Consider the following 57,254-nt stretch of genomic DNA (forward strand, 5'->3'; position numbering starts at 1 on the left):
GAGCAGCGCCGCTCGCCCTGGGCGATCTTCTTCGCTGCGGGCGCGAAAGCCGCGAGCGTGGAGGCATCGGCCTTCGACTCCTTCGGCACGAGCACCTCGATGGCCGGTTCTCGGCCGTAGGTGGTGTAGCGACGCCCGTCCGACAGGTCGGACTGCACCCAGTCGACGCCGTTCGCCTCGAAGCACGTCTCCGTGGTGGGTCCGGGAGGGGTGAGGCCACAGCGCGCGATGACGGACGACTCGGGCCGTTCGCCCCAGGCGCGCACCGCGTCGGACGGCGTGGTGACGGGGTACGGCTCGAAACCGGCCACCTTCGCCGGCCAGGCGCTCGAGGCCGCCTTGCACTGCGGGGTGTCCGCGCGATCCGCGGGCTTGGCCTCCACCGGAGGTAGCGAGCACGCGGCGAGCGCCCACACGGCTGACGAACCGGCGACGAAGAGGCTGAGGGAACGGAGCGTCGTCATGGTGGACAACGCTACCGGCGGTGGCTGCGCGCTGCCTGATGCGGCGCGGATGCGGTCTGTTCCGGCCTGCTTGAATGGGGCCGTGACGAACGTGTGGACGCCGAGAGTGGGCGGCGACGCCTCGACCGTCGACGACGTCGGTGAATTGGGCGTGCTGAGGTCCGTCCTCGCCGTGGTCGAACCCGCGGCGGCCGATGTCGGGCCCGGTGACGACGCCGCCGTCCTCACAACGAGCACCGGCCGCACCGTCGTCACGACGGATTCCATGGTGCTCGGCCTCGACTGGCGTGACGACTGGTCGTCGCCCCAGGACGTCGGGGTCAAGGTCATCGCGCAGAACCTCGCCGACGTCGTTGCGATGGGCGCGCGTCCGACCGGCGTCGTCGTCGCATTGGCCGCTGAGGGGGCCACTCGAGTCGACTGGCTCGTCGACCTCACGCGCGGTATGGCCGACGAACTGCGGCGTGCCGGGGTCGGTTCGTTCGGCGGCGACCTCTCGGGAGCGCCCGACGGCACGGTCGCCATCGCGGTCACGGCCCTCGGTGATCTGCCCGCGGGGCGCGAGCCGCTGCTGCGTGCCAACGCGCGAGTGGGGGAGTCGATCATCGTTTCCGACGTCCTCGGGCGAAGTCACGCCGGTCTGCTCGTATTGCTCGGCGAAGCCGCGCCCTCGGAAGGAGCCGGTACAGCGACTCAGGAATGCGTGGGGTGGCATCGTGCCCCGCGCCCGCGATACGCGGGTGACGAGGCTGCTGCTGCGGGGGTGCGCTGCGCGATGGACGTTTCCGACGGCCTGATGCTCGACGCCGCACGGATCGCGCGGGCGTCGAGCGTGCGCCTCGACTTCGACGGCGAAGCGCTCCGTGCGATGGCGCGCCCCCTCGAACCGGTGGTGGGGGATCGGGCACTCGAGTGTGTGCTCTCCGGCGGTGAGGAACACGCCCTGCTCGCGACAAGCCCGGAGGGGCGCGTTCCGGCGGGATGGCACGTCGTCGGCCGTGTCGAGGACGGCCGGGGCGTCACGCTCGACGGCGAGCCGGCGCAGGCGGAGGGCTGGACGCACTTCGGCGCTCGCTGACGAGCGAACCGCTCCGATTGTTGCGAACGTATTGCAATCCTCTGTGATGAGCCCGTCTGCATGGCTCTGAAGGGGGCCGTGGGGCTACCGTCAGGCGGTCAAACAGAATCTTCAGACCGGGAGCCAGCCTTGCTGCCTATGGATACCTCCGCACTGCGTCTCGACGCAGGGCCGGTCGACTACGTGCTCATCGCGTTGTACTTCGTCTTCGTTCTCGGCATCGGCCTGTTGGCCCGCCGTCAGGTGAGTTCGAGCATCGACTTCTTCATGTCCGGCCGATCGTTGCCCGCCTGGGTCACCGGCCTCGCCTTCATCTCGGCCAACCTCGGTGCCGTCGAGATCATGGGTATGTCCGCGTCCGGTGCCCAGATGGGTATGCCGACGTTCCACTACTACTGGATCGGCGCGATCCCGGCCATGCTGTTCCTGGCCATCGTGATGATGCCGTTCTACTACGGCTCGGGCGTGCGCTCGGTGCCGGAGTTCATGAAGCGCCGCTTCGGTACGGGCGCCCACCTCGTCAACGCGATCTCGTTCGCGCTCGCGCAGGTGCTCATCGCCGGTGTGAACCTCTACCTGCTGGCGAAGATCGTCAACATGCTGCTCGGCTGGGACATGACCGTCTCGACGATCGTCGCCGCCGTCATCGTCCTCAGCTACATCACCCTCGGTGGCCTCTCCGCTGCCATCTACAACGAGGTGCTGCAGTTCTTCGTCATCGTCGCCGCACTGCTGCCGCTGACGCTCGCCGCCCTGCACAAGGTCGGCGGCTGGGGCGGCCTGCAGGACAAGATGCAGGCCGCAGGTACCGATGGTGAACTCGCCTCGTGGCCGGGTAACTCCCTGACCGGCTTCACGAGCTCGGTCTGGTCCGTCATCGGCATCGTGTTCGGTCTCGGCTTCGTGCTCTCCTTCGGTTACTGGACGACGAACTTCGTCGAGGTTCAGCGCGTCATGGCCTCCAAGGACATGAACTCGGCTCGCCGTGCTCCGATCATCGGCACCTTCCCGAAGATGTTCATCCCGTTCATCATCATCATCCCCGGCATCATCGCCGGTGTGCTCGTGCCGGAGATCGCCAAGGCCAAGGCCTCGGGTGGCAGCGCCGACTACAACAACGCGCTGCTGTACCTCATGAGTGACCTGCTGCCGAACGGTCTGTTGGGCGTGGCCATCGCCGGTATGCTCGCCGCCTTCATGGCAGGTATGGCCGCCAACATCTCGGCGTTCAACACGGTCTTCAGCTACGACATCTGGCAGGAGTACGTCGTCAAGGAGCGTGACGACGCGTACTACATCCGCATCGGCCGCATCATGACGGTCGTCGCCACGGTGGTCGCGATCTTCACCTCGTTCCTCGCCGCCAGCTACGAGAACGCGATGAGCTACCTGCAGACGCTCTTCGGCTTCTTCAACGCGCCGCTGTTCGCCACGTTCATCCTCGGTATGTTCTGGAAGCGCATGACGGCCACGGCCGGTTGGGCCGGTCTCGTCTCCGGTACCGTCGGCGCGGTCATCGTCGCGGTGCTCTCCGAGGACGCTCTCGGCGGGCTGTCCGTCGGCGTCATCCCGATCGGTGGCCAGGGCGCCTCGTTCGTGGCTGCCGGTACGGCGTTCGTCGTCGACGTCCTCGTCAGCTACGTCGTGAGCCTCGCGACGCAGCCGAAGCCGGCGGAGTCGCTGCGCGGCCTCGTCTACAGCGAGACGCCGAAGGAGGACTTCGAGGAGGACACCACCACGAGCTGGTGGCAGTCGCCGACGAAGCTCGCCGGAATCTCGCTGGCCCTCGTCATCCTGCTCAACATCGTCTTCCACTGAGGGGTTGAACCATGAGTACTCCCACGAACGACAAGGCCGGAGCAGGCACCGCGAAGGCGGCCAACTCCGCGCGTCACCGCGCGGGCCTGTTCGACATCCGCAACATCATCGGTGCCCTCATGGGCATCTACGGCGTCATCCTCGTCGGGATGAGCTTCACGACGAGCGAGGCCGACCGGGCCAAGGCCGACGGCGCGAACCTCAACCTGTGGACCGGCGTCGGTCTGCTCGTCCTGGCGGCAGCGCTCATCGGCTGGGCAGTCACTCGCCCGATCGTCGTCGATGAGCGTGAGCTCGCCGAGGACAAGGCCGCCGCGGAGCACGAGCAGCCCGGCGCCCACTGAGGTACTGACTGCGAACGACTGAGCCGGGCGTCCCCCGGAAGGGGGCGCCCGGCTCACGCGTACCCACCGATGGTGAGCGGTTACCGCGGGAGGGATGCCGCGTTTTCACGGCAACATCGTGAAGGCGGGCAACAAAAAACCCGGCCGGAGCCGGGTTTCTTGACGCAAGTGCTGAGATCAGCGCTTGACCTTACCTGCCTTGAGGCAGGAGGTGCAGACGTTGAGACGCTTCGGGGTCACGCCAGCCTCGCCGACCATCGCGCGAACGCGCTGGATGTTCGGGTTCCAACGACGCTTGGTGCGGCGGTTGGAGTGCGAGATGTTGTGACCGAAGCCCGGTCCCTTGCCGCAGACGTCGCAGGTGGCAGCCACGGTTTCTCCTGAAGTCGATGAACGTTCTTGGGTTTCGCCCCGGCAGGCACGTCAGGACGACGGGCGACACGGAGGCAACCTGGGAAGCATAGCCGAGGCCCACCGGGCGGAGCAAAACGAGGCGAGTGGGTCCCTTCGGGCGCACGCGCGGGGCGTCAGCCGTCAGGTGGGCAGCGATTCACCCACGATTCCATTGTCGGTGCCTTGTGCCAGAGTAGGGGCGAACGAGCGGTTCGTGGGTGCCTCAGCCCACGCGTCGCCCGTGAGTCACGGATGAGCGAGGACGGAGGAGCGCCATGACGACGACGCTCACGTTGGCCTCCCTCGCCCGCGTCCTCGTCGCGGCCCGAGCAGAGCTTGCCGCGTCGGAGACGATCCTCAACTCCCTCAACGTCTACCCGGTGCCCGACGGCGACACGGGCACGAACATGCGCGCCACCCTCGAGGCCGGCCTTCGCGCAGTCGAAGAACTCGATCCGGGTGCGCGCACCGCTCGCTCCGACCTGCGCCAGGTGCTCGGTGCCATCACGCGTGAGGCTCAGGGCAACTCGGGGGTCATCCTCTCGGAGTACGTGCGGGGGTTCGTCGGAGCGCTCGGAGCGTTGCCCGTCGACCCCGACGGCGTGGACGAGGCCGTTGCCCTCGGGCTGGACGGCGACGCTCTCGCGCGGGCCCTGCACTCCGGCGCATCCTCGGCGAGAGGAGCCGTCGACAACCCCGTCGAGGGAACCATGCTCAGCGTCGCCGAAGCGGCGGCCGTCGCGGCGAGCCACGCTCGTTCCGAGGCCGTGCACTCCGGCGAGACGCCCCAGGTCGACGACGTGGCGCAGGCGGCGTTCGACGGCGCGAAGCTCGCCCTGTCCCGATCTCCGCAACAACTCGCCGTCCTCGCCGAGGCGGGGGTCGTCGACGCCGGCGGAGCCGGCCTCGCCATCGTGCTCGAGTGCCTCAGCCGTGTTGCGAGCGGACGCCACGGGCTTCCTCGTGCCAGCGAACGCTCCTGGCTGCCCCGCGCCGAGGCGCGAAGCGTCCGTTCGGAGGGCGGCTGTCAGGTGACGAGCGACGGTCCGGCCTTCGAAGTCATGGGCGTGATCGAGGGGCTCACGGACGAGGTGGCTGCCTCGTTGCGCTCGCGCCTCACCGAGGTCGGTGACAGCGTCGTCGTCGCCGGTGGAGACGGTATCCACCGCCTCCACGTGCACACCGACCTTCCGCTCGTCGCGGTCTCCCATGCCCGTGACGCGGGGTCCGTGGACAACATCGCGGTCACGCGCTTCGCCGGCGGCCTCGACACAGTCAGCGACGTCGTCGTCGTTGCCCAGGACGAGGCCGTGCAGCGCTATGCGCACAGCCTCGGGGCCGCCGTCAGCGAGCGCATCGCCGAACCGGACAACGGGTCGACTCTCGTCCTCGCCGACCGGGGAACTCCCGGTGACGGAGCCCGCAGTCACAGTCTCGTCACACTGCTCGCGGGCCTTGACGCCGTTGCCACGGGCTTCGATGCCGATGAGGAGATCGAGGTACTGCAGGCGGGCACGTGGCGTGCCGCGCGAGATCTTGTGCGCAGCCATTTCGAGGGAGCCGAGGTCGTCACCGCCTGCATCGCGCCGGACGCCGAACCGGCCGCGGCAGAGCAGTTCGTCACCTTCCTCGAAACCGAGGCCGAACGCGTCGGAGCGGAGCTCGACCTCCTGCGTCTGCGATCGGGCTTCCTCGTCCAACTCGGAGTGATCCATGAGTGAGGTAACGCTCGAGACACCGCTCGTCAAGGTGCTCGGCACGAGCGCGAAGAAACTCGCGAAGGCGCGCAACCTCGAGACGGTCGGCGACCTCCTTCACTACTTCCCGCGCCGCTACATCGACGCCCACGCCGGCAGCAGCTTCTCGGAGTTCGAACTCGGCGAGCACGTCGTTCTCACCGCCGAGGTGGCGGAGATGACGCAGCGGCGCATGAAGAACCGGCGCGGTTCCATGGCCAACGCCGTCATCGTCGACGACGCGGGCCAGCGCGCGCTCGTCACGTTCTTCAGTGCGCACCCGCACTACGGCATTCTTCGGCCGGGTAAGAGAGCCCTCTTCAGCGGTCAGCTGGGGCTCTACGGAAAGCAATTGCAGCTCACCCACCCGCAGTACTCGCTCATGGACGACGCTGACATGAGCATCTACGAGAACGGCCTCGTGCCGGTCTACAAACAGGTCGAGAAGATCACGAACCTCAGTCTGACGCTGTCGATCAAGCAGGTGCTCGACGCGGTCGGCACCTTGCCCGACCCGCTCGACGACGACCTGCGTGAGCGCATGGGAGTGCCCGATTTCACGCGTGCCATGCGCGCCGCGCACCTGCCGCGCACCATGGCGGACGTGGGCGCGGCGAAGAAGCGTTTCCGCTTCGACGAGGCGTTCATCACTCAACTCGTGCTCGCGCAGCGCCGGGCCAAGGCTCGCTCGGTACCCGCGACGCCTCGCGTCCCGCGCCCGGACGGTCTGCTCGCGCGCTTCGACCGCGCTCTCCCGTTCGAGCTGACGTCGGGGCAGGTCGAGGTCGGTGCCGCCATCGCAGACGACCTCGCGCGTGAGGTGCCCATGCACCGACTGCTCCAGGGTGAGGTCGGCTCGGGTAAGACGATCGTGGCGCTGCGGGCGATGCTCGCCGTCGTCGACTCCGGCGCACAGGCAGCCCTCCTCGCGCCCACGGAGGTGCTCGCGGCGCAACACGCCACGTCGATGCGCGCCATGCTGGGCGACCTCGCGCAACGCGGGCAACTCGGCGGGGACGCCGACGGCACGCGCGTCACGCTCCTCACGGGATCGATGTCGACCTCGGCGCGCTCGCAGGCACTGCTCGACATCGTCTCCGGCGAGGCCGGCATCGTAATCGGAACCCATGCCCTGCTGCAGAAGCACGTAGATTTTGCCGATCTCGGGCTCGTGGTGGTGGACGAGCAGCATCGTTTCGGAGTCGAGCAGCGTTCCGCGCTGAACTCGAAGGCAGCCACGCCGCCGCACGTGCTCGTCATGACGGCCACGCCGATACCCCGCACCGTGGCGATGACGGCGTTCGGCGACCTCGACGTCTCTACCCTGCGGCAACTGCCGCGGGGGAGGGCACCCATCGTCAGCCACGTCGTGCAGGCGCAGAACCCGGCATGGATGAACCGCGTGTGGGAGCGCATCGCCGAGGAGTGCCGCGCAGGCCGACAGGTCTACGTCGTCGCCGGTCGGATCGGTGACGCGCAGGACGGCTCCGGGGCAATGCTCGTCGACCCGGGCACGCCTGCCGATGACGGTGAGGCGCTACGTCCGGTCGGTGTCGTGGAGCTCATCGAGCAGATGCGTCACCTGCCGGCACTCGGAGGCGTCTCGATCGATCTCATGCACGGCCGGTTGCCGGCCGACGAGAAGGACACCGTCATGCGGCGATTCGCCGGGGGAGAGGTCGACGTTCTCGTGGCCACCACCGTCATCGAGGTGGGGGTCGACGTGCCCAACGCCTCGATGATCGTCATAGTCGACGCCGATCGCTTCGGCCTGTCCCAGCTGCACCAGCTTCGCGGCCGCGTGGGCCGAGGGGAGCACGGCGGTCTGTGCCTGCTCGTCACACGCTCCGAGTCCCCGGAGGCCCTCGAACGCCTCGGCCGCGTCGCGGGGACGACCGACGGATTCGCCATCGCCGACCTGGATCTAGAATTACGACGAGAGGGTGACGTGCTCGGCGCCGCGCAGAGTGGTCGCCGTACGTCCCTCGACTGGTTGGAACTGACAAAGGCGTCAGATCTCGAGGTCATCGCCAAGGCCCGCGACGAAGCCGTAGCGCTCGTCGAACAAGACCCGACGATGGCCGATCACCCCCTGCTGGCCCAGGCTGCGCGCGAGCGTGTCGACGACCAACAGGCCGAGTTCCTGGAGAGAGGCTAATGACGCGCATCATCGCCGGAAAAGCAGGCGGCAGGCGGCTCGACACGCCAGCGGGCGTGGGCACGAGGCCCACCGCGGATCGTGTGCGTGAAGCACTCTTCTCACGACTTGAGCACCTCGGCGCCATGCTCGGAGCCGACGTCCTCGACCTCTACGCAGGATCGGGCGCCCTCGGACTCGAGGCCTTCAGTCGTGGTGCCGCGTCCGTCACCTTCGTCGAGGCCAACCGCAGCGTCGCCACCGTCATCCGCACCAACGTGCGCAACCTCGGTTTCTCGCCGGTACGCGTCGTGACGCAGGCCGTCGAGCGATTCCTCGACCAGCCCGCCACTGTGCAGGCCGCCCTGGTCCTCATGGACCCGCCGTACTCGGTCAGTGAGGAGCAGCTGCGTCAGGCCATCAACTCGCTCGTCGAGGGCGGCTGGCTCGCACCGCGCGCCCTGGTCGTCATCGAGCGTTCGTCGCGCTCGCCCGAACCCACGTGGCACGAGCGGCTCGCACCGTGGGAGCCGCGCGTCTACGGCGAGACGACGATGTGGTTCGCCGAGTTCAGCGAAGGCCCTGACCCTGACGACGTCGACGCCGTCGTCGCCACGCTGGACGAAGTCGTTCCCGCGGCCGCGACCGAGGAGAAGTGATGACCCGCTGTGTCTGCCCCGGATCGTTCGATCCCTTGACCCTCGGCCACCTCGACGTTGTCGAGCGCAGCGCGCGCCTGTTCGACGAGGTCGTGGTTGCCGTCCTCTACAACCCGGACAAGCAGGGCACGTTCACGGCCGACGAACGCGTCGGCCTCATCGAGAAGTCGGTCGCGCACCTAGCCAACGTGCGCGCCGAGGCTTTCGCCGATGAACTGCTCGTCGAGGTCTGTGCGCGCCTCGAGGCGCCGATCGTCGTCAAGGGCCTGCGGGGTGAGACCGACTTCAGCTACGAGTTGCCGATGGCCACGATGAACCGTTCGCTCTCGGGGCTCGAGACGCTGTTCCTGCCGGGAAACCCCGGCATGGATCACCTGTCGAGCTCGCTCATCAAGCAGGTGGCCACGCTCGGGGGAGACATCTCCGGCATGGTTCCCGAGGCCGTTCACGGCCCGCTTCTCGAGCGACTCGGCGTCGCCGGCTGAGGTCGGCCGGACGATTTGGGTGGGCGTCACGCGCTGGCGTAGACTTGCACGTCGGCCCACGCCATCGCTGTGGCCGAAGCGATCGAAGACACGACTCACGAAGACGGCAGGGTAATGAACCAGGTTGATTCGCGCCGACCTCTGGTGATTGACACCAGGGAACTCGGTCGCCGACCCGGTAATTCTCTGCGTCTGCATCGTGATGTCGCGACTCCGGCCGACTTCGGCACCGACGTCATCGGCATCGAGGAAGGTCAGCCCATGGGGCTCGACCTGCGTCTCGAAGCCGTGATGGAGGGCGTCCTCATCGCCGGTGAGGTCGAAGCGACGGCGACCGGCGCCTGCGTGCGGTGCCTGGACGACGTCAGCATTCCTGTTGACGTTCACTTTCAGGAACTGTTCGCTTACGCCGAGCGTGCCGCGCACCACCGTGAGGTGGCCGGCGGCGATGACGAGGACGAACTGCCCGAGCTCGACGGCGACGACGCCGATATCGAGCCCGTGCTGAGGGATGCGGTAGTGCCTTCACTGCCGTTCCAACCGGTGTGTCGCGAGGACTGCCCCGGGTTGTGTGCCGAATGCGGCGCCCGGCTCGCGGACGATCCTGACCACCACCACGAAGCTATCGACCCCCGCTGGTCGGCACTGGCCAACCTGGCCGACGCCGATCCGGCACACGACGAGAAGAGGAACTGACGTGGCTGTCCCCAAGCGGAAGATGTCGCGCGCCAACACCCGCTCGCGCCGAGCCAACTGGAAGGCGACGCCGGTCGCTCTGCAGGCGTGCCCGTCGTGTGGCGCGAACAAGCAGGCGCACATGGCGTGCCCGTCGTGCGGCACGTACAACGGCCGTCACTACGGCGCCGCGGAGCGCACCGAGCACCAGGCCTGACCGGCCTCACTCGCCAGACCGTGGGCAAGAAAAGCTCGAAGCGGTCGGCGGCTGACGCTACGCAGCGGCCCGTCGGCGATCTGGCCCGAGAACTCAGTGAGATCTCGGGTACGGACGTCGATGAGCCGCTGCTTCGTCGTGCCCTGACCCATCGCTCGTTCGCGTACGAGAACGGCGGAATCCCGCACAACGAACGCCAGGAGTTCCTCGGCGACGCCGTGCTGGGTCTCGTCGTCACCGAGACGCTCTTCGGCGACCACCCCGACGCTCCCGAGGGGCAGTTGGCCAAGCAGCGGGCCGCCGTCGTCAATTCGCGGGCCCTCGCAGAGGTGGCGCGTGAGCTCGACCTCGGCGATTATCTGCTGCTCGGACGCGGTGAACTCGCCACGGGCGGCCGGACGAAGGACTCGATCCTCGCCGACACGACAGAGGCCGTCATCGGCACTGTGTTCCTGTGTGGCGGCATCGAGGCCGGACGGCGGATCGTGCATCACCTCATCGACCCGTTGATGTCACGGACGGCCAGCCTCGGCGCGGCGCTCGACTGGAAGACGTCGTTGCAGGAGGCCACTGCGGCCGCCGGCCTCGGCGCGCCCGCGTACGTCGTCGAGGGTGAAGGCCCCGATCACGACAAGGTGTTCACCGCGAAGGTCGTCGTCGACGAGCGGGTGCTCGGCATCGGCACCGGGCGGAACAAGAAGAGCGCAGAGATGCTCGCCGCCGAGAACGCATGGGTGAGCCTGCGCGAGGAGGCGGCGAAGAACTCCGGCGTCACGACGGCAGAGGCGGTAGCCGACGCCGAATCGGACGTCTCGCCGCGTTCCGATGCCTGAGCTCCCCGAAGTCGAAGTCGTACGTCGAGGCCTGGCCGACCAGGTGGTCGGCCAGGCCTTCGTCACGTCTCGGGTCACCGGAGCACGGGTCGCGCGCCGGCACGTGCCGGGCCCGGATCACCTGGCCGACGTCCTGCGCGGACGCCGTGTGGAGTCGGCCGAGCGGCGCGGCAAGTACCTGTGGCTGACGTTCGCGGGGGAGGGCGACGCCCTCGTCGTCCACCTCGGCATGAGTGGTCAGGTTCTCGTCGAGGCGGCGGATGCGCCGATGGAGAAGCACGCGCACGCCGTGTTCGACCTCGACGGCGACGCATCTGACGCTGCGCCGATGCAGATGCGTTTCGTCGACCAGCGAACCTTCGGTGGGCTCTATCTCGACGAGCTGACGGTGGCGCACGGACGTGAGGTGCCGAGCACAATCGCGCACATCGCACCAGATCCGCTCGAGGACGCCTTCGACGCCGAAGCGGTCGCGCGTCTCATGCGACGCAAGGACGTCGCCGTCAAGCGCATGCTTCTCGACCAGGGTGTGGTGAGCGGTATCGGCAACATCTATGCCGACGAAGCGCTGTGGCGCTCGGGCGTTCACGGCAGGCGGCTGGGCTCGAAGGTGACGAAACGTCAGATGGTCGACCTGTTGACGGCAGCGCAGGACGTCATGCGCGAAGCGCTCGCCCAAGGGGGCACGAGCTTCGATGCGCTGTACGTCAATGTGAACGGCGCGAGCGGCTACTTCGACCGCTCCCTCGACGCCTACGGCCAGCAGGGCAAGCCGTGCCGGCGGTGCGGAACGCTCATCGTGCGCGAGCAGTTCATGAACCGCTCGTCACACTTCTGCCCGACCTGTCAGAAGCCGCCCCGCTGATCCCCCGTGGACGCGAGGTGAAGCGGTCTGCCTCGACGGAGGGGCAGGGGTCAGTGAGCCGCTCGTGAACGGAACCAGCAGCACGCGTGCTTGCGCCGGAAACGTCCCGCCCGAGCGTCGTTGCGGGGGACGTGGAGAGTTCGGGCCGCTCGGGGAAGGACACAGACGGCGCCTCGCCGCGTGAAGGCCCCAACTCGTGGCGAGCAACGCGGCGGCCACCGACGTTGATGCTGCGAGAGCGAGGAATGTGACGAGGAGCGATTCTGCATGCTTGGGGTGCCAGCCGGGGATGACCGAGCGCCCGAATGCGGCCTCAAGGGCACGGTGAATGCCGACAATCACGAGGATGGGGCCGGCGAGAACGAGTGTGAGCGCGAGCATCGTCGATCCGATGCAGTGGAGCCCACACGAAACTTGCCGCAGCGCGCCGCTGAGCAGCAGGCGGGGCCGCAACGAGTCATTATTGGGCATGTGTCCAATCACGGATTGGATTGTGGCGCAAGCCACCTCATTATGGCCAGCACCTTGGATTTGACCGGAGGAGGAGTCGTTTTCCGTCGACTTGGTCGCGTTCTCGTCCTGACAACGTCTGCCGGTGGCGGAGGCTGTCGTCGCTCTCCACTACCGTTGGATCGTGATCGAACTGCGAACGCCCCGTGAACTCGACGAGATGAAGCCTGCCGGTCGGCTCGTCGCCTCCGTCCTCACCGCTCTGCGTGAGGCCGCGGACGTGGGCGTCAATCTGCTCGAGCTCGACGCGCTCGCTCACCGCATGATCAAGGATGCCGGAGCCGAGTCGTGCTACATCGACTATCACCCGAGTTTCGGCGCGAGCCCCTTCGGCAAGGTGTTGTGCACGAGCGTCAACGACGCGGTTCTTCACGGCCTGCCGCACGACTACACCCTCGCCGACGGCGACCTCCTTTCGGTCGACTTCGCAGCCTCGTTGGACGGCTGGGTGAGTGATTCCGCGCTCTCGGTCGTTGTGGGCACGCCGCGCGACGAAGATCTGCGTCTCATCGAGACGACCGAGCGCGCCCTTGCCGCCGGCATCGAACAGGCCCGCCCCGGCGGCAAGCTCGGTGACATCTCGGCTGCCATTGCGGACGTGTGTCACGGTGCGGGATACAGCGTCAACACGCAGTTCGGTGGCCACGGCGTCGGCCGCACCATGCACGGCGAGCCGCATGTGCCCAACGACGGGCGCGCGGGGCGTGGGCTCAAGCTGCGAGAGGGTCTCGTCATCGCCATTGAGCCGTGGCTCATGGCCGGCACTGATCAACTCGTTCAGGATGCCGACGGCTGGACGTTGCGCAGCGTCGACGGCTCCCGCGGCGCTCACAGCGAGCACACCGTCGCCGTGACGGGCGATGGCCCGCTCGTGCTCACGGCTCGTTCGTGAGGTAGCCGCTTGTACGTCAAGTCGTTGACCCTGCGCGGGTTCAAGTCGTTCGCCTCGGCAACCGACCTCGTCCTCGAGCCGGGCATCACCTGCATCGTCGGCCCGAACGGATCGGGCAAGAGCAACGTCGTCGACGCTCTCGCCTGGGTCATGGGCGAGGGAAGTGCGCGCAGCTTGCGCGGCGGCAAGATGGACGACGTCATCTTCGCGGGAACCTCCGGGCGTCAGCCGCTCGGGCGTGCCCAGGTGACGATGACGATCGACAACTCCGACGGCGCGTTGCCCATCGACTACACCGAGGTGACGATCAGCCGCACGATGTTCCGTGGCGGCGGCTCGGAGTACGCGATCAACCGCACGCCTTGCCGGCTCCTCGACATCCAGGAGCTCCTCTCGGATTCGGGTATCGGCCGCGAGATGCACGTCATCGTCGGCCAGGGCCAGCTCGACGCCGTCCTGCGAGCCACACCGGAGGAGCGCCGCGGCTTCATCGAGGAGGCTGCCGGCGTCCTCAAGCACCGCCGCCGCAAGGAGAAGGCGCTGCGCAAGCTCGAGGGGATGGAGGGAAACCTCACCCGCGTCGCCGATCTGACGGCCGAGGTGCGTCGTCAACTCGGGCCGCTCGGACGACAAGCGGAGACGGCGCGTCGGGCACGGTCTATCCAGATGACGGTGCGCGACGCTCGCCTTCGCCTCTTGGCGGACGATCTCGTCCAGCAGCGTGCGGGTCTCGAGGCCGACCTCGCCGACGAGAAGGCACTCGTCGAACGTCGCACGCGTCTCGAGGCTTCCGTGGCCGAGGCGAAACGCGCTGTCTCCGAACTCGAGGACGACGCTGCCCGCAAGGCTCCCGCACTCTACGCGCTCCAGCAGCAGTGGTACTCCCTCACCTCCCTTGCGGAGAAGCTCGATGCGACCGCCCGTTTGGCGAGCGAGCGCGTACGCCTCATGGCGGCCGACGACGAACCGTCGCACTCGGGTCGCGACCCCGAGCAGCTGCGACGGCAGGCCGAGCGTGTGCGAGGGGAGGAGCTCGAACTCCAGGTTCAGGCCGACGAAGCGCAGAAGGCCGTCGACGAGGCAGTCCGCTCCCGCGAGGAAGCCGAGCGGGCCCACCAGGGGGAGCAGCAGCGGATCGTGCGCCTCGCGCGCGCAGCCGCCGACCGTCGAGAGGGCCTGGCCAAGCTTCACGGTCAAGTAGAGGCTCGACGTTCTCGCGTCGAGGCGGGTGAGGCCGAGATCGGTCGATTGCGCGGCACTCTGGGCGGATCGTCGGAGCGCGTCGACGAAGCTCGACGTGAGGTCGAAACTCTGCAGGCACGCCTCGCGGAGCTCGAGTCGGGCGAGGAGGCCGTCAACGCGGCGGCCGAGGAAGCCACGTCGCGACTGGCGGAGCTCGACGAGCGACGCCGCGAACTGCGCGACGCGCGCAACACCGCGTCGCAACGAAGTGGCGCCGCCTCAGCCCGTGCCGAGGCGCTCGAGATGTCCCTGGGTTCGGCCGGGGCGTCCCGTGAGAACCTCCCCGACGACGCCGCAGGCCTCGGCGGTGAACTCGTCGAAGCTCTTCAGGTCGAACCGGGCCACGAAGCGGCCGTCTCCGTCGCGCTCGGGTGGGCGGCCGAGTCGTTCGTCATCGCGTCGCACGAGGACGCCGCGCGTCTCCTCGGGCATCTGCGTGATCACGAGGGGGGTCGGGTCGGCCTCGTCGTCGCCGGAGCGAGCGCCCCCGACTCCGGCGCCTGGCCGGAACTGCCCGACGGCGCGGTCTGGGTACGTGACGTGGTGACCGTGCCGGACCACCTCGCGGCCGCCGTCGCCGTCCTCGTGGACAGGCTCGCGCTCGTCCCCGACACTGAGGCGGCACTTGCCGTTGTGGCGAGCGGCGCGCGTGCGGTCACTGCGGACGGCGACGTCTATGCACCGACCTTCGTGCGCGGAGGGGGGCGTCCGGGGCGTTCAGCGCTCGAACTGCGCGCTGCATTGGACGACGCGCGGCGTGACAGCCAGGCACAAGCAGAGCGCGAACGTGACCTCGCCACGGAACTGGACGAGATCGCCGGGCCGCTTCGTGAGGCACAAGCGGCCGCCGACGCGACGGCGGACCGGCTCTCCGAGAGCGACGCCGAGATCGACTCGACCGCGGAGCAGCTGGCGCGTCATCACCAGACGATCGCCGCAGCCGATCACGAGCGAGAGCGTATCCGTAGTTCCATCGAGCAGGCTCGCGTGGCGCTCGAAGCGAACCGCGGCGAACTCGAAGAACTCGAGTTACGGCTTGCTCACGCCCAGGAAGAGCCGAGCGACGAGGAACCGTCGGTGGCCGAACGAGACCGCCTGGCGGCGCTCGCAGCATCCGCCCGAACGGCGGAGACCGAACACCGGTTGACGCTGCGCACCCGCCAGGAACGGGCACGGGCGCTCTCGGGTCGGGCGGAGTCGCTCGAAGCGGCCGCACGATCTGAGCTCGCGGCGCGCGAGCGGGCCGAGGTGAGGCGACGCAGCCGCGAGGAATCTGCGCGCGTGGCACGGACGGTGAGCTCGCACGCCGAGTCGGCCTCGGCCGACGTCCGTCGCGCCCTCGAACGGCTCGTGCACTTGCGTGACGCCGAGGCGCAGGCCAAGGGAGAACGCGAGGCGCAACTCAAGGCCGCCCGCCAGCGGGCTCAGGAGCAGGCGGACGCCCTGCGGGAGGTCACCGACTCGGTGCACCGCGACGAGGTGGCCCGTGCGCAGCAGGGACTGCGCATCGAGGCGCTCGAAACGAGAGCTGGCGACGAACTCGGCATCGACCCGGACGTGCTCGTCGAGGAGTACGGGCCGCATCAGCTTGTCCCGCACCTCGAACCAGTCGCCGAGGGGGAGGAGACGCCGGAGCCGGTGCCCTTCGAGCGAAACGTGCAGGAGAAGCGACTCCAGCGGGCCGAGCGCGACCTCAAGCTGTTGGGGAAGGTCAACCCGCTCGCGCTCGAGGAGTACGCCGCGCTCGAGGAGCGCCACACCTTTCTCACCGAGCAGCTCGCCGACCTGCGCGGTTCGAAGAAGGACCTGATGTCCATCGTGGACGAGGTCGATGCACGCGTCGAGCAGGTCTTCACCGAAGCCTTCCACGACGTGGCCCGCGAGTTCGAAGGCGTCTTCTCGCGGCTGTTCCCGGGCGGCGAGGGGAGACTTGTCCTCACCGACCCGGACGACATGCTGACCACCGGCCTCGACGTCGAGGCCCGCCCGCCGGGCAAGAAGATCAAGCGCTTGTCGCTGCTGTCCGGTGGAGAGCGTTCGCTCGTGGCGGTGGCGTTGCTCGTGTCGATCTTCAAGGCGCGACCGAGCCCCTTCTACATCATGGACGAGGTCGAGGCCGCGCTCGATGACGCGAACCTCGGGCGACTCATCACCCTGTTCGAAGAGCTGCGCGACTCGAGCCAACTCATCGTCATCACGCACCAGAAGCGGACGATGGAGGTCGCGGACGCGCTCTACGGTGTGACGATGCGTGGCGACGGCGTGACGACCGTGGTCTCCCAGCGGCTGGGCGACGTCCGTGTTCCGTAGGAGAACGCGTGACAGCGCCTGAGCCGTCCGCGTGGCAACTGGCAATCGGTGAGTGCGCCGGTCACAATCGTGAGGCACCCCGCACACATGAGGAGACACGGTGTTCTGGCTCGTTCTTGGTATGACGCTTGCCGTCGCGCTCGCCCTCTTCGTCGTGGGCATCGTGGCGCTGCCGGCCCGCCGTGCGGGGCGGAGCATGTTCACGCCGCGCGGTGAACGTCTCTTCCGGCTCTCCGACGACGCGCCGGTCGGCCGGAGTCGAGGCCCCGTGAAGCGTGCGGCCGGCGAGGCCGGCGCGACCAAGAAGCCCGCGAAGTCCGGCGAGAGTGCTTCGGCCGGGGTGGCACGTTCCGAGCGTGCACGCCGACCCGAACGCTGAGTGAGCCGCTGCCTCCCGATGGCCGGTTCTCGGTGAGGTTTGCAATGATGGGGCCGTGGATCAGCTCTGGGAAATTCTTGCTGTCGTAGTCGTTGCCCTGCTCGCAGGGGTGGCGGGCGTCGTCGGTCTCGTCCGCGGTCGTTCGCGCAAGGCGCCGAAGGTGCCGCCGAAGACCGAGCAGACGCCGATCGAGCGGCCGGTCGCCAAGAAAACGCAGTACAAGCCGAGCAGCGGCATGCGGATCGACACGTCGAAGACGGCCGAACCCGCACCGGCGAAGAAGCAGGCGCGGAAGCCCGAAAACGCAACGCAGGCTCCTACCGCAACCGACACGGCCGACGTCGCAGAGCCGACGGAGCCGGCCGAAGCCGCACCCGCCACGGGTGAGACGGTCGACGAGGACCGCCCGCTCACCGAGGCGGAGGCCACGCAGACCAACCCGTTCGACGTCGAGGCCGACGAGGAAGCCGCGAGCTCGACGGCGGCCGAGACCCGTGAACTCGAGAAGCCCGAATCTGCCCGTGGTCGCATGGTGCGCCTGCGTGAGCGCCTCTCCCGTTCGAACACGGCCCTCGGCAAGGGCCTCCTCGGCCTGCTCTCCGGCGGGACGCTGGACGACGAGGCCTGGGAGGACGTCGAGGACACGCTGCTTCGTGCCGACCTGGGTGTCGAGGCGACGACGGAGATCGTCGACAACCTCAAGAAGCGGATCTCCGTGAACGGTGCCACCGACGAGGAGACCGTCTCGCAGTGGCTCCACGAGGAACTGCTCGCGCAGGTGGGCCCCGACATGGACCGTCGTATCGCGGCCAGCCGCGTCGGAGACCGCCCCGCGGTCGTGCTCGTCGTCGGCGTCAACGGCACAGGCAAGACGACCACGGTCGGCAAGCTCGCGCGTGTTCTCGTCGCCGAGGACAAGGACGTCATCCTCGGTGCCGCTGACACCTTCCGCGCCGCCGCTGCCGACCAGCTCGAGACCTGGGGTGGGCGCGTGGGCGTTCCCACGGTCCGTTCGGACAAGGAAGGCGCCGACCCGGCCGCCGTCGCGTTCGACGCCGTCAAGGCCGGCCAGGAGGGGGAGTGCGACGTCGTGCTCATCGACACCGCCGGCCGCCTGCACAACAAGGTCGGCCTCATGGACGAGCTGACGAAGGTCAAGCGCGTCGTCGAGAAGCGCAGCCCCATCGATGAGGTGCTCCTCGTCCTCGACGCGACGACGGGTCAGAACGGCATGCGTCAGGCGGAGGTCTTCGGTCAGGCCGTCGACGTCACCGGTGTCGTGCTGACGAAGCTGGACGGCACGGCCAAGGGTGGCATCGTCGTCAACGTCCAGCGGGCGCTGGGCGTGCCGGTCAAGCTCGTCGGTCTCGGTGAGGGCCCTGACGACCTGGCGCCCTTCGACCCGGAGGCGTACGTCAACGCGGTGCTCGACTGAGCAGGCCGGTCTCGAGCCCCGCAGCGCCCACCCGCAGTCACGGCCGGTGGGCGCTCGTGCGTCCACGCTTCGACACGAAACGTCTCGCATGGCGTGCATACCCTGAGGATGTGACCGCGATTTCACGTCAGCGCCGCATCCGAAACATGGGCGAAACATCGCGAGCCGCACGCTGAAACGTGACGAGGGCAGGATCACTGAGCATGAACGCACACCTTCTGGCGGCAGAGGCCGCCCCCAAACTCGACTATGCGGCCACCGCATTCGTCCTCTTGTGCGCATCGCTCGTGCTCATGATGACGCCCGCGCTGGCGTTGTTCTACGGCGGGATGACGCGCTCCAAGTCGGTGCTCAACATGATGATGATGTCGTTCGGCGCCCTCGGCGTCGTCGGCATCATCTATGTGCTCTACGGCTACTCGATGTCGTTCGGCACCCACGACATCGCCGGGCTGATCGCGAACCCGGGTGACAAGTTCGGTCTGCACAACGTCGCCGACGTGTTCAACTCGTTCGGGTACGAGGGCTACGGAAACATCCCCGAGCTCGCGTTCGTGGGCTTCCAGCTCACCTTCGCGGGCCTGACGGTCGCGCTCATCTCCGGCGCCATCGCCGACCGTGTGAAGTTCTCGACGTGGCTCGTCTTCTCCGCGATCTGGGCGACGATCGTGTACTTCCCGATCGCGCACATGGTGTGGGGCGGCGGGTTACTCGGCGGCACCGACCAGGGCGTCGCCGCGACGATGTTCGGTTCGACCGACGGCAAGGCCACGTTCGCACCGATCGACTTCGCGGGCGGCACCGTCGTCCACATCAACGCAGGCATGGCGGGCCTCGTCCTCGCCCTCATCGTCGGGCGCCGCGCCGGTTTCGGCCGCGTGCCCATGCGCCCCCACAACGTGCCGCTGACCATGCTCGGCGCCGGTCTGCTCTGGTTCGGCTGGTTCGGGTTCAACGCGGGTTCCGAGCTCGCCGCAGACGGTTCGGCCGCCCTCGTGTGGGTCAACACGACCGCCGCGACGTGTGCGGCGATGATCGGTTGGCTCGCCGTCGAGAAGATCAAGGACGGTGAGGCGACGTCCATCGGTGCCGCCTCCGGCGTCGTCGCCGGTCTCGTCGCGATCACCCCCGCCTGTGGTGCGCTCAGCCCCGTCGGCTCGCTCATCCTCGGCGCGGTCGCCGGCATCCTCAGCGCCCTGGCCGTCAGCCTGAAGTTCAAGTTCAACCTGGACGACTCGCTCGACGTCGTCGGCGTCCACCTCGTCTCCGGCCTGTGGGGCACGATCGGCGCCGGCCTGCTGTCGACGACGAACGGCCTGCTCTACGGCAAGGGCTACGAGCAGACGGTCGTGCAGATCGTCATCGCGCTCGGTTGCCTCGCGTTCACGGGCGTGCTCACCGCCGTCATCGGTCTCGCCCTCAAGGCGACGATGGGCTGGCGCATCGACCACGACGACGAGCTCGCGGGCATCGACTCCGCCGAGCACGCCGAATCCGCCTACGATTTCGGTGGGTTCGCCTCCGGTACCCGCGTCGGCCACGGCCTGCTGCCGTCCGGCCACGGCCCCCTCGGTGGCAGCACCACCGGCGCAGAACACAACGACCCGCGAGGAGTGCAGGCATGAAACTCGTCACCGCCATCATCAAGCCGTTCAAGCTCGACGACGTCAAGGAAGCCCTCGAGGCCTATGGCATCGCCGGGATGACGGTGAGCGAGGTCAGCGGCTACGGCCGCCAGCGCGGCCACAGCGAGGTTTACCGCGGCGCCGAGTACAGCGTCGACTTCGTGCCGAAGCTGCGCATCGAGGTCGTCATCGACGGCGCCGACGCGCCCGCCGTCGTCGACGCCGTCGTGCGTGCCGCGCAGACGGGACGCATCGGCGACGGCAAGGTGTGGACCGTGCCGGTTGAGGACGTCGTGCGTGTTCGCACAGGTGAGACGGGTCCGGCGGCGCTGTGACCCCGGCCGGCTGCACGTCGTGGGCGGAGAACTGATGGTCCTGGCCTCCGCCCACTACGCCGAGCGCCTCGAACTCGCCACGGCACTGGGATTCAGCAGTCCGGGCGCCGGGCGTGCTCGCCGGCTCCGTCTCGCCGAGCACGCCCAGGGCTACCTCGAGCAGGTATGGCAGGAGGCGATCTCGGCTGCGGGTTTCTCCTCCGGCACGACAGACGTTGCGCTTGCCGTGGTCGGCTCGCAGGCCAGGGGGGAGGCCGGCCCCCTCAGTGACGTGGACCTCGTCCTGGTGCACACCGGTCGGGTGGGAGCCGAGCGTCTCAGCCGGCTGGCCGACGGCCTCTGGTACCCGCTGTGGGACGCCGGTGTGCGTTTCGACCATTCGGTTCGCACGCTCGCAGAATGCCGAAAGGCCGCCTCAGGTGATCTTGCCGCTGCGGTGGGGATGCTCGATCTCGCGCCCGTGGCGGGCGACGCGACCCTTGTGGCAGGGGTGCGCCAGAGTGTTGGCGTGGACTGGCGCGCCGCAGCCCGCAAGCGACTTCCGGAGGTGCTCGAATCTTTCGAGGCGAGGCACGCGAGCTTCGCGGCTGTTTCGGGGACTTTGGAGCCTGATCTCAAGGAGTCCGGTGGTGGTCTGCGCGACCTCCTGCTCATCGATGCCTTGACGACGGCCTGGCTCGCAGATCCGCAGCGGGGGGCTCTCGATCCGGCTCGAACGACTCTGCTGGACGTTCGCGACGCGCTGCAGGTGGTGACCGAGCGGGGGCGCGCGACTCTGGGACTACAGCACCAGGATGCCGTGGCCCAGCTCCTCGGTCTGCAGGATGCCGACGAACTGCTCACCCGGGTCGTTAACGCGGGGCGCGCCGTGGCGCACGTGCGCGATACCGCGGTTCGTTCCGCCTCGCAGGCACAGCGTGCACGGGGTCTTCGGGTGGGGCCGCGTCGCCCGCGCCTGACGCCGCTGGGGTACGGCCTCTTCCTCCACGACGGGGAAGTCGTGCTCGGTGGCTCACCGCGTGAGCCGGGCGTCGTGCAGCTCCTTCGCGCGGCCACGCAGGCAGCGCGTCGAGGAATGCGTATCGCTCCGGCGACGGCCGTGAAGCTCGCCTCTGACCTTCCCCGCCTTCCCACGCCCTGGCCGGCGCCGGTGCGGGAGGCCTTCGTCGAGCTGCTCGCCTCCGGTGCGGGCCTCGTCGACGTGTGGGAGGACCTCGACCGCATCGGCGTGATCGACGCATGGTTTCCGGAGTGGGCGTCGATCCGATCACGCCCCCAGCGAAACGCGCTTCACCGTTTCACCGTAGACCGCCACCTCATCGAGGCGTGCGCGGCCTGCGAGCCACTGCTCGTGAGGGTGGCTCGTCCGGATCTCCTCGTCGTCGCGGCGTTCCTTCACGACATCGGCAAGGTGTCTGGTCAGCGGGACCACAGTGTCGAGGGTGCCCCCGTCGCCCGGGCCATCTGCGAGCGGATGGGATTCGATGCGAACGACGCCGCGGTCGTCGAACGGCTCGTGCGCCACCACCTCACGTTGGCCGAGTGCGCCACTCGACGCGACCCTGACGATCCGCGCACGGCTGATGTCGTCATCGAGGCCGTCTCCGGTCAGGAGCAGGTGCTCCAGCTTCTTGCCGCGCTCACCGAAGCCGACGCCGTGGCCACCGGTACCGGAGCGTGGACCTCGTGGCGTGCGGGTCTCGTGGCCGATCTCGTGCGGCGCGCGGAGGCACAGCTGACACACGAGGTCGCCACCTCGAATCCGCGGGTCGGCTGGGAGCCGACGGCACAGGACGCGCAGAGGGTTCGTGACGGGGATGTCGTGCTTCAGGTCGAGCGCAAGGACGTGCGCTCAGCTGTTCTCACGGTCGTCGACGTCGACCGGCCCGGACTCTTCGCCGACACGGCCGGGCTCCTGGCCCTGAGGCGACTGAGGGTCGTCGCTGCTGCGATCACGACGCGAGAGGGGCTGGCCCTGGATCGGTGGTCGGTCGAGGCGCCGCACGGGGAGTTGCCAGACGTCACGGAGCTCGAGAGAGCCCTGCGCGCGCTCCGGTGTGGAGATCGCACGCCCCTTCGTGCCCTGGACGTTCCCGCGCACCGGGCTCACGCCGGGTCAGAGCGGCCGAGCGACGTTCTCGTGCGACGTGTGTCGTCCGCAGGGGACGCGCAGCGGATCGAAGTGCGCGCGCCCGACCGCGTCGGGCTCCTCTTCGACGTGGGACGCGCCCTCGCGGCCTGCGGCGTGGCGCTCGTCGCTGCGAGCGTCATGACCAGCGCGGGCCGGGCGGTCGACGTCTTCACGGTGAGGGCAGCTGACGCTGGGACGCTGGATCCTCATGCGCTCGATCGTGCGCTCGATGCCGTTCGAGGCGCCCTGCGCTCTCGGTGAACGAGCAGAACGCTCAGGTGCGCCGCAGGCGCGGTCCCACGGAGTCGATCTGACGGCGCCCGGGGCGAGCGGGTAACCTAAACCGGTGTTCAACAGCCTTTCCGACCGTCTGACAGCCACCTTCACGAATCTTCGTGGCAAGGGGCGTCTGACCGAGTCCGACATCAACTCGACCATCCGCGACATCCGGATGGCGCTGCTCGATGCGGACGTCGCCCTGCCGGTCGTCAAGCAGTTCACCCGTGGTGTGCGCGAGCGCGCGCTGGGTGCCGAGGTGAGCCAGGCGCTCAACCCGGGCCAGCAGGTCGTCAAGATCGTCAACGAGGAACTCGTCGAGATCCTCGGTGGTCAGACCCGGCGCCTGACGATGGCGAAGTCGGGCCCGACGGTCATCATGCTCGCGGGTCTGCAGGGTTCGGGTAAGACGACGTTCGCCGGCAAGCTGGCCCGCCGTCTGCGCGACGAGGGCCACTTCCCGGTGCTCGTGGCCGCCGACCTCCAGCGTCCGAACGCCGTGCGTCAGCTCGAGGTCGTCGGTGAGCGCGCGGGTGTGCCCGTCTTCGCTCCCGAGCGCGGCAACGAGGGTGGTCACGACGCGGTCTCCGAGAACGCCGAGGGCACCCGCTCCTACGGCGACCCGGTGTGGGTCGCCCAGGCTGGCGTCAACCAGGCCAAGCTGCGTCAGTACGACGTCGTCATCGTCGACACCGCCGGTCGTCTGGCCGTCGACGAGAACCTCATGCAGCAAGCGGCCGACATCCGCGCGGCCATCAACCCGCACGAGGTGCTGTTCGTCATCGACGCGATGATCGGCCAGGCTGCCATCGAGACGGCGACGGCGTTCCAGGACGGCGTCGACTTCACGGGTGTCGTCCTGTCGAAGCTCGACGGTGACGCCCGCGGTGGTGCGGCTCTGTCCGTCGCCTCCATCACCGGCCGTCCCATCATGTACGCGTCCACGGGTGAAGGCGTCAAGGACGTCGAGGTTTTCCACCCCGACCGCATGGCGTCGCGCATCCTCGACATGGGCGACGTGCTCACCCTCATCGAGCAGGCCGAGCGGGCCTTCGACAAGCGCCAGGCCGCCGAGATGGCCCGCAAGTTCTCCGGTGGCGAGGACTTCACGTTCGACGACTTCCTCCAGCAGATGTCGGCCATCAAGAAGATGGGGAACATCAAGGGCCTGCTCGGCATGATGCCGGGCATGGGCCAGATGCGTGACCAGCTCAACGCCCTCGACGAGCGCGAGTTCGACCGCGTCGAGGCCATCGTCCACTCGATGACGCCGTTCGAGCGCAACAACCCCAAGCAGATCAACGGTTCGCGCCGTGCGCGCATCGCGCGCGGTTCGGGCGTGAGCGTCTCCGAGGTCAACCAGCTGCTCGAGCGCTTCGGCCAGGCGCAGAAGATGATGCGTCAGCTGAAGAACGGCGGCGGTATGCCGGGAATGCCCGGGATGCCGGGCATGGGTGCCGGTGGCGGCAAGCGCGGCAAGAGCCAGCCCAAGAAGAAGGGCAAGAGCGGTAACCCGGCCAAGCGCGCGCAGCAGGAAGCGGAGGCAGCGAAGAAGGCCGATGCCGCCCGTAACCAGGCCATGGAGAACGCGTTCGGGCAGATGAAGGAAGAGCCCGACTACTCCAACATGAAGCTGCCCAAGGGCTTCGAGAAGTTCCTCGGCCCGGGCGCTGACAAGGACTGATCGCGCGAAGAGCGCTGCATGACCGTGAAGGGCCGACCACACACGAAGTGGTCGGCCCTTCGCCGTCCCAGCTCGGGGACAGCCGGTGAAGGAATTGTCGGCTACGCGACGACGAGGGGCGGGCGCTCGGCGCGCTCGAACGCCGCCCGCAGCTCCTTAGTGAAGCGCTTGGGCCGGTTGAGGTTCGAGATGTGACCGGCGTCGTCGAGCACGACGAGACGGGCCGCGTCGTTGGCCGCGAGGAAGCGACGCTCGTGGATGCGGAACTCGTCACGGCGGCCGTTGATGATCGTCACGGGCACGTCGATCGAGCCGATCGCCTCGAGAACGTCGAGGCGGCCCAGTGCGCGCATGACGGGGGCCACGACGTGAGCCTTCGCGCGACCGCCGCCGTAGTAGTGGCGCGCGGCCTTGGGCGAGTTGGCCTTCGCGAAGGCGGCGAGAACGCTGTCGTCCGCGCTGCCGGGAAGCCGGTCCCGCCAGGAGAGGTAGGCGCCGAACACCACCGCGAGGAAGCGGTTCGGGACGGCGGTGCACCCCGCCACCGTTACGGCGCGTAGGGGACGCTGCGTGGTGGCGGCGTACTGCAGCGACAGGTAGCCGCCGAGTGACAACCCGACGAGCATCGGCGGCTCGGGGCACGACGCGACGGCCTCGTCGATGGTGGCCAACGCCGCAGCGAGCGAGAACTCCTCGTCCTGACGCTCGCCGTGACCGGGAAGATCAGGCGCGACGACGTGGAAGCCTCGCTTCGTCAGGCGCTTGATCTGGGGTCGCCACATGGTGCGCGAAGAGCGCACACCATGCACGAGAACCACCGAACCGGACATCCCTTCAGAATACGGCTCACGCCTGGGAAGGCCCTCCACACGTCGCCGTCACTCGGCGAAAATGGGCGGACAACGTGAGGAACATCGCACCTACTCGCCCGTTGGGTCGGTGGCTCCCGTTAGGGTCACGAGCATGAGCGACACCGTCCTGCACCTGACCGGTCGCGTCCTGCGTGGCCCCGATGACGAAGCGGCCGAAGCGTGGGTGATCGACGGACGCATCACCTTCGAGACCCCTGACGGCGCAGCCACCGCAGACGCCACACGTCTGGAGGGCACCTTCCTTCCGGGCCTCGTCGACGCGCACTGTCACGTCGGCCTGGAAGCCCACGGTGGGGCGCCGGAGAACGCCGAGGCGCATGCGTTGGCCGACCGCTCGGCCGGCGCGCTCCTCCTGCGTGACTGCGGTTCACCCGTCGACACCCACTGGATTGACGAACGCGAGGACCTGCCGCGCATCGTGCGCGCCGGACGTCACATCGCGCGCACGAAGCGCTACATCAAGAACTTCGCCCACGAGATCGAGCCGGAGGACCTCGTCGCCTACGTGCGTCAGGAAGCCCGCCGCGGCGACGGCTGGGTGAAGCTCGTCGGCGACTGGATCGACCGCGACGCCGGCGACCTCGCGCCCTGCTGGCCCAAGGAGGCCCTCACACCGGCGATCGACGCAGCCCACGAGGAGGGCGCTCGCGTCACGGCCCACTGCTTCGGTGAGCAGTCGCTCGTCGACTTTGCCGAAGCCGGCATCGACTGCATCGAACACGCGAGCGGCCTCACCGAGGAGACCATCGCGATGTTCGCCGAGCGCGACATCGCGATCGTGCCCACGCTCATCAACCTCGACAACTTCCCGAGCTTCGCGCAGGCGGGGGAGAAGAAGTTCCCCGGCTACGCCGCTCACATGCGTGACCTACACGCGCGCCGGTACGAGACCATCGGCGCGGCCCGGGACGCAGGCTTGCGCATCTTCGCGGGCACCGACGCCGGCGGGCAGTTGCCCCACGGCCTCGTCGCCCGTGAGGTGGAGGAGATGCTCAACGTCGGGATGAGCGCGACCGAGGCCATCGCGACGGCGACGTGGGGCGCTCGCGAATGGCTGGGCCACGAAGCGCTCGTCGAGGGTGCCCCGGCTGACCTCGTGCAGTACGAGAGCGACCCGCGCGACGACGTTCGCGTGCTCGCCGCGCCCACGCATGTCATCCTGCGCGGACGCGTCGTTGAGTGAGGACGACGGGCGCCTCCTCGTCGCCGACGGTGAGCGTGTCCACGTCAGTGTGGCGACGGGTGGTGACATCGCGCCGTACCGGGAGGCGATGACACGGTCAGCGTCTCGGATCGGCCGCTGGAACCCGGTCAACCCGGACGACCTCGTCCACCACCTCGCGGCGCAGTCGGCCACGCACCGCACGTTTCTCATCCGCGCCAAGGACGCTGCCCGGGTGGCAGGTGACGAGGCGGGGCTCGTGGGCTGCGTCAACGTGACGAATGTCGTCCACGGCCGTTTCATGAGCGCCACCATGGGCTACAACGCGTTCGATCCCTACGTCGGTACCGGTCTGTTCCGCGAGGGGATGGCCCTCGTCGTCGGCATCGTGCTACGTCAGGCGCCCCACGGTATGGGGCTTCATCGCCTCGAGGCGAACGTGCGCATCGGCAACGACACGTCGGCCGGCCTCCTGCGCTCCCTGGGGTTCCGCCGCGAGCGCACGATGCGCCGGATGTTGTGGCTGGCCGACGGTCTCGGGGGTCGGAGCGCGTGGTTCGATCACGACTCGTTCGCCGTGACGCGCGAGGAATGGCCCGCGGCGCCGCACACCGCGAACGATCTGCCCACGGGTGTCATCGTGTGCGGGTCGGGCACGCCGGCCGCTGCGGCCTTCGCGGTCGCACGTGAACTCGGGGGAGTGGCCCTCGCCGACGTGCCGTTCGACGCCGCCCTCACGACGGCCCGGTACGCAGCGGCGCCCGTCGTGTGGTCGGCCGGTGACGACGCGGAGGCCGCTCACGACGCGCTGTTGCGTGCCGGCGCCACCGTCGCCCGCGGTGACGACATCGTCGCGAGCATCAGCGGCAATCCCTCAGACGTGACGCGGGCGGCTCTCCGACTGCGCCCGCGCCTCGTCTGAGGGGCTGTCGAGGGCCGTCAGTCGACGCTGATCTCGCCCATCTCGTCCCAGCCCTCGCCGTCGATCTGGCGGCTGATGATTCGCGGCGTGGAGGCGAGCTTGTCAGGCGTCTCGGCGGTGAACGTCTTGAAGTGCTCGGAGTTCACGTGTGCCTCTGCGGCGTCGTCCTTGAACGCTTCCACGAGCACGTACTCGTTCGGGTTCTCGACGCTGCGGCTCCAGTCGAACCACAGGTTGCCGCTCTCGGCGCGGGTGGCCTCGGTGAACGCTGCGACGTGGTCCATCCACGTCTCGGCGTGCTCGGGGCGGACGTCGAACTTGACGACGATGAAGATCATCGGAAGGTGCCTTTCACTCGGGGCATAGACAAGGGGATGTGCCGACTTCTCGGCACATCCCCTTGTCTACCACCTGTCGATCAGGCCGCGTCGCCGGCAACCTTCTCCGACTGACGCAGGTCCTCGGCGTCGATGCCGCGCGGCATGCGCAGGCCTTCGTCGAGGAGGAACCGCACGTAGGCGTAGTTCGTGAAGAACCCGGGAAGTTCGTCGGTCAGGGCCGAACGCTCGAGCACCTCACGGGCCTCGTCGAGACGCAACTGAATGTCGGCGTCGGCGCCGCGCTTGAGCTTGATCATCTCCTCGTCGATGAGGCGTTGGAGCAGGGCACGCGAGACCTGCGGACCTTCGGCGAGCTGCGTCGAGTGGTGCATCCACTGCCACAGCTGCGCACGGCAGATCTCGGTCGTCGCGGCGTCCTCCATGAAGTTGCCGATGGCGACGGCGCCCTGGCCGTCGATCCACGCGGCGAGGTACTGCAGGGCGACGCTGACGTTGCTGCGCACACCGTGCAGGCTCGTGGTCTGTATCGTGCCTTCGAGGCTGACGAGCGCGTGCGCGTCGTGACGCGGCGTGCGCTTGACCTCGATCTGGTCGAGCTTGTCGCCGAGCACGTGCGTGAACGCCGACATCACGGTGTCGACCATGGCCGGGTGCGCCACCCAGGAGCCGTCGAATCCCTCCTCGGCCTCACGCTCCTTCTCGGCGTGCACGACGTTGAGCGCGCGGTGACGGCGCTCCTCGTCCTGAACCGTCGGGTTGTTCGCCGCCGGCGCCGCGATGGCGTGCGTGCCGCGCTTGTGGGCGGTGGCGACGAGCAGGTCGGTGAACGTGCGCATGAACGGTGTCGTCATCGTGATGCGCTCGCGGTCGGGCAGCACGTACTCGTCACCGCGGTGGGCGAAGGTGCGCACGTAGCTGAAGATGTAGTCCCAGCGGCCCGCGTTGAGGCCCGAGGCGTGCTCGCGCAGCTCGAAGAGGATCTCCTCCATCGCGAACGCTGCGGGCAGCGTCTCGATGAGGACGGTGGCGCGCACCGTGCCGCGCGGGATGTCGAGGGCGTCCTGGGCCGCGTTGAAGATGTCGTTCCACAGGCGCGCTTCGGCACCGGACTCGATCTTCGGCAGGTAGAAGTACGGGCCGTAGCCGGCTTCGATGAGCGCCTTCGCGTTGTGGAAGAAGTATAGGCCGAAGTCGACGAGCGTGGCCGAGATCGGGCGACCGTCGATCGTGATGTGCTTCTCGCACAGGTGCCAGGCACGCGGGCGCATGATGAGCGTCGGGCGCTTGATCTGCGGGCGGGCCGCGTAGGCGCGCACCGCGTCACGCAGGACGATCTGACCGTCGATGAGGTTGAACCAGGTGGGCGCCGTGGCGTCTTCGAGGTCGGCCAGCCAGGTGGACGCGTTCGACGCCATCGCGTGCTCGACGTGGCTGCGCGTCACCGGCGCGACGAGTTCGACGCGGCGGTCGGCGAGGCCCGGAGCGATCGGGGCGACGCTCCACGAGTCGTCCTCACGCGCGGCGATCTCCTCGAGCGAGAAGTCGAGGTCGGCTCCCCGGTTGATACGACGCGACTGCGCGCGACGCTGCGCGAGAAGGTCGGCGCGACGTCCTGCGAACTCGCCGTCGAGGCGCGCCAGGAACGCGAGGGCGTCGGGGGTGAGGATCTCGTCGAAGCCCGGGTGCATCCGGCCGCGGACGGTGGGTGAAGAGCTCATGGGGCCCTCCTTCGAAGAAGCGCGGGGGCAACGCCGTCGGGCGTCGCGGGTGGAACGGTGAAACCCATCATCCCCGATACGCAGGCCCTCGTGGAGCGGGTTCGGGTGCTGGACGGGGTGGAAAGTGAACCCCCGCCCGTGCGGTCGGAGCCAGGTGGCCGCACAGGCGGGGGTTGGTCTTACTCAGACGGTGGCGATCAGAACTGAGCGCTCTCCGTCGAGTCCTTGAGGGCGGTCGTCGACGACTCGGGGTTGAGCGTCGTGGAGACCAGGTCGAAGTAACCCGTGCCGACCTCGCGCTGGTGCTTCGTGGCCGTGTAGCCGCGGCTCTCCGAGGCGAACTCGCGCTCCTGCAGGTCGACGTACGCCGTCATCTGCTCGCGAGCGTAGCCGTGAGCCAGGTCGAACATCGAGTAGTTGAGGGCGTGGAAGCCGGCGAGGGTGATGAACTGGAACTTGAAGCCCATCGCGCCGAGTTCCTTCTGGAACTTCGCGATCGTCTCGTCGTCGAGGTGCTTGCGCCAGTTGAACGACGGCGAGCAGTTGTAGGCCAGCATCTGGTCCGGGTACTCGGCCTTGACGGCCTCGGCGAACTTCTTGGCCAGCTCGAGGTCCGGCGTGCCCGTCTCCATCCAGATGAGGTCGGCGTAGGGCGCGTAGGCCTTGGCGCGCTCGATGCAGGGCTCGATGCCGTTGCGAACCTTGTAGAAGCCCTCGTTGGTGCGCTCACCGGTGAGGAACTGCTGGTCGCGCTCGTCGACGTCGGAGGTGATGAGCGTCGCGGCCTCGGCGTCCGTACGGGCGATGACGACCGACGGGACGTTCGAGACGTCGGCGGCGAGGCGGGCGGCGTTCAGCGTGCGAACGTGCTGCTTCGTCGGGATGAGCACCTTGCCACCGAGGTGACCGCACTTCTTCTCCGACGCGAGCTGGTCCTCCCAGTGCACACCCGCGGCACCGGCGTTGATCATGGACTTCATGAGCTCGTAGGCGTTGAGCGGGCCACCAAAGCCGGCCTCGGCGTCGGCGACGATCGGGACGATCCACTCGTCGACGGACTTGGTGCCCTCGGAGAACTCGATCTCGTCGGCGCGCATGAGCGCGTTGTTGATGCGGCGCACGACCTGCGGCACGGAGTTGGCCGGGTAGAGCGACTGGTCCGGGTAGGTCTGACCGGCGAGGTTCGCGTCACCGGCGACCTGCCAACCGGACAGGTAGATGGCCTTGAGGCCGGCCTTGACCTGCTGGACGGCCTGGTTACCCGTCAGCGCACCGAGGGCGTTGACGAAGTCCTCCGTGTGGAGCTTGTCCCACAGCTGCTCGGCACCGCGCTTGGCGAGGGTGAACTCCTCCTGCACGTTGCCCTGGAGGCGAGCGACGTCCTGGGCGGTGTACTCGCGCTCGACGTTCTTCCAGCGCTCGTTCGTGTCCCAGTCCTTCTGGATCGCGGCTGCGCGGTCGTCGATCGTCTTGATGATCTGCTCGGAGGTCATTGGCTCCAGTCCTTCCTCTATGGGCCCTGGTAGGTGCCCGGTGGGGATCGATGACTCAACTCTGACCGAGAAGAACGCACAAGTAGGTATACTTTTCGAGTAAAGATCGACGAATATTTACGTTTTGAACAAGTTTGAGCCGTCTTTCGTCGCGAAGCTGGCGTGACGGCCGTCACGCAGGCCGGAAAGTGGAGTCATGAACGAGAAGATGCGCGAAGGGCGGCTCGCCTCGGCCCGTGCTGCGGCCGAGGAGGCGGCGCCCGTGGAGCGGGCAGCCCCCGACGCCCTGACGATCGGCCGGCGCCTGCGTCACGTGCGTCAGCAGGCGGAGCGCACCCTCGGTGACGTGGCGGGGGCGATCGGCATGAGCCCGTCGGCGCTCTCGCTCATCGAGAACGGCAAGAGGGAGCCGAGGCTCTCGGTCCTCACGTCGCTGGCCGAGGCGCTCGACGTGCCGCTCGCCGACCTTCTCGCGACAGCGCCGCCGTCACGGCGAGCGGCCCTCGAGATCCGTCTGGAGCGTGCGCAGCGGGCGTCGACGTACGCCTCGCTCGGGCTGCCGAGCGTCCGCATCGGACCGCGGCTGCCCACCGAGGCGCTCGAGGCACTCGTCGGAATGCACGAGGCGATGGCGGCGATGCGCAGCGAGCAGGCGGCGACGCCCGAGCACGCACGGCGCGCGAACGCCGAGCTGCGCACCCGGATGAGGCAGGCCGACAACTACTTCGCCGACATCGAGGGCGCGGCTGCGCAGTTGCTCTCCGACGTCGGGCACCGTGGTGGGCCCGTCTCGCGAGCCTCTGTGGACCGCATCGCCGAACACCTCGGCTACCAGCTCGTGCACACCTCGGATCTTCCCGGCTCAACCCGGACGGTGAGCGACCTCGCGAACCGGCGCATCTATCTGCCGCAGCCGGAGGCCGGCCAGCACGACGCACGGTCTCTCGCCCTGCAGGCCCTCGGTCATCTCGTGCTCGACCACGAGGTGCCGGCCGACTACGCGGAGTTCCTTTCCCAGCGCGTCGAGATCAACTACTTCGCCGCCGCCGTGCTCATGCCGGAGAAGGAGGTGGGGCGCCGCCTTCTCGACGCGAAGGAGGCCAAGGACATCTCCATCGAGGATCTGCGCGATGCCTACGGCGTCTCCTACGAGACGGCGGCGCACCGCTTCACGAACCTCGCGACGAAGGTGCTCGACATCCCCGTGCACTTCATGCGCATCAGCTCCGACGGCGTCATCTACAAGGCGTACGAGAACGACGGCATCCAGTTCCCGACCGACGCCACGGGCGCGATCGAGGGCCAGCGCGTGTGCAAGCACTGGACGGCGCGCGCCGTCTTCGATCAGCCCGACCTGTCGCGCTCCTACCAGCAGTACACGGACACGCGCTCGGGCACGTACTGGTGCTCGGCGTTCGTGGACCGCACGCCGAGTGGCTTGTTCTCCGTCAACGTCGGTACGCCCTACCAGCACGTCAAGTGGTTCCGCGGCCGGGAGACGACCGAGCGTTCGCTCTCGCGCTGCCCCGACCCGTCGTGCTGCACGCGCCCTCCACAGGAACTTGCGAGCCGATGGGACGGTCGCTCCTGGCCGAGCGCTCGCGTGCACTCGCACCTGCTCGCCGCCATGCCGCCCGGCACGTTCCCCGGCGTCGACGACACCGAGGTCTACCAGTTCCTCGAGCGGCACGCGCGCGAGGACGGCTGACGGAGGGGAGGGGATTCGGCGGGTGGGCTCGCTTCTGGCAGAATGAAGCTGTACCCGTGCGCCCGGCAATCGGCCGGATGCACGCCTACCCCGAATCACGGTTCCCCGTTCGGACGCCGGTCGACGTCGGTCATCCGCGAAATTTCCTTCGCGTCAGGCTGCGCTCGTGCCCGTTCGCTCGAGCGGTCTCGCCGTGGTTCACCTACACAGAAAGTGAGACCGCCACCATGGCAGTCAAGATCCGCCTCAAGCGCCTCGGCAAGATCCGTCAGCCCCAGTACCGCGTTGTCGTCATGGACAGCCGTACGAAGCGCGACGGCCGTGCCATCGAGGAGATCGGCAAGTACCACCCCAAGGAAGAGCCGAGCCTCATCGAGATCGACGGCGAGCGCGCGCAGTACTGGCTCTCCGTCGGCGCGCAGCCGACCGAGCAGGTCGCCGCGCTCCTCAAGATCACGGGTGACTGGCAGAAGTTCAAGGGCGAGCCGGGTGCCGAGGGCACGCTGAAGACGGCCGAGCCGAAGGCCGACAAGAAGGCCCTCTACGAAGCCGCTCTCAAGGCCGCTCAGAACGCCGACACCTCCAAGGGCGGCGCCACGACGGCCAAGAAGAAGGCCGACAAGGCCGAGGAGCCCAAGGCTGACGAGGCCAAGGCTGAGGAGAAGGCCGAAGAGGCTCCCGCAGCTGAGGCCGAGAAGACCGAAGAGGCCTGATCCTCGTGCTCGAAGAAGCACTGGAGCACCTCGTCAAGGGCATCGTCGACCATGACGGCGACGTCGTCGTGCGTCACAAGGACGGACGACGGGGTGAACTCCTCGAGGTTCGCGTCCACCCGGACGACCTCGGTCGCGTGATCGGCCGTTCCGGTCGAACGGCGTCCGCCCTTCGCACCGTGGTCTCCGCGCTGGCCGGTGGCCGTTCGGTTCGCGTCGACATCGTCGACACCGACCGTTCGCGCTGAGCCGGTGCACCGACGAAGCAGCCCTCCCACCTCGACGAGGTGGGAGGGCTGCTTCGTGTTCTTCGGGTCTGGAGGGGATGCCGGGCCGCCGGCAGGCGAAAGGTAGCGTTGAAGGGTGACCGAAACGATGGTGGCTCGAGACCAGCGCCCTCGGGAGCGCCGTCTCTTGGGGCCGTTCGTCGTCGCCGGTTCCTTGGCGCTGGCCTCCGGCCTCCTGTACCTGCGTGATCCTCACGTCGATGCGTCGTGGGGACGCTGCCCGTCCATCGCGCTGTTCGGTCTTGCTTGCCCCTTCTGCGGCGGCCTGCGTGCCGTGAACGACCTCACCAACCTGCGTATCGTCGATGCCTTCTTCAGCAATCCGCTCCTCGTGAGTGCCGTGCCCTTGGTGCTCGCGTGGTGGATCAGCGTTGTTCGGGATCGATGGACCGGCAGCACGCGTCCGTGGATGTTCCCGGTGCAGCGGGGTGTCGTGGCGCCGGTGCTGATCGCGGTGTGCGTCGCCTTCTCGCTGTATCGGAACCTGCCGATCGGCGCGGCCTTCTATCCCTGATGTGAACATGACGAAGGGCTGCATCCGGTGGGGATGCAGCCCTTCGTCGCTCGTGCCGGGGTCAGCCCTGAGTGGCCACCCAGATACCGATACCCAGGTTGAGGATGGTGACGACGGCGCCGACGATGATGGCCAGCTTGGCCTTCTCAGCGCCCGTCTGCATGCCGTTGCTCTCGCGGATTTCCTTCTGGGCGATGACGCCGAGGACGATTCCGACGATCGAGAGGATGCCGCACAGGAGGCCGAGGAAGGAGCAGATGAGGGCCGGCAGGGCCTTCTTGTTCTCCATCGTCATGCCCTGGTACGGCGCGCCACCGGGCTGGCCGAAGCCGCCCTGCGCCTGCTGACCGTAGACATCCTGACCGGGCTGACCGTAGGGAGCCTGGCTGCCCTGGCCGTAGGGAGCCTGCGACTGGCCGTTCGCGTCGTAGTTCGGCTGGTTGCCGTAGTTCTGCTGCGGGTTGTTCTGGGGGTCCATGGGGTTGCTCATGTTCTCTCCTCCGTGTGGGTCCTGCCCCAACCGTAGTAGGAATCGCCCCTGCCCGCGGGGACGACGAAGCGGTGGGCATGTCCTGACAGAATGGAGGCATGGATGAAGTTGTCGTCGCACGAATCGGAAAGGCCCACGGGCTCAAAGGTGAAGTGACGGTGCAGGTGCACACCGATTCGCCCGAGGAACGCTTCGTCGCCGGGGCAGCCTTCGTCACCGACCCCGCTCACCGCGGACCGCTGACGCTGCGGTCGACGCGCGTCCACAACGGCATCTACCTCCTGGCGTTCGAGGAGGCTCCCGACCGCACCGCTGCCGAGGGGCTACGCGGCATCAACCTGCTTGCGGCCGCGGACGAACTGGTCGAGGACGACGCCTGGTACGAGGAAGACCTGCTCGGCTTCGGCGTCGTCCTCGAGGACGGCACGGCCGTCGGAACTGTCAAGGGTCTCGAATCGCGGGAGATGCAGGACCTGCTCGTCGTCGACGGGGTGGACGGCTACGACGTTCTCCTGCCGTTCGTCGAGGAGATCGTGCCGGAGGTCGACGAGGACGAGCGCCGCATCGTCGTCACACCGCCGCCCGGCCTGCTGGAACTGGGACGCCCCACCGATGCTCACTCCGACGACGTCGAAGAAGCCTGATTCGTGCGCTGCGACATCATCTCGATCTTTCCGGAGTACCTTGAACCGCTGAACCTCAGCCTGCCCGGCCAGGCCCAGCGCAAGGGGTTGCTCGAGGTCGCCGTGCACGACCTGCGCGACTTCGCCCACGACCGGCACCGCACCGTCGACGACACGCCCTACGGGGGCGGCGCCGGCATGGTGATGAAACCTCAGCCGTGGTGGGAGGCGTTCGAGCACGTGCGCGGCCTCGGCGAGGGCACGCCGACGCTCATCGTTCCCGGGCCCGGGGGAGAGGTGCTCACGCAGAAGGTGGCGCGTGAGCTCGCCGACGAGCCCTGGATGATCTTCGCCTGCGGCCGGTACGAGGGCATCGACGAACGCGTCTACGAAGCGGCCGCTGAGGTGATGCCTGTGCGCGTCATCTCCCTGGGTGACTACGTCCTCAACGGCGGTGAGGTCGCGGTGCTCGCCATGATCGAGGCAGCCGCACGGCTCCTGCCGGGCTTCATGGGGAACGCGGAGTCGCTCGTCGAGGAATCGCACGAGGACGGCCTGCTCGAGTACCCCGTCTACACGAAGCCGGCGTCATGGCGTGAGCGTGAGGTTCCGCCGGTCCTCCTCTCCGGCGACCACGCCAAGGTGGCGGCATGGCGGCACGAGCAGCGCCTCGAACGAACGGCCGCCCGGCGCCCCGACTTGCTTCACGCGTCGGCGGCGCTCGCGGGCATCGACATCGTGCCGCAGGCGCTCGTGCCGGCCGACCTCGGCGAACTCATGACCCTGCAGCGCGCCTGCTGGGCCGGAGAAGTGGCCGGTGCCGAGCCGGAGCACGCCTGGTGGGAAGCGCCGGCAGAAACCGTCGATGATCTGCGTGACGCGCAAGCGAACTGGACGACGTGGGTGGTGCGCAGCGAGGGGCGTCTCGTCGCCTCGGTGCGCGCCCGCCGGCTGCCCGAGCGTCAGACCACGTGGGAGATCGGGCGGCTCATGGTTGCGCCCGACCTCTCCGGGCGTGGCCTGGGTCGCGCGCTGCTCGAGTACGCAGAGGCCGCAGCGCCCGCCGACATCACCCGCTTGCGCGTGAACGTAGACGTCGGACGTGAGCGCGTCCTGCGCCTCGCGAAGAAGGCCAAGTACAGGGTGATGCCGGGTGGGGGCACCCGTTCCGGCACGGTTGACCTGGAGAAGCGACGCCAGAGCTGACGCTCCACGCACGCCCGTGTCCAGGAGGTCGCGCGATTTCGTGAGAGCGCGCCCGCTCTGGCAAGATGAGTCCTTGCGTCTTGTCACGACGAGTCCCCGCCGCAGGGGGAGTGGCACGGCCGGTCGGTACCCCCGGGGTTTTGATCCAGATCATCTCGGGCATCACCGCACCGAACACGCCGGACCATGAGACTCGACGAGGCGCACAACCGACAGCAACTCGGCTCCGGCCGAGCCTGACCGTGGCAACCTGCGTGTGCCACAGATTTGAGTAGATCATGAAGAAGTTCGACGCGATCGACGCGGCGAGCCTGCGCTCCGACGTCCCCGACTTCCGCGCCGGTGACACGCTGAACGTCCACGTCAAGGTCATCGAGGGCACGCGCTCGCGTGTCCAGGTCTTCAAGGGTGTCGTCATCCGCCGTCACGGCGGCGGCGTCGGCGAGACCTTCACCGTCCGCAAGGTTTCCTTCGGTGTCGGCGTGGAGCGTACCTTCCCGGTGCACACCCCGGTCATCGACAAGATCGAGGTTCTGACGCGCGGTGACGTCCGTCGCGCCAAGCTGTACTACCTGCGCGACCTGCGCGGTAAGGCTGCCAAGATCAAGGAGAAGCGCGACGCCGTTCCGGCCAAGAAGGCCTGAACCTCGCGACGAACCGAAGCGACCCTGCGATGAAGCGTCACGCTGCGTCCGGTCGCTCACCCGAAGGCGCGACCTCACGACGAGGTCGCGCCTTCGGCGTTCCCTGGCGGCGGACGGCCATCGGCGTCCTCAGCGTCATCGTCGTCGGAATGCTCCTCGCCCACGCCTTCTGGTTCGAGACCTTCACCGTGCCGTCGCGCTCGATGGAACCGAACTATGGGGCCGGCGACCGCATCGTCGTCGACAAGCGCGCCGAGTTCGCCCGAGGTGACGTCGTCGTCTTCTCCGGCGAGGGCTCGCTTTATCAGCCCGCCGAACGCGGGGGAGTGCTCGCCGTCATCGACACCGCATCCGGATGGCTCGGGTTCCGCCCGGACGAGCAGGACTACCTCAAACGGATCATCGGTGTCGGCGGCGATCACGTCGTCGTCGACCACAAGGGCGTGCTCACGGTGAACGGTCGACGTGTGGCCGAGCCGTACCTCGGACGGGGCTCGAAGCGAGCCTCGGCACAGCCGTTCTCCGTGCGAGTGCCCGAGGGAAAGCTGTTCGTCATGGGCGACAACCGAGATGACTCCGACGACTCCCGCAACCATCTCGGTGACCCCGGCGGGGGGTACGTGCCCGTGGACAAGGTGGTCGGTCGCGTGGCGTGGAAGTATTGGTCCGGCTCATGAGCCCGGACGCCGAGAGGAGGCCCGACGTGGCGGTTCGTACCCCGTCGAAGACGCCCACCCTGCGCCTCGAGCGGCAACTGCTGCGCGACGGGCGAACACTGATCGCCGGCATGGACGAGGTGGGCCGCGGCGCCCTCGCGGGGCCGGTGAGCGTGGGCGTCTGCGTCGTCTCCGCGACGACGGGCACCGTGCCGCAGGGCGTCAAGGATTCCAAGCTCGTGCCCGAACCCAAGCGTCCGGCGCTGGCTGCGAAGGTGCGCCGATGGGCCGTCGCAGGCGCCGTCGGGCACGCCAGTCCTGCCGAGATCGACGAGATGGGCATGACACGGGCACTCCGTCTCGCCGGCACCCGGGCGCTCGCGGCCCTCGAGGTGACGCCGGACGTCGTCATCCTCGACGGCAAGCACGACTGGCTCACCGAACCCGAGAGCGTCGGCCTGCTCGGACTACTCGACGCGGTGGACGTCGTCGGGGGTGCACCCGAGGTCGTCACCCAGATCAAGGCCGACATGCGGTGCTCGTCGGTGGCCGGGGCAAGTTTGCTCGCGAAGGTGGAGCGTGATGCCATGATGGCCGAGGCTGCCCCCGACCACCCCGTCTACGGGTGGGAGATCAACAAGGGGTATTCGGCGCCCGGACACCTGGCGGCGATCGCCGAGCACGGGCCGTGTGAGTTGCACCGTCGCTCGTGGAAGACTTTCCGCGCGGCCGAGGCAGAAGACCAGCAGGTGCCCGAAGCACACCATGACGTGAGGAGCACGCAGGCATGAGCGCCGAGGACCTCGAACGGTACGAGAACGAGCAGGAACTGGCCCTCTACCGCGAATACCGCGACGTCGTCGGGCTCTTCCGCTACGTCGTGGAGACCGAGCGTCGCTTCTACCTGTGCAACGCCGTCGACATGAAGGTGCGTGGTGAGGGCGCCGACGTCTTCTTCGACGTCACGATGCAGGACGCGTGGGTGTGGGACATCTACCGCCCGGCGCGCTTCGTCAAGACCGTGCGCGTCGTGACGTTCAAGGACGTCAACGTCGAAGAACTGTCGAAGAACGACCTCGAGATCCCCGACGGCCCCGACTTCACCTGATTCGCCCACAGATGTGACGCTCACGGGGTGCTCGTCAGCACCCGAGCAGCCTTCTCCACAGGTCCGCTGCTTCCGAAGGTGACCAGTAGAACCTCCGAGACCTTTGCTGGTCCCGGAGGTGGTGGACATGGACCACGATACGAGGGCCGCGGCGTCGCGGTCTGCGGCGACCGAGGCGCGCCGAACCCTGGGCCGGGACGGCGAAGAGCTCGTTCGCGCGTACCTGGAGAACCGCGGCTACGAGGTCGTCGACACCAATTGGCGCTGCCGTGAGGGGGAGATCGACCTCGTCGCGATCGACGGTGGCGAACTCGTCGTCGTCGAGGTCAAGACGCGTCGTTCGCTGCGCTTCGGACGCGCGGTCGAGGCCGTCACCGAGGAGAAGCATCGGCGCCTGAGGCGGTTGGCCGGGCTCTGGGCCGCCGAACACGAGGTGCGGGCACGCGGTGTACGTGTTGACGTCATTGGCGTCGAATGGGCGGGGGAGAGAGCCCGCATCGATCACCGCAAGCGGGTGATCCTGTGAGCTTCGGCAAGACGAAGGCCGTCGTCGTCACCGGCATCGACGGTCTCGTCGTCGATGTCGAGGTGAGCGTCGGGCAAGGGCTGCCCAAGGTCGTCATCTCCGGGCTGCCGGACACGGCGGTGTCACAAGCGCCGAACCGTCTGCGTTCGGCAATGACGCAGTCGGAGCTGACGTTCCCCGACACGCGTCTCACGATCAACCTCGCTCCTGCCTCGGAACAGAAGTCCGGGGCCGGCCTCGATCTCGCCATGGCTGTCGCGATTCTCGCGGCAACCCGTTCCCTCGACCCCGCTGACGTCGCCCGCGTGGGGCACATCGGCGAACTCGGCATGGACGGCAGCGTCAGGGAGGTGCGCGGCGTCCTCCCGGCGTGTGTCGCCGCGCTTGCGGGCAACGTGCGTGAGTTGCTCGTGCCCGCCGCGAACGCAGCCGAGGCATCGCTCGTCAGCGGTATTCGGGTGCACCCCGTGCGTTCGCTGTCGGATGTCGTCGCCTTCCACCGCGTGCGCGCCCAGGGCAAGACGCTCGACCTGCCGTGGCCGGAACCCGGCGAGGAGGCCGAGCCGGAGGAGACCGGCGACCTGCGTGATGTCGTCGGACAGTACGAGGCACGGGCTGCCATCGAGGTGGCTGCCGCCGGTGGTCACAACGTGTCGATGATCGGTCCGCCCGGTGCGGGAAAGACCTTGCTCGCCAGCCGCCTGCCGAGCATCCTGCCGCCGCTTTCACGGGAGGAAGCTCTCGTCGTCACGAGCGTCCAGTCGGTGCTCGGCAAGGTCGACGGGCAGGCGCTCAAGGAGCGTGCGCCCTTCGTCGCGCCCCACCACAGCATCACGATGCCGGCGTTGGTCGGCGGTGGGACGGGGCGGCCCCGCCCCGGAGCCATTACCGAAGCGCACGCTGGCGTGCTGTTCCTCGACGAGGCGCCGGAGTTCAAGCGGCCGGTGCTCGACGCGCTGCGTCAGCCCCTCGAGCGTGGCTTCGTCACGATCACCCGGGCCCAGCAATCGGTGCGGTTTCCCTCACGCTTCCAGCTCGTCGTCGCCAGCAATCCGTGCCCGTGCGGGCGCTACACCGGCTCAGGTGCGGGATGTTCGTGCGGAACTCGAGCCCGACGCGAATACCTCAAACGCCTCTCCGGGCCGCTACTCGACCGCATTGACGTCCACCTCCAGGTGCCTGCTGTGACGCGAGCCGATCTCGCGAGCGGGCCGGGGGAGAGCAGCGAGGAGGTGGCCGCGCGGGTGCGTGAGGTGCGCGAGCGCTCAGCGCGCCGTTGGGCGCCACTGGGGCTGGCGCTCAACGCGGAGGTGCCCGGTTCGATCCTGCGCTCCTCGCCGTGGTCGCTTACCCCGGCAGACACGGCAACGCTGGACGCCGCCCTCGACACCGGAAACCTCACCCTGCGCGGCTACGACCGCACACTGCGCCTGGCCTGGACCCTGTGCGACCTACGAGGCGCAGACAAACCCACGAAGGACGACGTCTACGCCGCCCTCACTCTGAGAGAAGGGCAGCAAGCAGCATGACCACGACGACCTCCCGCAACGACCTTCTGTCAGGAACGGGGCACGCCTGGCGTGACGCAGCCGAGCAGGACGAACAGCTCGCCCGCCTCGTGTGGGCGCACATCGCAGAACCGCGCGATGCCAAGGCCCAGCTGCTCATCGACGGCGTGGGGTACCCCGAGGCGCTCGCCGCGGTGCGTACGCACCCGGAGAAACTCACCAATTTCGCCGCCCGCCTGGAACAGCTCGACCTTCCCGAGCAACTGCGGCGCATCGAGACGTTCGGCGCTCGCATTCTCCTGCCCTCGTACGACGGCTGGCCCGAGCGACTCGACGATCTCCCTCAGCCGCCGCACGCCCTCTTCGTCGTCGGCGAGGCCGACGTGCGGTCGTTGTGCGAGCGCTCCGTCGCCCTCGTCGGGGCGAGGGCGGCCACCCACTACGGCCAGCGCGTTGCCGCCGAGATCGCTCTCGGGGTTGGCAGCCATGGCGTGGCCGTGGTGTCAGGCGGGGCCTTCGGCATCGATGCCGCGGCGCATCGTGGGGCCCTCGCCGGCGACGCCGGCACTGTCTGCGTTCTGCCCGGTGGGGTCGACCGCCTCTATCCGAGCGCTCATGACGCACTCTTCAGCGCCATCCGAGAGCGGGGAGCCATCGTGAGTGAGATGCCGCTCGGATTCGCTCCGATGAGGCAACGCTTCCTGCACCGCAACCGACTCATCGCCGCGCTGACGCCGGGCACGGTGGTCGTCGAGGCGGGGTTGCGTTCGGGGTCGCTCAGCACGGCCAGGCGCGCCGAGGAGATCCAACGCGTCGTCGGGGCCGTGCCAGGGCCGGTCACCTCGGCCGCCAGCGCCGGCTGCCACGAGCTCGTGCGCGACGGCGCGGCGGTGCTCGTCACCGGGGCCGACGACGTCATCGAGTTGATGGCCGGGTACGGGGCACAGCAGACGACGCGCGACACCCTCCCTGCGCTCGTCAAACCGGAGGATGCGGTGGGCGCCACGGCTCGCGCCGTCTGGGATGCCTTGCCGGTGCGCCGCGCTGCGAGCGTCGACCACGTCGCGACGAGTTGTGGCAGGACTCCCAGGGAGGTGCTGACGGCACTCGGCGAGCTTCTCGCTGCGGGGCTGGCCGAGAAGGTGGACGGTGCGTGGCGCAAGGCGTGACAGTGTCGGTGCAGCGAGGACGTGGAGGTCGCGCACTACCCTCGAACCATGTCCGGACCGGCCGCCAGCGTGATCGAACGCTTCCTCGATCACCTCAGCGCAGAACGTGAGCGTTCGCCCCACACAGTGCGTGCGTACGCGGGCGACTTGGAAAGTCTGCGCCATCACCTCGACGAGGTGGGCGTCGGCTTCTGGGGCGATCTCACACTCACCCACCTGCGCGGATGGCTCGCGGGCGTCAGTGAGAGCGGCGCATCACGCACGACGGTGGCCCGCCGGGTCTCGAGCGCGCGCACCTTCTGTCGGTGGGCGAAGAAGCAGGGCGTCATGGCGACGGATCCGTCGCTTCGGCTCACGGCGCCGAAGCGGCACGCGTCGCTGCCGGACGTGCTGCAGGCGTCGCAAGCCGCGCAGATCCTCGACGCCGCGCGCGACAGGACGAGTGCTGGAGGTACCGGGGAGACGCGCTCCAGCGATGCAGCCGAGAGGGCGGGCGGCGAGAGCGATCCGACGACGCGCGCCGTGGCGCTCCGTGACGCCGCCGTCCTCGAGCTCCTCTACGCCACGGGGATGCGCGTCGGCGAACTCGTGTCTCTCGACGAAGCGAGCCTCGACGAGACGAATCGACTCGTCCGTGTCATGGGCAAGGGGCGCAAGGAACGCATGGTGCCCTACGGCGCGCCGGCCGAAACGGCGCTGCGCCTCTGGCGATCGACGGGGCGTCCCGCGCTCGCGCAACCCGCCTCCGGCAAGGCTCTGTTTCTCGGCGTGCGCGGCGGGCGCATCGACCAACGCCAGGTGCGCAGCATCGTCCATGCGGCCACATCCGCCGTCGAGGGAGCACCAGATCTCGCGCCTCACGGTCTGCGCCATAGTGCCGCGACGCACCTCGTCGAGGGCGGCGCCGACCTGCGAACGGTGCAGGAGTATCTCGGGCACGCTTCCTTGTCGACGACGCAGATCTACACCCACGTGTCGGCGGAGCGTCTGCGCGCGGGCTACGTCCAGGCGCACCCACGGGCCTGATCACCGCTCACAGCGGCGGCAGCAGTACGGGCCGAATGCCCGAGACCAGCGTCAGTGGGTCGCGGTAGACGTCCTTGGCCACCTTGTACCCCCAGTGCAGGCAGCGTTCCTCGCAGTGACCGCCGGAAGTGATCTCGCCGATCACCTGGCCTCTGCTCACGTGGTCGCCACGCTCGACGTCCGCCGCCACCGGCTCGTACGTCGTGTCGAACCCCTCCGGATGGCGCAGCGTGATGACCGGACGTCCCGCGATCGTGCCGACGAACGTCACAGTGGCGTCCGAGGGCGCCTTGACCGACGTGCCTGGCGTCGTCGCAAGGTCGACACCGCGGTGGCCCGCACCCCACTTCACCCCGGGAGGGTCGAACCGCCGCGTCACAACGTGCGGGTCGACCGGCCAGGCAAACCGCTCGGACGGAGCAACGGCGTCGCGCGTCGGGGAGCTGCTCTGAGCCGCGGGCACAGGCGCCCGAGTGGGCGGTGACGCTGCTGCGTTGCTCGCGAGGAGCACGACGACGGCGCCGACGAGCGCAGGTCGAAGGCGGGCAGGTGACATGCCCTCAGCTTCGATTGCCTGCCCTGCTCACCGGCAGCTGAGCAACTGGTGCCCTGTGGAAATGTCTGTTCGAGAGGCCCCTCAGGCCCGCTGGCCGTACGTGTCCACAAGCCGCCTCACGGCTTCGTCGATCGTGGAACGCTTCTTGCAGAACGCGAAACGCATGACACTCGCCATGCCGCTCGCCTCGGCGTCGTCACAGAACACGGACGCCGGAACAGCAACCACGCCCGCCGCCTCCGGCAGCTCCAGCGCGTATTGCTCAGCGTCCGTGACGCCGTGCGGAGCGGCATCAGCGAGGACGAAGTAGCCACCCTGCGGGAGGACGATGTCGAAGCCGGCAGCGCGCAGGCCGTCGGCGAGCACGTCACGTCGAAGCGCCATGTCCTCGCGCAAGCCGGTGAAGAAATGGTCGGACATCTCAAGACCCGACGCGATGCCGAGCTGCAGGGGAGTGCCGGTACCGAAGGTGACGTACTGCTTCGCCCCGTTGACGACGGCGACGAGGTCGGCCGGGCCGGTGACCCAGCCGATCTTCCAGCCCGTCGTGTTGAACGTCTTGCCGCCCGAGCCGAAGGTGAGGGTTCGCTCGGCCATGCCCGGCAGCGTCGCCATCGGCACGTGCTCGTGGGGCGCGAAGGCCAGGTGCTCGTACACCTCGTCGCACATGACGATCGCGTCGTGACGCGTCGCGAGTTCGCCGATGAACGCGAGCTCCTCGCGGGTGAACACCTTGCCCGTCGGGTTGTGCGGCGTGTTGAGCAGCACGACGGCCGTGCGCTCGCTGAAGGCCGCTTCGAGGGCGGCCTCGTCGACGGCGAAGTCGGGGAAACGGAGCGGCACCGTTCGGCGCACACCGCCGGCGCGCTCCACCATGGCAGCGTACGAGTCGTAGTACGGCTCGAACATGACGACCTCGTCGCCGGGGGAGACGAGGCTAAGCACCGACGCCGCAATGGCCTCGGTGGCGCCGGTCGTCACGAGGATCTCGGACGCCGGGTCGAGCTCGATCCCGTACCACCGCTGCTGGTGCCGGGCGATGGCGGCGAGCAGTTCGCCGGTGCCCCGCGCCGGCGGATACTGGTTGTGGCCACCGTTGATCGCCTCGATCGCGGTGTCGCGCACCGTGGCGGGGCCGTCGGAGTCGGGGAAGCCCTGGCCGAGGTTGACCGCGCCGGTCTCGGTGGCCAACTGAGTCATCCGGGCGAAGATCGTTCCGCCCGCGGGAGCAGTGATGGAAGAGCGCTTTCCGGTCATCGCCTCACCGTAGCCGACCGGCATTCGGGCCGATTTCTTGGCGGGGCAACCCAACCGGTATGCTGGAGGCACGTCTTGTGTGTCCACGTTCGGATGCGTTCACTCGCCCCGGTGCGTTGACGAAGAGGAGCGAGGCTCACGAGACGAATTCGCGTGACCTTCTTTGCGACGGCGCGACCCGGTAACGGGCCGCGCGTGAAGCGAGGTCGACGTCCAGCAGTCCGACACCGTGAACCTCTGCGAGGGGAATGGGGCCGGCGGCCGTCGATCGGGTCACCAGGGCAGCAATCCGGCTGCAAGAACTGAAACCTCTAAATGAAAGGGGACTTCGGCATGGCCGTCGTCACCATGCGCCAGCTCCTCGAGAGCGGCGTCCACTTCGGACACCAGACCCGTCGTTGGAACCCGAAGATGAAGCGCTTCATCATGACGGAGCGCAACGGCATCTACATCATCGACCTGCAGCAGTCGCTGACCTACATCAACGACGCCTACGAGTTCGTCAAGCAGACGGTCGCCCACGGCGGCACGATCCTGTTCGTCGGCACCAAGAAGCAGGCTCAGGAGTCCATTGCCGAGCAGGCCACCCGCGTCGGCATGCCGTACATCAACCACCGTTGGCTCGGTGGTATGCTCACCAACTTCCAGACGATCAGCAAGCGCCTGACGCGTCTGAAGGAGCTCGAGACCCTCGACTTCGACAACGTTGCCGGCTCCGGCTACACGAAGAAGGAGCTCCTGCTCCTCTCGCGTGAGAAGGCCAAGCTCGAGCTCGTCCTCGGCGGTATCCGTGAGATGAGCAAGGTTCCCTCCGCCGTGTGGATCGTCGACACGAAGAAGGAGCACCTCGCGGTTGACGAGGCCCGCAAGCTCGGCCTCCCCGTCATCGCGATCCTCGACACCAACTGTGACCCCGACGAGGTCGACTACAAGATCCCGGGCAACGACGACGCGATCCGCTCCGTGACGCTGCTGACGCGCGTCATCGCCGACGCCGTCGCCGACGGTCTCATGGCTCGCTCGCAGGGCAAGTCGGGCGACGCCGCCACGACCAACGAGCCGATGGCCGAGTGGGAGCGCGAGCTTCTCGCCTCCGAGGACGCCGCTGCGAAGACCGACACCGAGACGGGCGCCACGTCCGTTAAGGAAGCTGCTGACTCGACGGCCGCCGCCGCGACGAAGGACCCGGCCGAGGCCGCTGCTCTGGCCAAGGCCGAGGAGAAGCAGGCTCAGGCCATCGCCGACTCGCAGGCCTGATTTTCCAGACCTTCACCGCTTCGTCATCCGCCCGCCGTCGCTCTCGACCAGAGTGACGGCGGGCGGGTGACCGAGCACCACCACAGCATTCTTTCGACTCACCGAGGAGCGAAAAACATGGCGAACTACACCGCCGCTGACATCAAGGCGCTGCGCGAAGCAACCGGCGCCGGAATGATGGACGTCAAGAAGGCTCTCGACGAGGCTGAGGGCGACAAGGCCAAGGCCACCGAGATCCTTCGCGTGAAGGGCCTCAAGGGCGTCACGAAGCGTGAGGGCCGCTCGGCCTCCAACGGCCTCGTGACGGCCAAGGTCGAGGGTGGCGTCGGCACCCTCGTCGAGATCAACTGCGAGACGGACTTCGTCGCCAAGGGCGACAAGTTCATCACCCTCGCCGACCAGGTCCTCGCGCAGGCCGTTGCCGTCAAGGCGACGAACGCCGAGGAACTGCTCAAGTCGGACATGAACGGCCAGACCGTCGAGGACGTCCTCAACGAAGCCAACGCCACGATCGGCGAGAAGATCGTCGTCAACCGCGTCGGTCGCCTCGAGGGCGACGTCGTCGTCTCCTACCTGCACAAGACGAGCCCGGACCTCCCGGCTCAGATCGGTGTTCTGGTGGCCGGTTCCGGCGACGAGACGACGCTGCGTGACATCGCGATGCACACGGCCGCGTTCTCCCCCTCGGTTCTCACGCGTGACGAGATCGACGCTGACGTCGTCGAGAACGAGCGTCGCGTCGCGGAGGCCACGGCCAAGGAGGAGGGCAAGCCGGAGGCTGCTCTGCCGAAGATCATCGAAGGCCGTGTCAACGGTTACTTCAAGGAGAACGTGCTGCTCGAGCAGCCGTTCGCCAAGGACGCCAAGAAGTCGGTCGCCAAGGTGGCCGAGGAGGCCGGTGCAGAGGTGAAGGGCTTCCTTCGCTTTAAGGTCGGCGTCTGACAAGCAGGAGGCGAAGGTTGTCGACGTGGCGAGCGCTAGCGAGCTCCGTCGGCGGCCGAAGCCGAGTGCGCAGTCAGACGCCAGAAAAAATAGCGTCTGACTGGTGACCGCACTGACTCAGCCCGCTCCCAGCCCACGCGGCAGGGAGCGGGCTTTGTCATGCCCAGTGCTCAACCCCATCCGTTACCGTGACCCCATGAGCGACTTCATCACCGAGCTCCCCGCTTCTGTCACCCGCATCGACGGCCTCGACGGCGGCGATGCTCTGCGGGTCGACGGCACCCGCTCGTCGTGTGTGGTTCAGCTGCACGGAGCCCACGTCACGAGTTTCGTCCCGGTCGGTGGGGAGGAGATGTTGTGGATGAGCCCTCTTGCGAAGGCGGGCGCGTCGGCGATCCGTGGTGGCGTGCCGGTCTGTTTCCCGTGGTTCGGGTCGGGTGTTTCGGGTGAGATGAAGCCGTCGCACGGTCCGGCGCGTGTGGTGCCGTGGCGTCTCGTGGAGGCGGACGACGATGCGGAGACCGTGCGGTTGCACTTCGAGTTGTCGCACGCCGATGTCGCGGGTGCCCCGGGCGGTGACCGCTGGCCGGAGGGGCTCGTGGCACACTACGTGGTCACCTTCGGGGAAGCCTTGGCCCTCGAGCTGGGCGCCGTCAACGAGGGCTCCGTGGACGTCACGGTCGAGGCGGCCCTGCACACCTACCTCAGGGTCGCCGACGTGCGGCAGGTCGCCGTCGAGGGCGCCGAGGGTGCCTCGGTGCTCGACCAGCTCACAGGGCGCACGCACACCCAGGACGGTGCCGTCGTGTTCGACGGTGAGGTCGACTCGATCGTCCACCTCGAGGACGCCCCGTTGCGCCTGGTGTCGCGTGACGACGTCGCACGCAGCCTGCTGACGTTGACCCGCGAGGGCAGCGGTGACGTCGTCGTCTGGAATCCGCACATCGAGAAGGCCTCGGCCATGGGCGACGTCCCCGATGACGCGTGGCCGGGCTTCGTCTGCATCGAAACGGCGAACGTGCGCGACAACGCCGTCACCTTGGCGCCCGGAACCTCCCGCGCCATGCGGGCCACCTATGTGCCGGGGGAGTGACGCTCGTTTCCGCTGGCCGTGACGCGTGTGAAAGTATTGCTCGACGCATGTCCGAGAGCCTGCCAGGAGGCGAAATGAGCGACATTCCGAGCGGTCAGCCGGTCACCGGCGAGACGCGCACCCCCTACACGCGAGTGCTGCTCAAGCTCTCGGGCGAGGTCTTCGGCGGCGGAAGTGTCGGCGTCGACCCGGAGGTCGTGCGTGCGATCGCCCGTCAGATCGCTCCGGCCGTCCGCTCCGGCGTCCAGGTCGCGGTCGTCGTCGGTGGAGGCAACTTCTTCCGCGGTGCCGAACTGCAGCAGAAGGGCATGGACCGCAGCCGCGCCGACTACATCGGCATGCTCGGCACCGTGATGAACTGCCTCGCTCTTCAGGACTTCCTGGAGAAGGAGAACATCGAGACGCGCGTGCAGTCCGCCATCGAGATGACGCAGGTCGCGGAGCCGTATATCCCGCGCCGCGCGATCCGTCACATGGAGAAGGGCCGCGTCGTCATCTTCGGCGCGGGTGCAGGCATGCCGTTCTTCTCCACCGACACCGTCTCCGCCCAGCGTGCGCTCGAGACGCACTGTGACGCCGTGCTCGTCGCGAAGAACGGCGTCGACGGCGTCTACTCCGACGACCCGCGCAAGAACCCCGAGGCGGTCAAGCTCGACACCGTCACGCACGCGGACGCCCTGGCGCGCGGTCTCAAGATCGTCGACGCCGCCGCGTTCAGCCTGTGCATGGAGAACAAGCTGCCCATGGTCGTGTTCGGCATGGAAGGCGAAGGCAACATCACCCGCGCTCTGCAGGGTGAGAAGATCGGAACGTTGGTCGCCGCGTCCTGATTCGGGCGTGCGATCGAGAGAAACGACGAACGGAAGCGAAGCCATGGACATTGACGAGATCCTCCTCGAGGCCGAGGAGAAGATGGACAAGGCGATCGACGCCGCCAAGGAGGACTTCGCGTCCATCCGTACCGGCCGTGCGAACGCCGCCATGTTCAACCGACTGACGGTCGACTACTACGGCGCTCCGACGCCGCTGCAGCAGCTCGCGTCGTTCCAGACGCCCGAGGCGCGCACGATCCTCATCATTCCGTTCGACAAGTCGGCCATCTCCGAGATCGAGAAGACGCTGCGCGACTCCGACCTCGGCGTGAACCCGAGCAACGACGGCAACCAGATCCGCTGCATCCTGCCCGCCCTCACCGAGGAGCGCCGCAAGGACTACATCAAGATGGCCAAGGACAAGGCCGAGAACGGCCGCGTCAGCGTCCGCAACGTGCGCCGCAAGGCGAACCAGGACATCGACAAGCTGGTCAAGGACAAGGAGATCGGCGAGGACGAGGGCGCACGCGCCGAGAAGGACCTCGACGCTCTGACGAAGAAGCGTGTCGACACGATCGACGCGCTCCTCAAGGGCAAGGAATCCGAGCTTCTCGAGGTCTGACCTCGAGTTCGTCCTCGAAAGCCCGATGCCTGCATCAGCAACACCACCGACCCCGCCGCCACCCGGCGCGGGGTCGGTTGCTGCGCCCGCATCGGCTCCGAGGAAGAACAAGGCCGGCCGTGACCTGCGGGCCGCAGTGCTGGCTGCGCTCGTTCTCGGCGGGCTCGTGCTCGTGTCGCTGTTCGTCCGCAAGGAGCTGTTCGTCGTCCTCGCGACGACGGCGTCGGTGATCGGCACGCACGAGCTGCTACGGGTCATGCCGTCGGGCCACTTCCGCCCCTCCTGGGCGCCGACGCTCGTCGCGGCGGCCGTCATTCCCGTGGCGGCCTACGTCATGGGTCCGTCGGCCATGCTGGCCGCGCTCGTCGGCAGCGTGCTCGTGTTCATCCTGTGGGGGGCGCTCGCCAACAAGGACGCCGCCGACACGGCGGCGGCCGCGTTCATCGCCCTCTACGTTCCGGCACTCGTGTCGTTCGCGATGATGCTCCTCCATGCTCCGGACGGCGTGAGCCGCATCATCGTTTTCATCCTCGTGACGATCAGCAGCGACATCGGCGGGTACGCCGCCGGCGTCATGTTCGGCAAGCACCCGATGGCACCTACCGTCAGCCCGAAGAAGTCCTGGGAGGGCTTCGCCGGGTCGTGGGCGAGCTGCGTCGTCGTGGGCGTGCTCTCGGTGACGCTCGTGCTCCACGCTCCCTTCTGGGTGGGCATCCTGCTCGGCTCGGCTGTCGTCGTGGCCGCGACGGCCGGCGACCTGTGCGAGTCGATGATCAAGCGCGACCTCGGCATCAAGGACATGAGCAACCTCATCCCCGGCCACGGCGGCCTCATGGACCGCCTCGACTCGCTCGTGCTCGCCGCGCCCGTGACGTGGGCCGTCCTCACCGCGTTCGCCGCGTGATCCCCGCGAAGGAGACCTTCGATGACCACTGACCTTCCCACCCCCACAACCCGGCCGGCGCCGGGGCAGCTGACGTTCACTGCTCCGCGGCGCGGCAAGCCGCCGCAGCACCTCGCGGACTTCGACCTCGCCGGTCGTCAGGCTTTCGCGAAGGAGCTCGGGCTTCCGGCCTTCCGCGCCAAGCAGGTCTCGACGCACTACTTCGAGCGGTTCGTCGCCGACCCGGCCGAGATGACGGATCTGCCGAAGGCCGGCCGCGAGGAGATCGTCTCGGGTCTCATGCCGCCGCTGCTCACGAGTGTCAAGACGCTCGTCGCCGACGGCGGCAACACGCTCAAGCAGGTTCACCGCCTCCACGACGGTGCGCTCGTCGAGAGCGTCATCATGCGTTACCCGGGCCGCGTCACCATGTGCATCTCGAGCCAGGCCGGCTGCGGCATGAACTGCCCCTTCTGCGCCACGGGCCAGGAGGGCCTCACCCGCAACCTCTCGACGGCCGAGATCGTCGAGCAGGTCGTCGCCGGTGCCCGACTCCTTCGTTCCGGCGAACTGCCCGGCCTCGAGGAGGAGGACCGCGAGCACCCGCTGCGCGTGAGCAACGTCGTGTTCATGGGCATGGGGGAGGCGCTCGCCAACTACCGCCGCGCCATCGACGCCATCAAGCGCCTCACGGCCCCGGCCCCCGAGGGCCTCGGCATGTCGGCGCGCGGCATCACGATGTCGACCGTCGGGCTGGCGCCGGCCATCGACAAGCTCGCCGCGGAAGGCATCCCGGTGACGTTGGCGCTCTCGCTCCATGCGCCCGACGACGAACTGCGCAACGAACTCGTGCCGATCAACACGCGCTGGAGCGTCGACGAGGCGCTGGATGCGGCCTACCGCTACTTCAAGACCACCGGCCGGCGCGTCAGCATCGAGTACGCCCTCATCAAGGACATCAACGACCAGGGCTGGCGCGCTGACCTGCTCGCCAAGAAGCTCAACGCGCGCGGCAAGGGCTGGGTGCACGTCAACCCGATTCCGCTCAACCCGACGCCGGGGTCGAAGTGGACGGCGTCGCGCAAGGGCGTCGAGCAGAACTTCGTCGAGCGCCTGCGCGCCGGGGGCATCCCGACGACGGTGCGTGACACGCGCGGTTCCGACATCGACGGCGCGTGCGGTCAGCTGGCCGCGATCACGGCCTGAGTCACGCGGATCATCCCGCGAGCCGCGCTGAGGAAGGCTCGCGAGACGCCTTCCCGGCCATAGCCGGGCCGAGGTTACGCGGACCCGCAACCTCGTCAGATCGATCGAAGAAGACCCCATGAGCGAAGCCGGACGCGAGTTCGTCCTCACCGTCAGCTGCCCCGACCGCACCGGCATCACGCATGCCGTCTCCGGGGTGGCGCTTGAGAACGACCTGTCGATCGCCGACAGCCAGCAGTTCGCCGACCCGACGTCGGGGGAGTTCCACCTGCGTATGCACCTCACGCGCCAGGGGGAGCCCACGGATGTCGAGACGGTGCGGGAGTCGTTCGCGCGCGTCGTCGAGGAGTTCGACATGACGCTCGGTTTGCACGACGCCAGCGAACGTCAGCGGGTCGTGCTCATGGTGAGCAGGCAGGGGCACTGCCTCAACGACCTGTTGTTCCGTGTCTCCACGGGACAGCTGCCCATCGACGTCGTCGCCATCGTGAGCAACCACGAGGACTTCCGGGGCGTCGCCGAGTGGTACGGGCTGCCGTTCCACCACGTGCCGGTGACGAAGGAGACCAAGCCGCAGGCCGAGGCGGAGCTCCTGCGCATCATCGAGGAGACGAAGGCCGACACGGTCGTGCTCGCGCGGTACATGCAGGTGCTCTCGGAGGACCTGTGCGCGCGTCTGTCAGGGCGAGTCATCAACATCCACCACTCGCTCCTGCCGAGCTTCAAGGGCGCCAAGCCGTACACGCAGGCGCACGAGCGCGGCGTCAAGGTGATCGGTGCGACGGCGCACTACGTGACGGCAGACCTCGACGAGGGGCCGATCATCGAGCAGGACTTCCGCCGCGTCGACCACCGCATGCCGCCCGCCCAGCTGTCGACCGCGGGTCAGGAACTCGAGGCGATGGCGCTCGCGCGTGCTCTCATGTGGCACGTCGAACACCGCGTGGTGCTGCGCGGGCGCCGCACCGTCGTCTTCGCCTGATCGCTCGTCACGTCAGGCCCGCGCGAGCACGATGTCGAGCGCCTCACCCGGCGTCTCGACGAGGTGCAGGTGTTCGGCGAATCGCTTGCCTTCGCTCAGCGCTGTGAGCGCCGGCCACACCGGAACCATTTCGGTCCACTGCCGCTGCCCGACCAGGACGAGGTCGGGCAGCGGCGCGTCGTCGGGGGCGTAGTAGAGCGGCGTGACGCTCTGGAAGATCTCCTGCACCGTGCCGGCTGCGCCCTCGAGGACGACGACCGCGTCGTTCGAACCCGCGAGGAGGTCGTCCTCGCGCAGCGCGTTCGAGAAGTACTTGGCGATGGCATCACCGAACACGTTGGGAGGCTCGTGGCCGTAGAACCACGTCGGGATGCCGACGCTGCGCAGGTCGTCGCCCGAGCCGAGCAGCTCCTTCGCGCGGAATCCTGCGCTCGCCCACGCGCCGATGTCCGGGCGGAACGAGGGCACCTGCGCCACGACATCGAGGGCCTCGTCGAGTCGCCCCGTGCGATCCGCGGCGCCGAGGTTGGCCGCCTCCATCGCGCCCGGCCCGCCGCCGGTCAGAACGACGAGGCCTGCGTCCGCGAGACGCCGCGCAAGGTGCGCGATCTCCAGGAAGGCAGCCTCGTCACGTGACATCGCGTGCCCACCCATGATGCCGACCGTGCGCCGACCGTCGAGGGCCTCCTGGAGCGCGTCGCGCATCGAGTCGTCGTGGAGCGCTCGTAGCGCCGTCGCGTAGGCGTCGTGACGGGCCGCGCAGTCACCGAACCACGCGTAGGCGCGGGCGTCGGGAGTCGCCTCGTACCCGGACGGCTCCAGGCCGTCGTACAGCTCGGTGGGGGAGTAGAGCGCGTGACGATAGGCGTCCACCGGCGCGCCGGGGTCCGCCGGAAAGATGATGGCGCCCCGGCGCGTGAGATCCATGGCGAGATCGCCCGGTACCTGACCGCCCAGCACGACGAGGCCGTCGAAGCGGTCCGCCGCCTCGCGCAGGCGGGTGCCCGCCGAACCGCTCAGGTCGACGTTCTGCAGTCGGAAGCCGTCGAGGCTGACGGAACCGTCGAGGGCCTCGTCGAGCTCGGCCGCCGAATGGATTTCGCGAAGCATGCGCCAACCTTGGCACAAACGTCGGGATGAACTCACGCGTAACCCGTTGGCGGCGGGCAGGATGTGTTCATGGCCGACAACGATGTGACCTACGCCGAGACGTACCAGCGCAGCATCGACGACCCCGAGGGTTTCTGGCTCGAGGCTGCCCGGGGCGTCGACTGGATCTCGCCGCCGAAGCAGGCGCTCGATTCGAGCAGCGCCCCGCTCTACCGCTGGTTTCCCGGGGCCCGGCTCAACACCTGTTACAACGCGCTCGACCGTCACGTCATCGCAGGCAATGCCGACGAGCTCGCGCTCATCCACGACAGCGCCGTCACCGGCGACATGCGCACCTTCACGTACGCGCAGCTCCTCGATGAGGTGGCCCGTGCGGCCGGTGTGCTCCAGGCCCTCGGCGTGGAGAAGGGCGACCGCGTCGTCATCTACATGCCGATGATCCCCGAGGCGGTCATCTCGATGCTCGCGTGCGCCCGCGTCGGCGCCGTGCACTCCGTGGTGTTCGGTGGCTTCGCGGCATCCGAGCTCGCTGCCCGCATCGACGACGCGCAGCCGAAGGTCGTCCTGTCGGCCAGCTGCGGCGTCGAGCGCACACGCATCGTCGAGTACAAGCCGATGCTGGACGCCGCCCTCGAGAAGGCGACGCACGAGGTGTCCCATTGCGTCATCGTCCAGCGCCCGCAGTACGAGGCCGAGATGGGCGAGCGCGACTTCGACTGGGAGAAGGTCATGGCGCCGGGCGCGGTGCAGCCCGCCGGGTGCGTCGCCGTCGAGGCCACCGATCCGCTCTACGTGCTCTACACCTCCGGAACCACCGGTCGCCCCAAGGGCATCGTGCGCGACAACGGCGGTCACGCCGTGGCGCTCACGTGGTCGATGGCGAACATCTACGGCATGCGCACCGGCGACGTCTGGTTCACGGCAAGCGACGTCGGCTGGGTCGTGGGGCACTCCTACATCGTCTACGCGCCGCTCTTCGCGGGCCTCGCCACAGTGCTCTACGAGGGCAAGCCGGTGGGCACGCCCGACGCCGGAGCTTTCTGGCGCGTCATCGAGCAACACAAGGTGGCGGGCCTGTTCACCGCCCCCACCGCCATTCGGGCCATCAAGAAGGAAGACCCGAACGCGGAGCTCCTTGCCGAACGAGACATCTCGACGCTTCGGACGCTGTTCCTCGCGGGCGAACGCCTCGACCCCGACACCTACACGTGGGCGCACGAGAAGCTCGGCGTTCCCGTCGTCGACAACTGGTGGCAGACCGAGACCGGCTGGCCGATCGTGGCGAACCCCACGGGCATCGAGACCTTCGAGGCCAAGCCGGGCTCGGCGACCAAGCCGATCCCCGGCTACGACGTCCAGGTACTCGCCCCCGACGGTACGGTGCTCGAACCGAACACCGAGGGCGCCGTCTGCATCAAGCTGCCGCTGCCGCCCGGCACCCTGCCCACGCTGTGGCAGGACGACGAGCGCTACGTCAGCTCCTACCTCGCCGCCTTCGACGGCTACTACCTCACCGGTGACGGCGGGTACATCGACGAGGACGGGTACGTGTGGATCATGGGCCGCACCGACGACGTGCTCAACGTCGCGGGCCACCGGCTCTCGACGGGCTCACTGGAGGCGGCGCTCGCAGGCCACCCCGCGGTGGCCGAGTGCGCCGTCATCGGTGTGGCCGATCCGCTCAAGGGGCAGGTGCCGCGCGCTCTCGTCGTGTTGAAGTCGGGACGGGAGTTCAGTGACGCCGAGATCGATGCCCTCGCGGACGAACTGCGCACACGGGTGCGTGACGAGGTGGGCGCGCTCGCTTCGCTGAGTGCGGTCGATGTCGTCCAGGCGCTGCCCAAGACTCGCTCGGGCAAGATCCTGCGCAAGACGATGCGTCAGATGGCCGACGGCGAGACGCCGCAGGTGCCGCGCACGATCGAGGACGCGGGCGTGCTGGACGCCCTGTCCGGAGTGCTCGGCACCCGCGGTGACTGAGGGCGTCAGGAAAGCTTCGTCGCCTCGAGCGTGAAGTCACGCGCGCGCAGGCGCTCGACGTACGGCATGCCGAGTGCGACCGCAGGAGTCAACACGCCGCCGTCGGCGCCGGTCGGCAGCTGCGGCAGGTCGCCTTCGGCCAGCGTGAGCGCGGCCTCGGCGAGCATGACGACGGTGGCGTTGTACCCCGGGTCGCCCTGGGCCGCCACGACGCCGCGGTAGCGTGCGCCCGTCGTCGTGGTGGTGCGCAGGTCCATGCGGAAGAAGCCGTTGACGCGAGACTTCTCGTCCGGCCCACTGCCCGGCTTGGGCACGAGGCGTTCCACGATCGGGCGAGCCTTCTGGCTGCCCAGCGCCGCGAAACCGCCCGCCAGGGCACCCGCGATGGCGTAGGCGCGCAGGCGTCCCTTGAGGCCGGCTCCGGCCTTCATCACCTCGCGGTAGTGGAACGTCTTGCCGTATCCGTGGCCGAACAGGGCGTTGCTGCGGCGCACGATGCGCGTGTTGTACGAGGCCATGACGAACGGCGCAGTCCAGGCCTCGAGGTCCTCCGAGTAACCGACCTTGAGCGAGTCCTTGTACTCGCCCTCGGGCTCGGCGGCGCGATCGGGGGAGAGGGAGAACTTGTCGCCCGCGATCTTGCGGCGTTCGGGCTGCGAGGCCATGTCGTCGGCCTGCTGAATGGCCGAGGCGACGGTGCCGCCGCTCATCCCGCCCTTCATCGAGGCGTAGACCGTGGTGTCCCCGAGGTCGCCGTCGTCGGCGTCACGAACGGTCTGTGCGGTGAGGAAGGCCGCCAGGTCGGACGGCACCGAGTCGTAACCACACGAATTAACGATGCGGGCGCCCGAAGCCCGGGCCGCCTCGTCGTAGTGGTCGATGCAGTCGCGGGCGAAGAGCACCTCACCGGTGAGGTCGACGTAGTGCGTGCCCGCGGTGGCGCAGGCGCCGACGAGGGGCAAGCCGTAACGCGCGTACGGGCCGACGGTGGAGATGACGACACGGGTGCTCTCGGCGAGAGCTCGCAGCGACGCCTCGTCGTTCGAATCGGCCTCGACGATGCCCCATCCCGCGGCGTTCGCGCCAAGATTCTGACGAACCGTCTCAACTTTGGAGCGGGTGCGCCCGGCGAGGGCGATTCGGGTGCCGGCGGGTGCGTGGGCGGCCAGGTCTGCGGCTACGAGCTCCCCGACGAATCCTGTTGCGCCGAAGAGAATTACGTCGAATTCACGATCTGTTGAGGTCATGTCGTCGAGCCTACCGGCTCGCCTGCGGCGAGGCCGATTGCCTCGTGATTCGTCTCAACTGGGAATCCGCCCGAGATGTGTGCCAATCTGTCCGCATG

Annotated in this window: 55 protein-coding genes; 44 read left to right on the forward strand and 11 right to left on the reverse strand. The window is 68.3% G+C overall.

Going from position 1 to position 57,254, the window contains the following annotated elements:
• Positions 1-464: DUF3515 domain-containing protein (locus K9D12_RS06185; protein WP_165357925.1), on the reverse strand; the 464-nt coding region annotated here is incomplete at its 3' end.
• 82 nt (positions 465-546) lie between these two features.
• Between K9D12_RS06185 and thiL the strand changes: the two genes are divergently transcribed.
• The 3 genes from thiL (at position 547) to K9D12_RS06200 (ending at position 3,704) form a co-directional block, all read left to right on the forward strand.
• On the forward strand, positions 547-1,542 hold the full coding sequence (gene thiL / locus K9D12_RS06190; protein WP_165357926.1) for a thiamine-phosphate kinase: 996 nt from the start codon (positions 547-549) through the stop codon (positions 1,540-1,542).
• A gap of 138 nt (positions 1,543-1,680) precedes the next feature.
• A complete protein-coding gene (locus tag K9D12_RS06195; protein ID WP_047311957.1) occupies positions 1,681-3,360 on the forward strand; it encodes a sodium:solute symporter family protein in 1,680 nt (559 codons plus the stop codon).
• A gap of 11 nt (positions 3,361-3,371) precedes the next feature.
• On the forward strand, positions 3,372-3,704 hold the full coding sequence (locus tag K9D12_RS06200) for a hypothetical protein (protein WP_165357927.1): 333 nt from the start codon (positions 3,372-3,374) through the stop codon (positions 3,702-3,704).
• Positions 3,705-3,881: 177 nt separating this feature from the next.
• Here the strand turns inward: K9D12_RS06200 and rpmB are convergent, their stop codons facing one another.
• Positions 3,882-4,076: a 50S ribosomal protein L28 gene (rpmB, locus tag K9D12_RS06205; protein ID WP_047311958.1), complete on the reverse strand. Its 195-nt coding sequence runs from the start codon at positions 4,074-4,076 to the stop codon at positions 3,882-3,884.
• Between the two features lie 296 nt (positions 4,077-4,372).
• On the opposite strand from rpmB, the gene K9D12_RS06210 reads away from it, so the two are divergent.
• The 16 genes from K9D12_RS06210 (at position 4,373) to ffh (ending at position 24,523) form a co-directional block, all read left to right on the forward strand.
• Positions 4,373-5,818 carry a DAK2 domain-containing protein gene (locus K9D12_RS06210; protein WP_129665183.1) on the forward strand — a complete coding sequence of 482 codons (1,446 nt, stop codon included), beginning with the start codon at positions 4,373-4,375 and terminating at the stop codon, positions 5,816-5,818.
• Positions 5,811-7,991, forward strand: coding sequence for an ATP-dependent DNA helicase RecG (locus tag K9D12_RS06215; RefSeq protein ID WP_223059724.1), 2,181 nt, complete (start codon positions 5,811-5,813; stop codon positions 7,989-7,991). Before K9D12_RS06210 ends, K9D12_RS06215 begins: the two co-directional genes overlap by 8 nt.
• Positions 7,991-8,629, forward strand: a complete 639-nt coding sequence (gene rsmD, locus K9D12_RS06220; protein WP_129665187.1) for a 16S rRNA (guanine(966)-N(2))-methyltransferase RsmD — start codon at positions 7,991-7,993, stop codon at positions 8,627-8,629. The genes K9D12_RS06215 and rsmD overlap by 1 nt, the downstream gene beginning before the upstream one ends.
• Positions 8,629-9,114, forward strand: a complete 486-nt coding sequence (gene coaD / locus K9D12_RS06225) for a pantetheine-phosphate adenylyltransferase (protein WP_047311961.1) — start codon at positions 8,629-8,631, stop codon at positions 9,112-9,114. The genes rsmD and coaD overlap by 1 nt, the downstream gene beginning before the upstream one ends.
• Positions 9,115-9,228: 114 nt before the next feature.
• The gene (locus K9D12_RS06230) at positions 9,229-9,810 is read left to right on the forward strand and encodes a DUF177 domain-containing protein (protein WP_129665468.1); all 582 of its coding nucleotides are present in this window, start codon (positions 9,229-9,231) and stop codon (positions 9,808-9,810) included.
• Between the two features lies 1 nt (position 9,811).
• Entirely contained in the window at positions 9,812-10,006 is a 195-nt protein-coding gene (gene rpmF / locus K9D12_RS06235; RefSeq protein WP_047311963.1) for a 50S ribosomal protein L32, read from the forward strand.
• A 20-nt stretch (positions 10,007-10,026) separates the two neighbouring features.
• On the forward strand, positions 10,027-10,839 hold the full coding sequence (rnc, locus tag K9D12_RS06240) for a ribonuclease III (RefSeq protein WP_047311964.1): 813 nt from the start codon (positions 10,027-10,029) through the stop codon (positions 10,837-10,839).
• A complete protein-coding gene (gene mutM / locus K9D12_RS06245) occupies positions 10,832-11,704 on the forward strand; it encodes a bifunctional DNA-formamidopyrimidine glycosylase/DNA-(apurinic or apyrimidinic site) lyase (RefSeq protein WP_129665189.1) in 873 nt (290 codons plus the stop codon). The genes rnc and mutM overlap by 8 nt, the downstream gene beginning before the upstream one ends.
• Before the next feature lie 634 nt (positions 11,705-12,338).
• Positions 12,339-13,106, forward strand: coding sequence for a type I methionyl aminopeptidase (map, locus tag K9D12_RS06250; RefSeq protein WP_129665191.1), 768 nt, complete (start codon positions 12,339-12,341; stop codon positions 13,104-13,106).
• A 9-nt stretch (positions 13,107-13,115) separates the two neighbouring features.
• On the forward strand, positions 13,116-16,658 hold the full coding sequence (smc, locus tag K9D12_RS06255; protein WP_129665193.1) for a chromosome segregation protein SMC: 3,543 nt from the start codon (positions 13,116-13,118) through the stop codon (positions 16,656-16,658).
• A 100-nt stretch (positions 16,659-16,758) separates the two neighbouring features.
• The gene (locus tag K9D12_RS06260) at positions 16,759-17,037 is read left to right on the forward strand and encodes a hypothetical protein (protein WP_129665195.1); all 279 of its coding nucleotides are present in this window, start codon (positions 16,759-16,761) and stop codon (positions 17,035-17,037) included.
• A gap of 55 nt (positions 17,038-17,092) precedes the next feature.
• Positions 17,093-18,472: a signal recognition particle-docking protein FtsY gene (gene ftsY / locus K9D12_RS06265; RefSeq protein WP_129665197.1), complete on the forward strand. Its 1,380-nt coding sequence runs from the start codon at positions 17,093-17,095 to the stop codon at positions 18,470-18,472.
• Between the two features lie 203 nt (positions 18,473-18,675).
• On the forward strand, positions 18,676-20,097 hold the full coding sequence (locus K9D12_RS06270) for an ammonium transporter (RefSeq protein ID WP_047311969.1): 1,422 nt from the start codon (positions 18,676-18,678) through the stop codon (positions 20,095-20,097).
• Positions 20,094-20,432, forward strand: coding sequence for a P-II family nitrogen regulator (locus K9D12_RS06275; RefSeq protein WP_129665199.1), 339 nt, complete (start codon positions 20,094-20,096; stop codon positions 20,430-20,432). The genes K9D12_RS06270 and K9D12_RS06275 overlap by 4 nt, the downstream gene beginning before the upstream one ends.
• Before the next feature lie 34 nt (positions 20,433-20,466).
• Complete coding sequence (locus K9D12_RS06280) at positions 20,467-22,824, forward strand: [protein-PII] uridylyltransferase (RefSeq protein ID WP_129665201.1); 2,358 nt, start codon at positions 20,467-20,469, stop codon at positions 22,822-22,824.
• An 85-nt stretch (positions 22,825-22,909) separates the two neighbouring features.
• Entirely contained in the window at positions 22,910-24,523 is a 1,614-nt protein-coding gene (gene ffh, locus K9D12_RS06285) for a signal recognition particle protein (protein ID WP_129665203.1), read from the forward strand.
• A 101-nt stretch (positions 24,524-24,624) separates the two neighbouring features.
• On the opposite strand, the gene K9D12_RS06290 is transcribed toward ffh, so the two are convergent.
• Entirely contained in the window at positions 24,625-25,353 is a 729-nt protein-coding gene (locus K9D12_RS06290) for an alpha/beta fold hydrolase (RefSeq protein WP_129665205.1), read from the reverse strand.
• A 133-nt stretch (positions 25,354-25,486) separates the two neighbouring features.
• Here K9D12_RS06290 and K9D12_RS06295 point away from each other — a divergent pair, with 133 nt between their 5' ends.
• Positions 25,487-26,578, forward strand: a complete 1,092-nt coding sequence (locus K9D12_RS06295) for an amidohydrolase family protein (RefSeq protein WP_129665208.1) — start codon at positions 25,487-25,489, stop codon at positions 26,576-26,578.
• Positions 26,571-27,479 (forward strand): GNAT family N-acetyltransferase, encoded by a 909-nt coding sequence (locus tag K9D12_RS06300; RefSeq protein ID WP_205744882.1) that lies wholly within the window; start codon positions 26,571-26,573, stop codon positions 27,477-27,479. Before K9D12_RS06295 ends, K9D12_RS06300 begins: the two co-directional genes overlap by 8 nt.
• 17 nt (positions 27,480-27,496) lie before the next feature.
• On the opposite strand, the gene K9D12_RS06305 is transcribed toward K9D12_RS06300, so the two are convergent.
• The 3 genes from K9D12_RS06305 to aceA form a co-directional block, all read right to left on the reverse strand.
• Entirely contained in the window at positions 27,497-27,817 is a 321-nt protein-coding gene (locus tag K9D12_RS06305) for a putative quinol monooxygenase (protein WP_118912723.1), read from the reverse strand.
• Positions 27,818-27,897: 80 nt separating this feature from the next.
• Positions 27,898-29,538, reverse strand: a complete 1,641-nt coding sequence (gene aceB, locus K9D12_RS06310) for a malate synthase A (RefSeq protein WP_129665212.1) — start codon at positions 29,536-29,538, stop codon at positions 27,898-27,900.
• 197 nt (positions 29,539-29,735) lie between these two features.
• Complete coding sequence (gene aceA / locus K9D12_RS06315; RefSeq protein WP_129665214.1) at positions 29,736-31,031, reverse strand: isocitrate lyase; 1,296 nt, start codon at positions 31,029-31,031, stop codon at positions 29,736-29,738.
• A gap of 196 nt (positions 31,032-31,227) precedes the next feature.
• On the opposite strand from aceA, the gene K9D12_RS06320 reads away from it, so the two are divergent.
• The 4 genes from K9D12_RS06320 (at position 31,228) to K9D12_RS06335 (ending at position 34,253) form a co-directional block, all read left to right on the forward strand.
• The gene (locus K9D12_RS06320; protein WP_047311978.1) at positions 31,228-32,739 is read left to right on the forward strand and encodes a helix-turn-helix transcriptional regulator; all 1,512 of its coding nucleotides are present in this window, start codon (positions 31,228-31,230) and stop codon (positions 32,737-32,739) included.
• 227 nt (positions 32,740-32,966) lie between these two features.
• Positions 32,967-33,452 (forward strand): 30S ribosomal protein S16, encoded by a 486-nt coding sequence (gene rpsP / locus K9D12_RS06325; protein ID WP_047312203.1) that lies wholly within the window; start codon positions 32,967-32,969, stop codon positions 33,450-33,452.
• Positions 33,453-33,457: 5 nt separating this feature from the next.
• Positions 33,458-33,700: an RNA-binding protein gene (locus tag K9D12_RS06330; RefSeq protein ID WP_047311979.1), complete on the forward strand. Its 243-nt coding sequence runs from the start codon at positions 33,458-33,460 to the stop codon at positions 33,698-33,700.
• 115 nt (positions 33,701-33,815) lie between these two features.
• Complete coding sequence (locus K9D12_RS06335; RefSeq protein WP_082128826.1) at positions 33,816-34,253, forward strand: DUF2752 domain-containing protein; 438 nt, start codon at positions 33,816-33,818, stop codon at positions 34,251-34,253.
• A gap of 61 nt (positions 34,254-34,314) precedes the next feature.
• Here the strand turns inward: K9D12_RS06335 and K9D12_RS06340 are convergent, their stop codons facing one another.
• Entirely contained in the window at positions 34,315-34,743 is a 429-nt protein-coding gene (locus K9D12_RS06340; protein ID WP_129665216.1) for a DUF4190 domain-containing protein, read from the reverse strand.
• 98 nt (positions 34,744-34,841) lie between these two features.
• Here K9D12_RS06340 and rimM point away from each other — a divergent pair, with 98 nt between their 5' ends.
• From rimM to K9D12_RS06390, 10 genes are all read left to right on the forward strand, one after another.
• Positions 34,842-35,387: a ribosome maturation factor RimM gene (gene rimM / locus K9D12_RS06345; protein WP_129665218.1), complete on the forward strand. Its 546-nt coding sequence runs from the start codon at positions 34,842-34,844 to the stop codon at positions 35,385-35,387.
• A gap of 3 nt (positions 35,388-35,390) precedes the next feature.
• A complete protein-coding gene (trmD, locus tag K9D12_RS06350; protein ID WP_047311982.1) occupies positions 35,391-36,572 on the forward strand; it encodes a tRNA (guanosine(37)-N1)-methyltransferase TrmD in 1,182 nt (393 codons plus the stop codon).
• 278 nt (positions 36,573-36,850) lie between these two features.
• On the forward strand, positions 36,851-37,216 hold the full coding sequence (gene rplS / locus K9D12_RS06355) for a 50S ribosomal protein L19 (protein WP_118912716.1): 366 nt from the start codon (positions 36,851-36,853) through the stop codon (positions 37,214-37,216).
• A gap of 29 nt (positions 37,217-37,245) precedes the next feature.
• Complete coding sequence (lepB, locus tag K9D12_RS06360) at positions 37,246-37,893, forward strand: signal peptidase I (protein ID WP_129665220.1); 648 nt, start codon at positions 37,246-37,248, stop codon at positions 37,891-37,893.
• A gap of 26 nt (positions 37,894-37,919) precedes the next feature.
• Entirely contained in the window at positions 37,920-38,663 is a 744-nt protein-coding gene (locus tag K9D12_RS06365) for a ribonuclease HII (protein ID WP_240730179.1), read from the forward strand.
• The gene (locus K9D12_RS06370; RefSeq protein ID WP_047311985.1) at positions 38,660-38,980 is read left to right on the forward strand and encodes a DUF2469 domain-containing protein; all 321 of its coding nucleotides are present in this window, start codon (positions 38,660-38,662) and stop codon (positions 38,978-38,980) included. The genes K9D12_RS06365 and K9D12_RS06370 overlap by 4 nt, the downstream gene beginning before the upstream one ends.
• A gap of 127 nt (positions 38,981-39,107) precedes the next feature.
• Positions 39,108-39,506: a YraN family protein gene (locus K9D12_RS06375; RefSeq protein ID WP_118912713.1), complete on the forward strand. Its 399-nt coding sequence runs from the start codon at positions 39,108-39,110 to the stop codon at positions 39,504-39,506.
• A complete protein-coding gene (locus tag K9D12_RS06380; RefSeq protein WP_240730180.1) occupies positions 39,503-41,035 on the forward strand; it encodes a YifB family Mg chelatase-like AAA ATPase in 1,533 nt (510 codons plus the stop codon). The genes K9D12_RS06375 and K9D12_RS06380 overlap by 4 nt, the downstream gene beginning before the upstream one ends.
• Positions 41,032-42,183: a DNA-processing protein DprA gene (dprA, locus tag K9D12_RS06385; protein ID WP_129665224.1), complete on the forward strand. Its 1,152-nt coding sequence runs from the start codon at positions 41,032-41,034 to the stop codon at positions 42,181-42,183. The genes K9D12_RS06380 and dprA overlap by 4 nt, the downstream gene beginning before the upstream one ends.
• Positions 42,184-42,231: 48 nt before the next feature.
• Positions 42,232-43,209 (forward strand): tyrosine recombinase XerC, encoded by a 978-nt coding sequence (locus K9D12_RS06390; RefSeq protein ID WP_129665226.1) that lies wholly within the window; start codon positions 42,232-42,234, stop codon positions 43,207-43,209.
• A 7-nt stretch (positions 43,210-43,216) separates the two neighbouring features.
• On the opposite strand, the gene K9D12_RS06395 is transcribed toward K9D12_RS06390, so the two are convergent.
• Both K9D12_RS06395 and K9D12_RS06400 read right to left on the reverse strand, forming a co-directional pair.
• Positions 43,217-43,765 (reverse strand): M23 family metallopeptidase, encoded by a 549-nt coding sequence (locus K9D12_RS06395; RefSeq protein ID WP_129665228.1) that lies wholly within the window; start codon positions 43,763-43,765, stop codon positions 43,217-43,219.
• An 81-nt stretch (positions 43,766-43,846) separates the two neighbouring features.
• On the reverse strand, positions 43,847-45,022 hold the full coding sequence (locus K9D12_RS06400; protein ID WP_129665230.1) for an aminotransferase class I/II-fold pyridoxal phosphate-dependent enzyme: 1,176 nt from the start codon (positions 45,020-45,022) through the stop codon (positions 43,847-43,849).
• 333 nt (positions 45,023-45,355) lie between these two features.
• On the opposite strand from K9D12_RS06400, the gene rpsB reads away from it, so the two are divergent.
• The 8 genes from rpsB to purU all read left to right on the forward strand — a co-directional run bounded on the left by rpsB (position 45,356) and on the right by purU (position 52,819).
• Positions 45,356-46,279, forward strand: a complete 924-nt coding sequence (gene rpsB, locus K9D12_RS06405) for a 30S ribosomal protein S2 (RefSeq protein WP_129665232.1) — start codon at positions 45,356-45,358, stop codon at positions 46,277-46,279.
• Positions 46,280-46,396: 117 nt separating this feature from the next.
• The gene (tsf, locus tag K9D12_RS06410; RefSeq protein WP_047311992.1) at positions 46,397-47,221 is read left to right on the forward strand and encodes a translation elongation factor Ts; all 825 of its coding nucleotides are present in this window, start codon (positions 46,397-46,399) and stop codon (positions 47,219-47,221) included.
• A 196-nt stretch (positions 47,222-47,417) separates the two neighbouring features.
• Positions 47,418-48,314, forward strand: coding sequence for a D-hexose-6-phosphate mutarotase (locus K9D12_RS06415; RefSeq protein WP_129665234.1), 897 nt, complete (start codon positions 47,418-47,420; stop codon positions 48,312-48,314).
• 74 nt (positions 48,315-48,388) lie between these two features.
• Positions 48,389-49,144 carry a UMP kinase gene (gene pyrH, locus K9D12_RS06420; RefSeq protein WP_047311994.1) on the forward strand — a complete coding sequence of 252 codons (756 nt, stop codon included), beginning with the start codon at positions 48,389-48,391 and terminating at the stop codon, positions 49,142-49,144.
• Between the two features lie 43 nt (positions 49,145-49,187).
• A complete protein-coding gene (gene frr / locus K9D12_RS06425) occupies positions 49,188-49,748 on the forward strand; it encodes a ribosome recycling factor (protein WP_047311995.1) in 561 nt (186 codons plus the stop codon).
• Between the two features lie 25 nt (positions 49,749-49,773).
• The gene (locus K9D12_RS06430; protein WP_047311996.1) at positions 49,774-50,652 is read left to right on the forward strand and encodes a phosphatidate cytidylyltransferase; all 879 of its coding nucleotides are present in this window, start codon (positions 49,774-49,776) and stop codon (positions 50,650-50,652) included.
• 21 nt (positions 50,653-50,673) lie between these two features.
• Positions 50,674-51,837, forward strand: a complete 1,164-nt coding sequence (rlmN, locus tag K9D12_RS06435) for a 23S rRNA (adenine(2503)-C(2))-methyltransferase RlmN (RefSeq protein ID WP_129665236.1) — start codon at positions 50,674-50,676, stop codon at positions 51,835-51,837.
• Positions 51,838-51,955: 118 nt separating this feature from the next.
• Positions 51,956-52,819: a formyltetrahydrofolate deformylase gene (gene purU / locus K9D12_RS06440; protein WP_129665238.1), complete on the forward strand. Its 864-nt coding sequence runs from the start codon at positions 51,956-51,958 to the stop codon at positions 52,817-52,819.
• Positions 52,820-52,831: 12 nt separating this feature from the next.
• Here purU and K9D12_RS06445 read toward each other — a convergent pair whose 3' ends face one another.
• On the reverse strand, positions 52,832-53,929 hold the full coding sequence (locus K9D12_RS06445; RefSeq protein WP_047311999.1) for an LOG family protein: 1,098 nt from the start codon (positions 53,927-53,929) through the stop codon (positions 52,832-52,834).
• 69 nt (positions 53,930-53,998) lie between these two features.
• On the opposite strand from K9D12_RS06445, the gene K9D12_RS06450 reads away from it, so the two are divergent.
• Positions 53,999-55,909, forward strand: a complete 1,911-nt coding sequence (locus K9D12_RS06450; protein WP_129665240.1) for a propionyl-CoA synthetase — start codon at positions 53,999-54,001, stop codon at positions 55,907-55,909.
• 5 nt (positions 55,910-55,914) lie between these two features.
• Here K9D12_RS06450 and K9D12_RS06455 read toward each other — a convergent pair whose 3' ends face one another.
• On the reverse strand, positions 55,915-57,156 hold the full coding sequence (locus tag K9D12_RS06455) for a trans-acting enoyl reductase family protein (protein ID WP_047312000.1): 1,242 nt from the start codon (positions 57,154-57,156) through the stop codon (positions 55,915-55,917).
• Positions 57,157-57,254: the final 98 nt, after the last annotated feature.

Source organism: Dermacoccus sp. Tok2021, from assembly GCF_019895135.1.
GTDB classification, from domain to species: Bacteria; Actinomycetota; Actinomycetes; order Actinomycetales; family Dermatophilaceae; genus Dermacoccus; species Dermacoccus abyssi.

Bases quoted from the DNA above. Each gene is read 5' to 3' on its own strand.
- K9D12_RS06195 (WP_047311957.1), top strand. From the start codon at position 1,681: ATGGATACCTCCGCACTGCGTCTCGACGCAGGGCCGGTCGACTACGTG.
- K9D12_RS06200 (WP_165357927.1), top strand. From the start codon at position 3,372: ATGAGTACTCCCACGAACGACAAGGCCGGAGCAGGCACCGCGAAGGCG.
- K9D12_RS06210 (WP_129665183.1), top strand. From the start codon at position 4,373: ATGACGACGACGCTCACGTTGGCCTCCCTCGCCCGCGTCCTCGTCGCG.
- K9D12_RS06215 (WP_223059724.1), top strand. From the start codon at position 5,811: ATGAGTGAGGTAACGCTCGAGACACCGCTCGTCAAGGTGCTCGGCACG.
- rsmD (WP_129665187.1), top strand. From the start codon at position 7,991: ATGACGCGCATCATCGCCGGAAAAGCAGGCGGCAGGCGGCTCGACACG.
- coaD (WP_047311961.1), top strand. From the start codon at position 8,629: ATGACCCGCTGTGTCTGCCCCGGATCGTTCGATCCCTTGACCCTCGGC.
- K9D12_RS06230 (WP_129665468.1), top strand. From the start codon at position 9,229: ATGAACCAGGTTGATTCGCGCCGACCTCTGGTGATTGACACCAGGGAA.
- mutM (WP_129665189.1), top strand. From the start codon at position 10,832: ATGCCTGAGCTCCCCGAAGTCGAAGTCGTACGTCGAGGCCTGGCCGAC.
- K9D12_RS06270 (WP_047311969.1), top strand. From the start codon at position 18,676: ATGAACGCACACCTTCTGGCGGCAGAGGCCGCCCCCAAACTCGACTAT.
- K9D12_RS06275 (WP_129665199.1), top strand. From the start codon at position 20,094: ATGAAACTCGTCACCGCCATCATCAAGCCGTTCAAGCTCGACGACGTC.
- K9D12_RS06280 (WP_129665201.1), top strand. From the start codon at position 20,467: ATGGTCCTGGCCTCCGCCCACTACGCCGAGCGCCTCGAACTCGCCACG.
- K9D12_RS06290 (WP_129665205.1), bottom strand. From the start codon at position 25,353: ATGTCCGGTTCGGTGGTTCTCGTGCATGGTGTGCGCTCTTCGCGCACC.
- K9D12_RS06295 (WP_129665208.1), top strand. From the start codon at position 25,487: ATGAGCGACACCGTCCTGCACCTGACCGGTCGCGTCCTGCGTGGCCCC.
- K9D12_RS06305 (WP_118912723.1), bottom strand. From the start codon at position 27,817: ATGATCTTCATCGTCGTCAAGTTCGACGTCCGCCCCGAGCACGCCGAG.
- aceB (WP_129665212.1), bottom strand. From the start codon at position 29,538: ATGAGCTCTTCACCCACCGTCCGCGGCCGGATGCACCCGGGCTTCGAC.
- aceA (WP_129665214.1), bottom strand. From the start codon at position 31,031: ATGACCTCCGAGCAGATCATCAAGACGATCGACGACCGCGCAGCCGCG.
- K9D12_RS06320 (WP_047311978.1), top strand. From the start codon at position 31,228: ATGAACGAGAAGATGCGCGAAGGGCGGCTCGCCTCGGCCCGTGCTGCG.
- rpsP (WP_047312203.1), top strand. From the start codon at position 32,967: ATGGCAGTCAAGATCCGCCTCAAGCGCCTCGGCAAGATCCGTCAGCCC.
- K9D12_RS06340 (WP_129665216.1), bottom strand. From the start codon at position 34,743: ATGAGCAACCCCATGGACCCCCAGAACAACCCGCAGCAGAACTACGGC.
- rimM (WP_129665218.1), top strand. From the start codon at position 34,842: ATGGATGAAGTTGTCGTCGCACGAATCGGAAAGGCCCACGGGCTCAAA.
- rplS (WP_118912716.1), top strand. From the start codon at position 36,851: ATGAAGAAGTTCGACGCGATCGACGCGGCGAGCCTGCGCTCCGACGTC.
- lepB (WP_129665220.1), top strand. From the start codon at position 37,246: ATGAAGCGTCACGCTGCGTCCGGTCGCTCACCCGAAGGCGCGACCTCA.
- K9D12_RS06370 (WP_047311985.1), top strand. From the start codon at position 38,660: ATGAGCGCCGAGGACCTCGAACGGTACGAGAACGAGCAGGAACTGGCC.
- K9D12_RS06375 (WP_118912713.1), top strand. From the start codon at position 39,108: ATGGACCACGATACGAGGGCCGCGGCGTCGCGGTCTGCGGCGACCGAG.
- dprA (WP_129665224.1), top strand. From the start codon at position 41,032: ATGACCACGACGACCTCCCGCAACGACCTTCTGTCAGGAACGGGGCAC.
- K9D12_RS06390 (WP_129665226.1), top strand. From the start codon at position 42,232: ATGTCCGGACCGGCCGCCAGCGTGATCGAACGCTTCCTCGATCACCTC.
- K9D12_RS06395 (WP_129665228.1), bottom strand. From the start codon at position 43,765: ATGTCACCTGCCCGCCTTCGACCTGCGCTCGTCGGCGCCGTCGTCGTG.
- K9D12_RS06400 (WP_129665230.1), bottom strand. From the start codon at position 45,022: ATGACCGGAAAGCGCTCTTCCATCACTGCTCCCGCGGGCGGAACGATC.
- rpsB (WP_129665232.1), top strand. From the start codon at position 45,356: ATGGCCGTCGTCACCATGCGCCAGCTCCTCGAGAGCGGCGTCCACTTC.
- tsf (WP_047311992.1), top strand. From the start codon at position 46,397: ATGGCGAACTACACCGCCGCTGACATCAAGGCGCTGCGCGAAGCAACC.
- K9D12_RS06415 (WP_129665234.1), top strand. From the start codon at position 47,418: ATGAGCGACTTCATCACCGAGCTCCCCGCTTCTGTCACCCGCATCGAC.
- pyrH (WP_047311994.1), top strand. From the start codon at position 48,389: ATGAGCGACATTCCGAGCGGTCAGCCGGTCACCGGCGAGACGCGCACC.
- frr (WP_047311995.1), top strand. From the start codon at position 49,188: ATGGACATTGACGAGATCCTCCTCGAGGCCGAGGAGAAGATGGACAAG.
- K9D12_RS06430 (WP_047311996.1), top strand. From the start codon at position 49,774: ATGCCTGCATCAGCAACACCACCGACCCCGCCGCCACCCGGCGCGGGG.
- rlmN (WP_129665236.1), top strand. From the start codon at position 50,674: ATGACCACTGACCTTCCCACCCCCACAACCCGGCCGGCGCCGGGGCAG.
- purU (WP_129665238.1), top strand. From the start codon at position 51,956: ATGAGCGAAGCCGGACGCGAGTTCGTCCTCACCGTCAGCTGCCCCGAC.
- K9D12_RS06445 (WP_047311999.1), bottom strand. From the start codon at position 53,929: ATGCTTCGCGAAATCCATTCGGCGGCCGAGCTCGACGAGGCCCTCGAC.
- K9D12_RS06450 (WP_129665240.1), top strand. From the start codon at position 53,999: ATGGCCGACAACGATGTGACCTACGCCGAGACGTACCAGCGCAGCATC.
- K9D12_RS06455 (WP_047312000.1), bottom strand. From the start codon at position 57,156: ATGACCTCAACAGATCGTGAATTCGACGTAATTCTCTTCGGCGCAACA.